Below are 49097 nucleotides of genomic sequence, written 5' to 3' on the forward strand. Positions count from 1 at the left end.
GTGGCGGTACGGACGGCGGCGGTGGTACTGGCGGTGGCGGTACGGACGGCGGCGGTGGTACTGGCGGTGGCGGTACGGACGGCGGTGGTGGCACCGGCGGTGGCGGTACGGATGGCGGCGGTGGCAACAACGGCGGTGGCGGTAACAATGGCGGCGGTGGCAACAATGGTGGTGGCGGCAACAACGGTGGTGGCACGACCTCGACCACGGTCGTCGGCCAGGTGGTGGCCCAGGTTGGCAGCGGCGTGTCGGGCGTGGGCACGGGCGTGTCCGGCGTGGGCAACGCCGTCAGCGGTGTACCGGTAGTGGGCAGCACCGGTGCCGGCGACCTGGTGACGGCCACCGGCAACGCCGTCACCAGCATCGGCGATGGCCTGGGCAAGGGCCTGGGTACGCTTGGCACTGGCAGCAATGCCCTGGGCGAGACGGTCAAGGGCGTGGGCAACGGGGTGTCGGATATCGGCGGCGGGGTCAAGTCGGTGGCCAGCAGCCAGTTGATCGAACAGATACCCGTGGTCAACGGTGTGGTGGACAAGGTCGGCGACGTGGTGGTGATGCTTGGCGATACCCTCAGCACCCAGAGCACCACCGGCAAGCTGGGCAACCTGAACCAGCAATTGAGCAACCAGGTGGTCAAGGTGGTGTCGCTGGTGGAAGGCGCCACCGGCAAGGTGGGTGATGCCACCGGGGTGGGTGCACCGGTCAGCGGCCTGTTGAACAAGGTTGGCAGCGCAGTCGACGGGGTGGGCGACAAGGTCGCCAGTGCCGGCAACGGCAACCCGCTGACCACCGCCGTCGGCGGGCTGGTAAGCCATGTCGGCACGGCGGTCGGCACCAGCGGTGGCCTGGTCAACACCGGCACCGGCAGCGGTGGCAGCGCCCCCGGTGCGGGGCTGCTGGAAACCGCCGGTGGCGCCGTGGCGGGCCTGGGCAGCGGGCTCGGCGCCGGCAGCAGCAACGGCCTGCTCGACGCCGCAGGCAGCACGGTCAACAAGGTGGGCCAGACCGTGGCCTCGCTGGGGCCGGTACTGGGCGGCAATGGCGTGGCCAGCGTGCCGGCCGGGGTGCCCACCGCTGCGTTGGGCAACAGCGTGGGCGCTGGCCTCACCCCGGTGGTGAGCGGTGTGACCAGCGTTACCCAGCAGGTAGGCGCGGCAACCGGCATCGGTGCGCCGGTCAACGGCCTGGTCACCCAGGTGGGCAGCGCAGTCAGCGGGGTGGGCAATCAGATTGCCGCAGCCGGCAACAACCCGGTCACCACCCAGTTGGGGGCGACGGTCAATGCCGTGGGCGGCACCGTGGGCCAGGTCGGTACCCTGGTCAACGGCAACGGGCAAGGGGGCGGCGGCGTGGGCGGTCTGCTCAATGGCCTGACCACGGGCCTGAAAGGCGGCCTCGGGGGTAAAAAGTAACTAAATGGCCATCATCGATTAGACGATTTTACGGGCAACACCTACGCTTGAGGCTGACGAGGGAACCGTCTTTGGTTCCCTCGTATTTTTCAGGATCATGGAGTGTCCTATGCGATCGATGTTCGTCGCGTTATTGGGTCTGTCCTGGGTGGCTTCGCTGCATGCCGAGCCCCTGCCGAGCTTCCTCAACAGCAACGAGACCGAGCGCAAGCTGCCAGCGCCCAACCTGCCCGCCGATGCCTTTCGCCCCGTCACTCCCCAACTGAACCTGCCCGCACCGGATGCCGGCCAGCAGCCACAGCCGCTGCTGATGGGCACGCGGGTGCGCGTGCAGCGGGTGCGTATCGAAGGCGGCACCATTTACCCGCTCAGCGAACTGCGCGACAACTACCAGGGCCTGCTCGACCGCGAGGTGACCCTGGGCGAGCTGATCGAGGCCACCCGCCGCCTCACCCAGCGCTACCAGCAGGATGGCTACCTGTTGTCGTATGCCTACCTGCCGCCGCAGGACTTCGCCGAAGGCCGTCTGCGCGTGGTGCTGGTGGAAGGCTACATACGTGATTACGAACTGCAGGGCGATGTGGGGCCGGTGTCGGCCTACCTCGACAAGCTGGTGGGCAAGCTCAAGGCCGAGCGCCCGCTCACCCGCAAGACCTTCGAACGCTACACCGCGCTGATGAGCCGGGTGCCGGGCCTGACCTTGCAGGCCCAGGTGCCGCCGCCGGGCACCACCGACGGCGCCACGCGGCTGATCGCGCAGGCCTCGCGCAAGCCGTTCACCAGTACCTTGAGCCTCACCGACGGCAGCCGCGACGACACCCAGGCGCTGCTCGGCCTGAACAGCAACGCCCAGACCGCGGTGGCCGAGCAGTTGAGCTTCAGCGCGCTGTTCCCGCCGGGGCAGGATGACGAACGCTACTACCGTCTTGACTACTCGCAGTACGTGGACGCCGAAGGCACCCAGCTCAATCTTTCGGCCTCGACCTACCGCAGCAACCCGGCGGCGCGGGTGCGCCTGGAGAACGGCATAGACCTCAAGCAGCACCGCGAGAACGACCGTTACTCCATCGGCCTGAGCCAGGCGCTGATCGCCTCGAGCAACGAATGGCTGAACGTGGCAGCGCGCTTCTATGCGGTGAACGACAGCACCGACTACCGGGTGGTCGGCCTGCCATTGAAGGTCAGTACCCGCACCGATGTGCGCGCCTTTGCCTTCGAGGCAGACTGGAGCAAGTCGGACGCGCAGCAGCTGCGCATACTCAGTGCCGGTGTGTACCAGGGCCTCGATCACTTCGGTGCCAAGACCGACAGCGACTACGACCTGGACTTTTTGCGCCTGCGCCTGTCGGGGGTGCAGAGCGACCGGTTCTTGCAGAACTGGCAGGGGGTGGCATCGGCGGCGCTGTACTGGACCGACGACAGCCTGCCCGACAGCGAGCGCGCGGTGTTCGGCGGGCAGAACTTCGGCCGCGGCTACCCCAGCGATCAGGCTTCCGGCGACAAGGGCTGGGGTGCGGCATACGAGGTCAACTACAGTTTCAAGCGCGATGGCAGCTGGCTCAAGGTACTGCAGCCGTACGTGGTGGTGGACGCCGCGCGTACCTGGTTCAACGAGTTGGCGGTGCGTGATTCACGATTGTCGTCGGCGGCGCTGGGGCTGCGCTTTGGCGATGCGCGCTACTACAACATCTCGCTGGAGGCGGCCAAGCCGATGTCGGATATCGCGCTGGACAGCTTCAATCGGCGGCCACGGTACACGTTGAGTTTCAGTTACCAGCTGTGACGACCGATCGCGGGTCAAGCCCGCTCCCACAAGGTACGCGCACTACCGGTGGGAGCGGGCTTGACCCGCGATGGCCGCGTGGCGGCCAGGCGTTACTGAACCAGTTGCAGGCGGGGCTTGGGGAACAGGTTGTCCAGGGTTTCCAGCAGGCGCAGGTGGTAGATCGGCTTGCGGAACAGGTCGAGTACCTGCAGGCGCAGCAGATCGCTGACCGCATCCATGTCGGCATGCCCCGAGGTGACGATCACCGGCAGGTGCTGACGCGCCGTGTGCTCGCGCAGGCGCCTGATCAGCGAGATGCCGCTCTCTTCCGGCATGTTCAGGTCGGTGATCACCAGGGCAATGTCGGGATGTCGCGTCAACTGCTGCAGGGCGAGCTTGACCGAGGTTGCCGTGTGACAACAGAAGCCCTCGCCCTCCAGCAGCTCGGCCAGCTCCAGCAGTGCGTCTTCTTCGTCATCCACCAGCAGCAGCTGTTGACGTGAGTGGGAAGCCGGCATGTTCAGTTCCTGTCATCAGGCTGAGGGCAGGGCAGCGACGATGTCGTCGAAGACCTTTTTCACCCCGCCCCCCACATCGGTCGAGACCCCGATGATCACCACGGCCACCATGGCGGCCACGATGGCATATTCGATACCGGACGCGCCGTCCTTGCGATGGAAGAACAGCTTGCAGTGCTTGAGGATGCGGGAAAGGACCATGGTACTTCTCCTTGCGCCACAGGCGCGGGTAATGGGGCCCGGAAACGGTGATTCCCCTTTGCCATCACAGCATCGTCAAGCGGTTCGAAACCGGCAAATGTAAGAAGGCATTAATACCAAAGTAAGGGTGTCAACGCTGGCGCCAATAAGCTGTTGTTTTCAGGGGGTGTCGGGTTTCGGACCGAAAAAAAACTGACGGGTAATGGCGTTTTGTCCTAGCTGCGCTACCGTCAAATAGCGAAATAGTTACTTGCAACTTCATGTTTGCGGGCCAGTTCGCACACCGCGCGGCCGAAGGGATGTTCAGGCAGAGGGAGCGCCGACATGAGCAGTCGCATCACCATGATCCTTGCCGTGCTGTTCCTGATCGGTGCCGTGCTGGCAGGTTACTGGGGGCTGGTGCTCAGCCGTGCATCCGAGGCACCGGAGCCCCCGCAAGCGGCGGCGCCAGGGCCGGCCGGCCCGGCTCAGCCGGTGGACCAGGCCACGGAGGCTGGCACCGACGCATTGCGCAAGCCCGTGCTGGTGCTGCGCCGCGACGTACCCGCCTACACCGTGCTGACAGCCGAGGATCTGAGTGTCGAGCGCCTGCTGGTGGCCCCGGCCGGCAGCTTCCAGCGCCCCGAGCAGGTGCTGGGCCGCACCAGCTGGCGGGCCCTGCCTGCAGGTACCTGGCTGGAGGAGAGCAGTTTCGAGGCCGGTGGGCCGCTGGCGCGCATGATCCACCCCGGCGAGCGCGCCCTGGCGGTGGCGGTGGACGAAGTGGTCGGCGCCGCCGGACAACTGCGCCCCGGCGACTACGTGGATGTGCTGCTGTACCTGCGCGAAGACAACCTCAACCCGCAGGCCTCGGCCCAGGTGGCCGTGCCAGCCTTGCGCCTGCTCAGCGTGGGCGAGCAACTGGGGCTGGCCAACGATGGCCGCCCGCCGGAGGCCGACACCGATGCCAAGGCGGCCCAGGAACAGCGTCGCGCCATGGCGCGCACCGTGGTGCTGGCGGTACCTGAAGCCCTGGCCAGCCGCCTGTTGCTGGCCGCCCAGGCAGGCAGCCTGCGCCTGGCGGTACGCAGCGCCGAAGAGAAACGCCTGGCCAGCTACTGGGCCGACCCGCAGGCCGCTGCACCGCAACTGGACAACGCCAACCGCGACCTCTTTCGCTTCAGTCAACTGGCCATGACCCCGGCCGCAACCCCGGTTGCAGGCCAGGCGCCCAGGCACCAGATGCAGATCATTCGAGGCCCCCAGGCTTCAACGCCCACCCCCTGATCGAAGCAAGGATGCCCGTTGATGAGCAGTCGTTCCGAGCTGATGTTCAAGCGTTCCATCCTGACCCTGTTGTTGCTGGGGGGGCCGGCTGCCCATGCCCTGGCGGCGCCGTCGGGTTGTGCCGGGCTGAGCCCGGTGCCGGCCAGCATCGAGCTGGACCAGGGCCTGCAGCAGGAGATCCGCCTGCCGGTGCCGATCACCCGGGCGGCGGTGGGCGACCCCAACATCGCCGATGTGCAGGCCAGTGGCGAGCGCGGCGTGGTGGTCAGCGCCGTGGGCCCCGGCGCCACCAGCCTGATGCTGTGGACCGCATGCGCCAGCGTGCCGCGCCAGAGCATGCTGTTCATCAAGGGCCGGGCCACTGCCGAGATGGCCGACAGCGCCTTGCCGCCCAGCCTCGACCCCTTGCTGCCGAGCCAGGTGCAGGCCGATATTCGCTTTGTCGAGGTCAGCCGCACCAAGCTCAAGGAGGCCGGTACGCGGCTGTTCTTCAAGGGCTCCAACAACTCGCTGTTCGGCTCGCCGGGCAGCGTGCCCAACACCACGGTGTCGCCGGGCTACGTGCCGGGTGCGGTGACCAGCCCCGACGGTGGCGGCGTTGGCGGGCTGGTCAAGGTGCGCCCGAGCATCCCGCTGAACAACGATGTGTTCAATATCGTGTGGGGCGGCGGCAGCAGCCGCTTCCTGGCGGCCATCGATGCGCTGGAGAGCAGCGGCTTCGCCTACACCCTGGCGCGCCCCAGCCTGGTGGTACTCAGCGGCCTGACCGCGAGCTTTCTGGCCGGCGGCGAAATCCCCATTCCGGTGCCCAGCACCGGCAGCGACACGGTGACCATCGAGTACAAGGAGTTCGGCATTCGCCTGGCGTTGTCACCCACGGTGGTCAGCCGCGACCGCATCACCCTCAAGGTGGCGCCGGAGGTCAGCGAGCTGGACTACAACAACGCAGTGCGCATCGCCGGCGTCACCGTGCCGGGCCTGACGGTGCGGCGCACCGACACCAGCGTATCGCTGGCCGATGGCGAGAGCTTCATCATCAGCGGCCTGATCAGCAGCAGTGCGCGCTCGGCGGTGGACAAGTTTCCGGGCCTGGGCGACGTGCCGATCCTGGGCGCGTTCTTTCGCCAGTCGTCGATCAGCCGTGAGGAGACCGAGCTGCTGATGATCGTGACCCCGCGCCTGGTGCAGCCGCTGGCGGCCAATGCCAAGTTGCCCGAGTTGCCCGGCGAGCGCCTGCGCACCTACGACCCGAGCTGGGGGCGTCTGTTCTTTCTCGAGAACGGCAACTTCGAACAGCGCAGTGGATTGAGCCAATGAGCCAGAGCCTGAGCCAGACCTTCCTTGCGATCACCCGTGACGACGGTGACCTGCAGTGGCTGAAAACCGCCCTGGCGCCGCTGGGCCAGGTGGTGGGGGCCGGCAGCGGCAGCCTCGACGAACTGCTCGCACTGGTGGATGTGACCTTCGCCAACCTGGTGTTCGTGGGCCTGGACCGCGAGCAGGTGGTGAGCCAGTGCGCGCTGATCGAAGGGGTGCTGGAGGCCAAGCCGATGCTGGCGATCGTTGCCCTGGGCGATGGCATGGACAACCAGCTGGTGCTCAATGCGATGCGCGCCGGTGCGCGGGACTTCGTCGCCTACGGCTCGCGCTCAAGCGAAGTGGCCGGGTTGGTGCGCCGCCTGAGCAAGCGCCTCCCACCGGTGACCAGCAACCCGCACCTGGGCGGCCTGACGGTGCTGTACGGCACCCAGTGCGCCAGCGACGGCGCCCTGCTCACCAGTCACCTGGCGCGGGTGGTGCAGGGCAGTGGTCAGCAGACCCTGTTGCTGGACCTGGGCCTGCCCCGTGGCGACAGCCTGGCGCTGCTGGGGCTGGAGGCCTCGTTTCACTTCGGTGATGCGCTGCGCCACCTGCGCCGCCTGGATGCCACCCTGATCGACAGCGCGTTCGCCCGCGAACCCTCGGGCCTGCGCCTGCTGGCCTATACCGACAGCGACGAGGCATTGGAGCGCACCAGCGCGGCCGAGCTGTACATGCTGCTCAGCGCGCTGCGCCAGCACTTCCAGCACATCGTGGTGAACCTGGCCGGGCAGCCCGACAGCGAGCCCTTGCGCACCTTCGTCAGCCATTGCGACAAGCTGATCTGGTACACCGACCAGAACGTGCTGGACTGCCGGCGCAACCTGGAGGTGCTGACCCTGTGGCGCGAGAAGGGCATGAAACTGGAACACGCGAGCCTGCTGGTGGACCGCTACCTGCGCAGCGTGGCGCCCGACTCCGACGCGCTGGGCAAGCGCTATGGCCTGCCGGTGCTGGTGGTGCTGCCCTACAGCCCCGAGGTGCGCCTGAACGCCAAGAACCAGGGGCTGTCGCTGTTCGAGGTGGCCCCGCGCGAGGCCTTGACCCAGGCGCTCAAGGCCTTGGGCGAGCGGCTGGCACGACGTTCGGAAAGCCTGCAACCGAAGGCGGGCAACTGGATGAAGCGCCTGTGGGGGCACAAGTAGATGAGCGGCGACGAGCTGTTCGGCGGCCCACGGCAAAACCCGGGCAGCGACCCGCAGGGGCTCAAGCGGGCCTTGCACCGGCACATCATCGATGCCATCGAGGACACCGGCCTCAACCTGCTGGAGGGCGCCCGCCCGGCGCTGGCGCAGTTCGTGGTGGAGCAGGTGGGCGACTACATCGCGCGTCAGCACCTGGCCGTGTCGCGCTACGAGATGGAGCGCCTGGCCGAGGAGATCGTCGACGAGCTCACCGGCTTCGGCCCGCTTGAGGTACTGCTGCGTGATGCGGGCGTCACCGAGATCCTGGTCAACGGCCCGCACCGGGTGTTCATCGAGCGCGCGGGCGTGCTGCAGCAGACCGACCTGCGCTTTATCGACGCGCATCACGTGGAGCGTGTGATGCAGCGCATCCTCGCGCCGTTGGGGCGGCGTCTGGACGAGTCGTCGCCGATGGTCGATGCGCGCATGCCCGACGGCAGCCGGGTGAATGCGATCATCCCGCCGGTGGCGCTGGACGGGCCGTGCCTGTCGATCCGCAAGTTTCGCAAGGACATGCTCAAGAGCGCCGACCTGCTGGCCACCCGCGCCATCGACCAGGCGATCCTCGACTTTCTGCAACGAGCCGTGGGCAAGCGCTGCAACATCCTGGTCAGCGGCGGCACCGGCACCGGCAAGACCACTTTGCTGAACATTCTCAGCCAGTTGATCAGCCCCCGTGAACGCCTGGTGACCATCGAGGACGTGGCCGAGCTGCAGCTGGATCACCCGCACGTGGTACGCCTGGAAACCCGCCCGCCCAATGCCGAGGGGCATGGCGAAATCAAGGCCAGCGAGCTTATTCGCAACGCCCTGCGCATGCGTCCGGACCGCATCATCCTGGGCGAGATCCGCGGGGTCGAGGTGCTCGATGTACTGACCGCGATGAACACCGGCCACGACGGTTCGATGAGCACGGTGCACGCCAACAACGCGCAGGACGCGCTGCTGCGCCTGGAGACCCTGGTGGGCCTGACCGGTCGCCAGGTGGCCGAGAAGACCTTGCGCCAGATGATCTGCGCCGCGCTCGACGTGGTGATCCAGCTGGCCCGCCTGCCCGATGGCCGTCGCTGCGTGAGTGAGGTGCTGGAGGTGGTGGGGGTGCGCGACGACGTGTATGTCACCAACACGCTGTTTCGCCTCGACCGGCGCGGCGGCGACACCTTCCTGCGCGAGGCGGTCAACCCGGCCAGCGACAAGCTGCGCCGTGACCTCAACGATGCGGAGCCCGGGCCGTGAGCGGCGCGGTGTGGTTGTGGCTGGGGGGCGTGGTCATGCTCGGCATCTCGATGCGCCTGTTCTATACCAGCCTGCACCGCTCGGGCAACGAGCGCATTCTGCAGCGCCTGGGCCAGCACCAGCAGGCCGCCGACAACAGCGGGCCACATGGCCCCGACTGGCTCGAGCTGATGCTGTTGCGTGCAGGTTTCGACCGCCGCAATGATCGGCTGATGGCGTGGGTGGCAGGCTGGCTGCTGCTGGCCGTGTGCGCCGGGCTGTACGGCGGCTGGCCTGGCCTGCTGCTGGTGCTGCTGGCGGGGCCGTTGCTGTTGCGCCTGTTCCTGGCCTGGCGCTACCAGCACCGGGTACGCCGCCTCATCGATCAGTTGCCGGTGCTGCTTGACCATTGCGTGCGCAGCCTGAAGGCCGGGCGCACACTGAGCGATGCGGTGCTGGGGGCCATCGATGCCTCGCGCGAGCCGTTGCGGGGGGCCATGCAGCGGGTCAAGCGCAACGTGCAGTTGGGGGTGAGCCTGGACGATGCGATGTCGGATCTGGCCGAACTGTATGCGCGCGAAGAGCTGCGCCTGTTCGCCCTGGGCCTGCGCATCAACCACCGCTATGGCGGCAATGCCAGCGAGTTGCTGGAGAACCTGATCAAGGTGATTCGCGAGCGCGAGCAGGGCGCGCGGCAACTGCGCGCGATGACCGGTGAAACCCGCATCACTGCCGTGGTGCTGGCGGTGCTGCCGGTCAGCGTGGCCGGCTACTTCATGTTCAGCAACCCCAATTACCTGCTGACCATGTGGCATGACAGTGTCGGGCAGCGCCTGCTGTTCAGTGCCTTCGTGCTGCAGGCGCTGGGGTGTCTGGCGCTGTGGCGCATGTTGCGGAGTATCTGAGATGGCCTTGTTGCTCAGTGCGGTGTTGTTGTTTGGCGCGTTCGCCCTGCTGCTGGGTCAGTGGCTGCGTCAGCGGCGCAGCCAGCGCCTGGTGGAGCAACGCCTGCAGGGGCGTGCGCCGGACGAGCCGGCACTGCGCGGCTGGTTGCAGCGCATGGGCGACAGCCGGCTGGGGCAGCGTTCGCTGAACCTGGACGGCGAGACCCGCCAGTTGCTCGACCGGGTGGGTTGGCGGCGTTCGCGCCAGCGCTCGCTGTTCGCGGCCTGCCAGGTGGGCTTGCCGCTATGCCTGATGGGGGCGGCGGTGCTGGTGCAGGAGGTGTTCTTTCGCGAGAGCCGTTCGCCCTGGTTGTTCCCGCTGATGGGGCTGGGGTTGGGCTACCTGCTGCCCAAGCGGTTGCTGGCGCTGCTGGCGGCACGCCGTCAGCGCCAGGTGGCGCAGGAGGTGTCGACCTTCATACCGCTGCTGCGCATCATGTTCGAGTCGGGCCTGGCGGTGGAGCAGAGCCTGCGCCTGCTGAGCCTGGAGGGGCAGCGCCTGCTGCCGGTGCTGAGCGAGGAGTTGCGGCTGTTGCTGGCACGGGTCGATTCGGGGCTGGCGCTGGCCCCGGAGCTGGAGAAGACCGCGCAGTTGCTGGGGGTGGAGGCGTTCAGCGACACCTGCATCATCCTGCGCCAGTTGCTGACCCAGGGGGGCGGGGCGATGAAGTCGCTGCTGGCGCTCAAGCAACTGCTCGATGACCGGCGCCTGACCACTTTGCAGGAACGGATTTCGAAGATGTCGGGAAAGATGTCGGCAGTGATGATGCTGTTTCTGTTCCCGGCGTTGCTGATCGTACTCGCCGGCCCGGGCTTCACCGCCCTGGCCAGGGCATTCGGGGCTTGAGAGGAGTGGACGCAATGAAGGCATGCATCGCGGCGCTGGGGTTGTTGTTGCTCGGTGGTTGCGCCACGGATGGCTCGGCGCCGTGGCTGGCCATGCCGGGCTCGACGGCCAGTTGTGCCAAGCCCGATTCGAGCCAGGAGCTGTCGCTGAACATGGCCGACGAGATGCTTGCCGACGGGCGCCCGCATGCCAGCCTTGCGCACCTGGAGGCGCTGCCGGCCGATCTGGCCCAGGTGCGGGTGCGCAAGGCCAAGGTGCTGCGCCTGCTTGGACGCAGCGAGGCCGAGCCGCTGTACCGCAGCCTGCTTGGCGGGTGCCTGGCGGCCGAGGGTGAGCATGGGCTGGGGCAGATGGCGGCGGCCCGCGGCGACAACGCGCAGGCGCTGCAGCATCTGCAACGGGCCATGCAACTGGCCCCCACCGACGAGAAGATCCGCAACGACCTGGGGGTGGTGTACCTGAACCAGGGCAAGCTGGAGCAGGCGCGCTTCGAGTTTCTGACCGCAATCGAACTCAAGGACAGCGACCGTCTGGCGGCGGTCAACCTGGTGACCTTGCTGCTGTACCAGGACAAGTGGCAGCAGGCGGCCGACCTGGTGAGCCGGCTGGGCCTGAGTGCGGCGCAATTCAACGAAGCGCAGGCGCGCGCCCAACAACTCAAACCTGGCAGTGTGGCTGCCGTGCAGAGGTCGTCATGAACAGTCGGATACTGGTGATGCTGGTAGTGCTGCCGGGCCTGGCCCAGGCGATCGAGCCCGGGCCTTCGTCCAGGGCACAGTCGGCCACCGAGGCGTGGTTGCAGGTGCAGGCCAGCGGCGCGCAGGCCTCCAAGACCCCGCAGAGCGCCACGCCCAAGGAGCGCGACCAGAGCATGCAACGCTGGCTGGATACCTACAAATACGTGATTCCGGATTTCTTCCGGTGGGAGAAGACCAGCAATAGCGACAAGTGAGTCATGCCCAAGAAAAAGCCCAGCGTCGGCTGGGCTTCATTCACGATTTGGGCTTGGCGGAGAAGTTTCTGAGCACCATGCTCTTGAGGGCTTCCCGGGTTTGCTCGGAGGAGCGCTTGCTGGGGCTCTCTTCCTTGTATCTGGTTTTTAGTACTTTTAGGGAGGTCATCTACGGCTCCTGAAAGTAATGGAAATATACGCTGAGTGTCATGTTTCAGGTTCTATTTGCGCTAGGGATACTAGCATTTTCCCGAAATGATAGCAAATCGGCTCCAGAAGTTGAGCAAAGTTCATCGCGCTGTCTTCATCGCGGAAAATCCCCTTTTTGTTGCGGTATATATTCATTACGGCGATGGTTTCATAGACAGGTAGTTGTTCCGCATCCGCCTCGCGTCGAACCTGAATGGGAATGGAGAGTATCGACTGGGCTTCTTCTATATCGTTGTAATACTCCAGTACATCATGTTTGAAGCGATTGCAGAACTCGCGGTTCTTGTACGCAAGATTGTCCAGAAACAGAGATATTTCGCTTTGGGTATGGTGCAGGTATTGCGCCATACCGAAACTGGCGCACATGGGGGCGCCGGGGATGATGGGTTGCGTTGTGACACCGGCATAACCCTGTTCGACATAAGGGAAGCAAATCGGCTCTTTTATGAAGTCGTCCCGCTCGCCGAACTCGACTTTGGTAGACACCGTGAAAGTCGTATCTTCAAGCACCAGGATGCCACTGCACTTTGCCAGTTTGCCAAGTGTTGAGTTGTTGTACAGAAATAACTTGCTGGAATCGATGATGCGGGCAATGTTGTCCATGCTGCCGTCGGCAAGCGTTACCGTATCGAGAAAACCCGATGGCACCAGGGTCATGATGTTGGCTCGATAGACCGACGACTTGCCTTCATTGCCATCCCAGTCCTTGGCCAGCGACAACACACCGTGCAGGCACTCGCGCATCAGCTTGTGGACCACGTCAGGTTTGGGCGCCTCGCTGTTGAGTTCCGCTTTGATTTCCAGACGCCGGGCGCCGAGGATACGCAGGTAGGCAGAGTAGTTTCCGAGAAACGACTTTGACGGAGTGCTTTTTATGTAACTGTGCAGTTGGCTGCGCGCCGAGTTGTTTTCCCGGTTGACGGCTATTTCCCGTATCAACAGGAATAGGCCGAGGTAGAGCAACAGCCTGAATGCCGTGGACGCTTCATTCAGCGGCGCCCCCTCGCAGGTGGGTAACAGCCCAAGGCACAGGTGGTTGAACTGTCCTGTTATTGCCGAGCTGTAAAGGGAGATGTAAGCACCCACCAGAACGGTAGCGAAAATGGCAATAGAGCCGAAGAACGCACCGCTGGGGGCAAACAGCCCTTTGAGAAATGAAGTCATGCTTGAGCAGGCCACACATCGACGAGAAGTGGCCCGGATTCTTGCATAGCCCAAGGGGGCTGGCATATCCAATTTGTGTCAGGTTTCACCGCTGCCTTCGAAGGCTCGAAGGCAGCGGCGACCTGTTCAATGCGCCGTTATGCGCTGACGCAGCGCCGAGGGGTTGGGCGCCAGCGCCAGGGCCAGCTGGGTGCGGTTGTGCATGTGGGTCAGGCGCAGCACCTGCGACACATACAGCTTCACCGTGTTCTCGGTAATGCCCAGCTCGCAGGCGATCTGATAGTTGGTCTGGCCCTTGCCCACCAGCCGCGCGACGTCCAGCTGGCGCGGTGAAAGCTGGTCGAAGATCGCCGGCATGCTCTCGGCTGCCGTTGCATCCTCGCCACCCAGGCCCGTGCCCACCACCTGCTCGCGGGCCTTGCCCAGGTCCAGGTAGAGGTCGTCGATGGACTCGGCCAGGTACTGCAGCTTCTGGTTGAGGTGGCCCAGGTGCTGGAAGTTCTTCTGACGCTCCAGCAACGCGGTCTCCTGGCGCTTGAGCCCCTCGAGCAATTCGGGGAGGTCCACCGGCTTCTGGTAGTAGTCGGCGAACCCTTCGCGCAGCGCCTTGATCACATCCTGCTTCTCGGCCCGCCCGGTGAGCATGATTGCCTCGAAGATCCGCTGCTTGCCGGCAATGGCCTTGAGCGCCTTGACCAGCTCGATGCCGTCACGCTCGGGCATGTGCAGGTCGCACAGCACCAGGCCGATTGCCGGGTCTTCGGTAAACCGCTCGATGGCCTGCTGGCTGCTGTGGCACGGTACGCACCGGTACCCGCTGCCCTCGATGAATTCACACAGCTCTTCGACGATCAACGGCTGGTCGTCGACGATCAACACCTTGAATGGACTCACTGGCTTGTTCACACGCAACTCCCTGCTGACGTGCCCTTCCTGGTACGGCCATGACGCTTGTGGTATCGAGGGGCAGTGACTAGAAAAATAGACGCAGTTGGCGGCTATGTACAACGTATGTACAGCAGGTTAGACGGGTTGTTCGATCAATGGATCCATACCGCAGCCAATAAAAAACCGGCCAGCACGAAGGGGGCGAAGGGCTGTTTTTTTGACGCTTCTTCGATCACCTGCCTGAAGCGTTGCTTAACCTTCTGACTCAGAAGGGACCACAGCCAGCGGCGGCTGAGCAACCAGATCACCACCGCCACCCCGGCACCGATGAAGGTGCCCAGCAGGTACATCCGATCAGTGGCAAGCGCCAACGCACCCAGCAGTTTCACATCGGCGGCGCCCAGGCGCCCGAGCATGTAGCCGGGCAGGGTCAGCAGCATCACGATCAGCAGCGCCCAGCCGCCCTCGCTGGCATCGGCGCCGATCCAGGTGTGCCCGGTGATGAAGAGATAGGCCAGGGCGCAGGCTGCGGCGCCAAGGGTCAAGGTGTTGTTGATCTGCCTTTCTCGGGCATCCTGTTCGGCACACAATGCGAGCCACAGCAGCAGGACGATGCTTTGCATAGGCGAAATGCCATCCCTTGGTCGTGATTGATTCTATGCTTGATTGCGGGTGTCATTGTCAGGGTAGACGCGATCATGAAAGCAGGCCTTGCAAGACGGCAAAAAGGTGCGGCGGCGATCGAATTCGCCGCCGTGTTCGTGGTGTTCTTCGCGGTGTTCTACGGGGTGGTCAGCTACGCCCTGCCACTGCTGATGCTGCAGTCGTTCCACCAGGCCAGCAGCGAGGCGGTGCGTCGCTGCATGGCGCTGGACCCGACCAGCGCCACCTACCGCACCGATGTGCCGGCACTGGCCCGCGAGGTACTGGCCCAGCAGTTGGCGTGGATGCCGGGAACGCTGAAGTTCCAGCCCGGCACCGACGCGGTCGTGACCCTGAGCAACACCAACCTGCTGACCGTGCGCATCAACTACGCCAAGGCCCGGCTCACGACGGTGCTGCCGGTGCTCGACCTGCCGGTGGTGGGCGAGGTGCCACGCCTGCCGGCAACCCTTGGCGCCACCGCGAGCCTTCAGCTTTGAGCGGTGGCCACGGCCTGTTCGATCGCTGGCGCGGGCGCCCGGCCGCCGCGGTGGCCGCACCGCAGGCCCCGGTACCGGCGGCGGTGGGCCTGCAGCTGTGGCTCGATGACAAGGGCCGCGTGCTGCGTCTGGGCGGCCCGCTGCGCAGTGCCCTGGCGCTGCCCGCGCAGACTGCTGCGCGGGTGCAGGACTACGTGCAGGCGCACAGCCTGCTGGTGCTCGAAGGCGACCCCGCCGACTGGCAGGCACAACCGCTGGACCTGGACTTCAGAACCGCCAATGGCAGCACCCTGCACACCCGCGGCTGGTTGCTGGCCCAGGGCGAGGACTGGCTGTTGCAGTTATTCGATGTGGGCGATCTGCTGCAGCAGCGTCAGCAGGGCCAGGATGCCCGGCGCCAGCAGCAACTGGCCCGCCAGGTCGGCGCAGCACTGCGCGATTGCAGCCTGGAGCGCCTGCCCCAGGTGGCCGCCGAGCAGTTGCAGCGCCTGGCCTGGCACTGGCGCATGGGCTGGGCGGCGCTGCTGCTGCGCACCCCTGGCGGCTGGCACACCTTCGCGCGGGACGCATCGAGCGTGCCCTGGGCCGACGATGCACGCCTGAGCGCGGTACTCGACCACCTGCCGTCGGGGCGCGTGCTGTGCAGCGCCGAGTTTCCGGCCTTGCAGGTGCTCTGCCCGACTCACCCGCTGTATGTGGTGGGCCATGCGCAGCAGCATCAGGCCCAGGCCTGGCTGCTGTGCGCGGACGAGGGCGGGCATGCCCGGCCCGAGGCGGCCCCCCTGCTGCTCGATGCCATGGCCGAGCCGCTGCTGGCGCGCCTGGCGGGCGACCGGCTGCAGGCCAGCCAGCAGCGCCTGAACAATGTACAGGGGTTGCTCGGTGCGGGCTGGTGGGAGTGGTCGCTGCGCGAGCCCTACCTGCACCTGGCACCGGGGCTGGCGGCCAGTTTCGGCGTGAGTGCGCAACTGGCGCTGCCGGCCTGGTGGGCGCTGCTGCACCCGGCCGACCGGGAGGCGGCGCAACTGGCGTTCGAGGCGCTGCAGCGCGAGGGCTGCAGTCTGCAACTGTGCGTGCGCCTGCAGGCCGCGTCGCTGCGCTGGTACCGCATCTGTGGCGATGTGCACGGGCAGGGGCAGCAGCGACGTCTGCAGGGTTTCATGCTCGACATCAGCGATATCAAGGCCCAGGAGCAGCAGGCCAGTGCCGCGCACGCACGGCTGGACAACCTGATCGCCAGCTCGCCGGCAGTGATCTATATCCAGCGCTATGACGCCGGCGCGCTGCAGGCCGAATTCTTCAGTGCCAGCCTGCAGCCGCTGCTTGGCTGGACGCCCGCTGCCGACCTGCAACCGGCGCACTGGGTACACCCCGACGACCAGGCGCTGTGGCTGCAACGTACCCGCGACCTGCTGCGCCAGGGCCAGGTGCGCAGCCGCTACCGCCTGCGCGATGCGCAGGGCATCTACCACTGGGTGCTGGATGAAGCGCGCCTGCTGCGTGACGACCTGGGCCTGCCGGTGGAAGCCGTGGGTATCTGGCTCGACGTGACCGAGGCGACCCTGGCCGCCGAGCGGGTGCGCGAGAGCGAGGAACGTTACCGGGTGCTGGTGGAGGACTCACCGGCGATGATCTGCCGCTACCGGCCCGACCTGACTGTGTTGTTCGGCAACCGCCCGCTGGCCGACTACCTGGAGTGCCTACCTGACCAGTTGCCCGGGAGCGACCTGGGGCAGTGGATGTCGCCGGCCCAGCGCGAGGCGTTCGTGCAGCGCCTGGCCGGCCTGACCCCGCAGCAGCCGGTGAGCAGTGCCGAAATCTGCCTGGAGCTGCCGGGGCGCGAACATGCCTGGTGGGTGTGGTCCGACCGCGGCCTGTTCGATGAGCAGGGCCGTCTGCTGGAGGTACAGGCGGTGGGGCGCGACAACACGGCGCTGCGGCGCAGCCAGCAGCAGCTGTTGCAGAGCGCGAAGATGGCCACCCTGGGCGAAATGGCCACCGGTCTCGCCCACGAGATCAATCAGCCGTTGAACGTGATGCGCATGGCGGTGGTCAACGCGCTCAAGCGCCTGGAGAACGGCGACGTGCAGGTGGAATACCTGCAGGACAAGCTCAGGCGCATCGATGCGCAGGTGCTGCGGGCCTCGAAGGTGGTGGACCACATGCGCGTGTTCGGGCGGCGTTCGGAGGTCGAACAGCAACTGTTCGAGCCCTGGCAGGCGGTTGAGGGTGCCGTGTCGTTGCTGGCCGACGGCCTGGCTGGCAAGGGCGTGGCGCTGAACCTGGGCCCGGCGCTGAGCGGCTGCCATGTGCGCGGCCATGCCGATCAGCTGGAGCAGGTGCTGATCAACCTGGTGGTGAATGCCCGCGACGCCTTGCTGGGCCGGCGTGAGGCCGACCCGCAGTTGCGCCCCTGGATCGCGGTGGAGGCCGAGCCGGTGGCGGGTGGGGTGCGCCTGCAGGTGCGCGACAATGCCGGCGGCATCGACCCGCGGCTGCTGGAGCGGATTTTCGAGCCGTTCTTCACCACCAAGCCCAGCGGCGTGGGTACCGGGCTGGGCCTGTCGGTGAGTGGCGGGATCATCGAGGGCATGGGCGGGTTGCTCAGCGCACACAATGGCGCCGAGGGCGCGTGTTTCGTGATCGAGCTGCCGGTTCAGAGCATCAGCTGAGCGCGGTTGCCGTCACAGGTGAGGTTGGCACCGACCTCGACGTTCACCAGGTCCAGCCCCAGTGCCTCGAGCAGTGTGTTGACCAGCGGGTCGACCAACTTGCCGAGCAGGTTTCTGATCACTGGCTGCAGCAGCGCCTTGACGTCATCGAGCAGGTTGCCGGCCACCACCAGCACGTTGCCGAGCAGGTTGCCGTTGAGCGGGCGGTACACCTGCAGCTCGATGCCATTGATGGTGTTGTTCAGGCTCTGCACGATATCGCTGGCCGAGGTGGCCATGTAGGCCGGTGGCAGGTCGATGTCCGGTGGTGCGCTGGCGTTGCGAAACAGCAGGTCGGTGGCAGGCCCGGTGGAGTTGCTGCCCAGCAGCGGCGCATTGACCTTGAGCCCTACGCCACCGCCAGCGAAGGCGGTGCGCGCGCCGCAGGTGGACGGCAGTATCAGGAAGCGCGTGCAGTATTTGCTGCCGATGTCGATCAGCGGCAGCGGCGAGATGGCGGTGTTGCCCGTGCTGAAAAAGGCCTGGGGATCGCTGAACATGCCCACCGAAACGTTGAGCGCCGAACTGCGGGTGCTGGCGGTCAGGGTCTTGTCCGGCTTGCAGCTGTAGCGGGTGACCTGGCTGCTGGCGCTGGCGACTTCCAGGCCGATGTCCAGGTGTACCACCCCAGGCAGCAAACGGACGTCGCTGACCTTGCACGGGATCGCCAGCAGGCAGAACACCGACTCCAGCGTGGCCACCAGATTGAGGCTGAGCAGGTTGCTGACCACGTTGGTCAGCGGTTCGGCCAGGTCGAGCACGGCGTTGAGCAGGCCGGTGATGCTGTTGAGCAGCGGCAGCTCCAGGCTGACCAGCGCACGGACCTGAGCGGTGTGCACCTTGATGGTGTCGTACTGCGGGTTGCCCACGGCGGAGATCTGTTCGGGTTCTATGACCTTGAGGCGCAGGTTGGCCTTGACCAGCGGCGGGATGTTGAGCGGCACCTCGGCGGTGGCCGCAGTGTTCTTGTTGGCCAGCATCACCGAGGCCTTGAGCAGTTGCAGCAGTTGCATCTGGGCATCCAGGCCGGACTGGACCGCGCCGTTCTGGATATCGAGGATATCGCCCAGCTTGATCAGCGGGTTGTTGCCGGCACCGAGTACCAGCTTGCCGAGGTCAGTCACCACCTGGGCCGCCGCGCCGCCGCGCCGGGCGAGGTCGACGGCGACATCGAGCAGGTCGGTCAGGTGCAGCTGTTTGCCCATCAGTTCATCGTAATTGCCCACCTGCACCCCGGCCTTGATGGCCAGGGCATCGAGAAAACTCAGCAGGTCGACGTTGACATCGGCGATGCCCTGCCAGCTCAACACATCGAGTTTGACGTTGCCGCCAAGTGCGCTGAACAGGGCGTTGAGCATATCGGCCTTGCGCGTGTCGATGGTCAGCAGGGTGCTCTTGAGACGCAGCATCGCCTGCGGTGGCTTGGGCAGCGAGGCCACCGCACTGGCGTGCAGGGTGATGGTGGCCGGCACGGCGCCGCCGCTCAGCAGGGCCTGTACACCGGCGGCAATGCTGGTGGCCACGGCGCTGCTGGCACTGACCCGGATCGCTTCGCTCTTGCTCGGGTTGACGGTATAGGTGCGCCGGCTGCCGGCACCGGTCTGCAAGGTGCCGCAGGTGGTGGCCAGGGTATGCTTGGCGCCGGGCGCGAAGCCGTTGCGTGCGGCGCTGGCCTGGGCCACGGTCGCCGCCTGCGGGCCGCTGCCGGTGCACACCGCACTTTGCCCAGCCGCTTCGAGGGCGGCCATGTCGACCACCCGCTGCAGCGAACGCTGTTCCAGATAGAGCCGCCCGCTATCGATCACCAACAGGGCGAACACCAGCGCCAGGGCCAGTGTCAGGGCGGCCATCAGGCCGATCGCGCCACGCTGCCGGGTTGGGAATCGGGTAGCCACGAGCACTCCTTTGCCGGCACCAGGCCGTGCGCGAACGCATGCGTCAAAGAAGTGTAGTCAAGATAATGGCCAGTCGCCTTGAGGTGGCGACCGGCCATCGCCGGCTCAGTGGGGCGGGTAGTTGGCCAGTACCTTGGCCACGGTATTCTGGATCGCGGTGTTGCGCTCGGTGGGGCCGGGCGGGTAGTTGTTCATGATCTGCTCGGCGCTGCCGCGCCATACCAGCTTGCCGTCGCGGCTGTCGAACAGGTCGACCTGGATGGTGGCGACCTTGTAGTCGACGCTGCGGGTCTCGTTGTAGGCCGGGCCGCCCCAGTAGCCACCCCAGTAACCGCCCCAGGCACCGCCGTAGTTGGTGGTGATCTGCTGCTGGCGGTTTTCGACGATCAGGTAGGTCTGCACCTTGAGGTCACCCCTGGCGTTGCCCTGGGCCGGGCGCAGGCCACGCTGGTCGAGCTGTTCGCTGACGGCCTGACGGATGCGCTGCTCGGTGAGGTCGCTCTTGATTCGCGGGTCGTCCGGGCGATATTGCAGGGCCGGCTCCTGCCAGCTCCAGCTGCGGTAGGCCGCAAAGTCGCGGCTGGCATCGAAGTCCTGGGTGACGTTGTTGCTCTGGCAGGCGCCGAGCAGCGCCAGCAGAGCGAACAGGGGGAGTAGAGCGAGACGGCGCAGCATGATGATTCTCCGGTTGCCTTCAGCTTGGGGGGTAGCCATCCAGGGCCTTGTGCACGGCATCGCGCAGGGCGCGGGCGCGCTCGCTCGGTGAGCCCTGGCTGGTGGTTTCTGCGCTGGCGCTCCAGACCGGCTGGCCGCTGCCGGCATCGAACAGGTCCAGGCGCACCACCATCACGTCGACCTGGTAGGTGCGTATGATCGGCACGCTGCCATACACACCATAGCCGTTGCGATAGCCGCCGTAGCGGTTGTAGCCGATGCCCCCGTAGCCGTAGTCGTCATAGGGGTAGTAATCGTCGCGCACCTGGCGCAGGCGCCGTTCCATGCGCAGGTCGGCACTGACCAGCAGGTCGCTGCGGGTGTTGCGCGCAGGCCGCAGGCCGCGCTGGTCGAGGGCGGCGCTGACTGCGTCGGCAAGCTCGGCCGGGTCGCTGGAGGCGCTGCCGGCCGGGAGCTGGCCGTTGCGCCATGACCAGCTGCGGTAACGGCCATAGTCACGGGCTGGTGCCGGGTAGGCGCTGGCGTCGAAGGTGGTGGCCGCCTGGGGCGGGGCCGGCGGCAGCGGTCGGGAGCTGGCCACATACGGGTTGCTGCCCTGGCAGGCGGCCAGGGCCAGGCACAGCAGGCCCAGGATCAAACGGTACGGCATGGCAGTCTCCCGGCAGACACGGCTCGGTACTCAGCGTGGGTGGCACATCCAGTGCAGGTAGCGGCCCAGGCCGGCGAAGGCCGGGTGGCGGCGGTGCGCCAGTTCCATTTCGAGCAGGTCGAGCAGTTCTGCCTTGGCCTGGAACTCGACGGGCATGTAGTCGTGGAACACCCGTACACCGCTCTCGCTGTGTATATCCCACAGACCTTCAAGGTGCGCCCGGAGTTCGCGCGGATCAAGTGGTTTTTGCGGGGTCAGGCTCTGCTTTTCACCGGCCAGGCTGGCCCCGCGCAGTTTGCGGAAATGGCCCTTGAGCAGGTTGCGGTACACCAGTGCGTCGCGGTTGTAGAAGGCCAGCGACAGCAGGCCGTCGGTGCGGGTGAGCTGGTGCAGCACCGGCAGGATGGTCTCGGGTTCGGCCAGCCATTCGAGCACGGCGTGGCACAGCACCAGGTCGTAGGGTTCGGTGAGCTGGCCAAGCAGTTCCTGCCAGGGCGCCTGGATGAAAGTGGCTGGCTGGCCGGCGGCGGCGAAGCGTTCGCGGGCGCCCTCGAGCATCGGCGCGGCGGGTTCGGCCAGGGTCACCTGGTGGCCACGCTCGGCCAGCCACAGGGCCATGTGGCCCAGGCCCGCGCCGATGTCGAGCACGCGCAGGGGGCGGTCGGGCAGGGCTTCGGCGAGGTCGGCCTGGAGCACCGCGAGGCGGATGGCGCCCTTGGCGCCGCCGTAGATCTTTTCGGCGAAGCGGGTCGCCAGGGCGTCGAAGTGGCGGTCTTTCATCGGGCGAAGCGCCGTTCGCTGTCGGCCAGCTTGCTGCGCACCACCTGGTCCATGTCCAGGCCCAGTTCGCTGCACAGCAGCAACAGGTAGAGCACCACGTCGCCGACTTCCTGGCCGGCGTGTTCGAGCTGCTCGGGGGACAGCTGGCGCGACTGGTCCTCGCTGAGCCACTGGAAGATCTCCACCAGCTCGGCCATTTCCACGCTGGCGGCCATGGCCAGGTTCTTGGGGCTGTGGAAGCCGCGCCAGTCGTTGTTGTCGCGGATGGTGTGCAGGCGGGTGGTGAGTTCTTGCAGGTTCATGGGTGGGGGCTCTCCTCGTGCGGCGTAGCTTAGCGCGGGTCGGCGGGTTTTTCAGGGGATTGTGCTGGCCTGTTCGCCGGCAACGCCGGCTCCTGCAAGCCCTGTGTCAGGTGCATGGGGCCTCACTGCCAGAGGCTGGCCCAGGCCGACACCAGCAACAGCAGCGCCAGCCCCTGATTGACCCGGCGCAGCACCACCGGCGAACCGCTCAGGCGCCGCGCCCCGCTGCCGAGCAAGGCCCAGCCACCCAGGCACGGCAGCGCGATCACGAAGAACACCAGGCTCAGGTGCGTCACCTGCAGCAGGCGGTCGCTGGCTGCGGCATCGATGAACACGCTGGCCACCGCCAGCGCCATCATCCACGTCTTGGGGTTGATCACCTGCAGCGCCGCCGCGCCCCACAGGCCGAGCCTTGCCGACGTCGCGCCCGATTGCTGCACCTGCACTGGGCTGCGAAAGATCTTCCAGGCCAGCCAGGTCAGCCAGGCCACGCCCAGCCCGTTGAGCAGCGGCTGCACTGCCGGGGCCCGGAACAGTGCCTCGCCCATGCCACTGCCCACCAGCCAGACGATCAGCGCGGCCCCTGCACCGGCCCCCAGGATGATTGGCAATGCAGCGCGCAGGCCATGGCTGGCGCTGTTGCTCAGTACCAGGAAATTGGTCGGCCCGGGGGTGATGGACGCAACGAAGGCAAACAGCATGAAGGCCAGCATGGGCAGGCTCCTTGGTAGAGGGGCTTGCATGCTCGCGTGTTGGCGCGCGTCAGTCTGGAAGCTTTGTGCAGCGCCTGCGGTACTGTGCCGGGGTCATGCCATAGGCGCGCAGGAACCAGCGCCCCAGGTGGCTCTGGTCGGCAAAGCCCAGCGCTGGCGCCACCTGTGCCGGGCTCGACCCTGCCGCCAGCAGCCGGCGTGCATGGGCCAGGCGCAGTTGCACCAGGTAGGCGTGGGGCGCCAGGCCGAACGCGGCCTTGAAGGCGCGGCTCAGGCGAAAGCGGTCGATGTTGCAAGCTGCGGCCAGTTGCTCGAGGCCGATGTCGTGGTGCAGGTGTGCATGCAGATAGTCGCGCGCCCTTTGCGCCACCAGCGGCAGGCGCGGGTCGGGGTCGAGCCGGCGGCGCCATTGCAGATGCCCGCTCAGGTGCTCCAGCAACTGGTCCAGCGCCGCCTGGCGCACCATGCGCAGCTCCGGTTCGTGCAGCGACTGGAAGGCGCACGCGGTGGCCGCTGCCAGGCGCGGGTCGCTGGCCAGGGTGTGGGCAAAACCGGGTTGGCTGGCGGGCGGGGCATGCTCGGTAAAGCCGCGCAGCTCGCGCTCCAGCCATTGCGGGTCGAGGTAGAGCATGCGGTAGGTGAAGCCCTCGGGGCTGGGCGCATCGCCGTCGTGCAACTCGCCGGGTTCGAGCAGAAACACCTTGCCCGGTGTGCTCTGGTGGCGGGCGCGGCGACAGGTGAACTGCTGGACGCCCTGTTCGGTCACGCCCACCAGGTAGCTGTCGTGCCAGTGCGGATCATAGGCATGCCCGCGAAAATGCGCGCGCAGGGTCTCGATGCCGGTATCGGGCTCCTGGCGCAGGTCTATCCAGTTGCTGTTCATCGTGTGCTACCGGCAAAGAAAACCGTTATCGCCCGGTCCGTCAGGCAGGTCTAGAAGATTCGTGCAGCGTGTGCCAACTGCCGGTCATGTGCACCAGGTCGCCGTGGCCTACCAGGCGGAACTGGCCGTCGGGTGCGACTGCGCTGCCCTCCAGCACCACTTCGCTGGGCAGGCGCACGGGCTTGTGAAAGGCCACATCCACCTCGTAGCCGCTGAGCGGCAGGTGCCCGCGCAGCGCGGCCAGCGCCATGGCCTTGCTCCACATGCCATGGGCGATGGCCTGGGGAAACCCGAACAGGCGAGCGCTGAGCGCACTCAGGTGGATGGGGTTGTAGTCGCCGCAGACCTTGGCGTAGCGCCGGCCGATGTCGCTGTCGGCATACCAGCGGGTCAGCTCGCCCAGAGGCAGCGATTCAGGGGTGTCGACGGCGGGTGGTTCGCCTTCGAGCTTGACGCCGCGACACAGCATGCGGCTGCGCTCGTGCCAGAGCAGCCCCAGGCTGTCTTCGGCTTCGGTCATCAGGTCGAAGGTCGCGCCCTTGGCGTGGGGCTGCAGGTTGTCGACGAACACGCTGAAGCGCAGCGTGCCGATGCCACCCAGCGGGCGCACCACGCGGATGCGGTTGTTCAGGTGCACAAGGCCCAGCAGCGGGAACGGGAAGTCGTCGGCGGTCAGCAGTTGCAGTTGCAGGGCGAACGCCATCACATGGGGGAAGGTCGGCGGCAGGTGGCTGTCGTCGCCGAAGTGGCAGAGCTTGCGGTAGGCCTGCAGGCGCTGTGGATTCACGCCGATGGCGCAGTGCAGGCCGCTGGCGGGCAGGCTGTCGCCGGTGATGCTGCGCTTGCGCGCAGCCTTCAGGTACAGCCCGCTCAGCCCTTGCGTGCGGTGCAGATCGTGCCAGTGTCGGTCCATGCTCATGCCCCCATCACGGCCTGGCCGCATACGCGCAGCACCTGGCCGTTGACCGCGCCACTGCCGGGCTGTCCCAGCCAGGCCACGGCTTCGGCAACGTCCTGCGGCAGGCCGCCCTGGCCCAGGGAGCTCATGCGTCGCCCGGCTTCGCGCAGGGCGAAGGGGATGGCCGCCGTCATGCGTGTTTCGATGAAGCCGGGGGCCACCGCATTGATGCTGGCACCCCGCTTGGCCAGCAGCGGCGCCCAGGCCTGGGCCAGGCCGATCAGGCCGGCCTTGCTGGCGGCATAGTTGGCCTGCCCGCGGTTGCCGGCGATACCGCTGATCGAGGCCAGCAGCACGATGCGTGCGTTGTCGTGCAGCGCGCCGCCGTCGAGCAGCGCCTGGGTCAGCACCTGGGGGGCCTTGAGGTTGACCGCGAGCACGGCGTCCCAGTATTCGGGGGTCATGTTGGCCAGGGTCTTGTCGCGGGTGATGCCGGCGTTGTGCACGACGATGTCGATGCCCTCGGGGAGCGCTTCGAGCAGGTGCGCCGATGCATCGCTGGCGCAGATGTCCAGCGCCACGCTGCGCCCACCCAGGCGCGCGGCCAGGGCGTCGAGGTCGGCCTTGGCCTGGGGCACGTCGAGCAGCACCACCTCGGCGCCGTCACGGGCCAGGGTTTCGGCAATGGCGGCGCCGATGCCGCGGGCCGCACCGGTGACCAGCGCCTTGCGCCCGGCCAGCGGGCGCGACCAGTCCTGTACCTGGGTGGCGCAGGCGGTCAGGCGCAGCACCTGGCCGCTGATGAAGGCGCTCTTGGGCGAGAGGAAGAAGCGCAGCGCGCCTTCGAGCTGGTCCTGCGCGGCCGGGTCCACATACAGCAGTTGCAGGGTGGCGCCGTTGCGCAGTTCCTTGGCCAGCGAACGGCTGAAACCTTCCAGGGCCCGCTGCGCCACGCTGGCCAGCGGGTCGTCCAGCGATTCGGGCGCGCGCCCCAGGATCACGATGTGCGCACTGGCAGCCAGGCTGCGCAGCAGCGGCTGGAAGAACTCGCGCAGTTGCTTGAGCTGGTCGCTGTCGGTCAGGTGGCTGGCGTCGAACACCACGGCCTTGAGCTTGGGCCCCAGGCCCGCGACCCAGGCCGGCAGTTCGAGGCTTTCATCGGCATAGCTGTAGACCTCGTCGGTCAGGCGCCTGGCAAAGGCGGCCACGTTCGTCACCAGCGGCCCGCCGCCGAGCAGCAGGGCGCCTTCGACCGGGCGCAGCCTGCCGGCTTCCCAGCGCTCCAGGCGGGCGGGGGTGGGCAGGCCGACGGCACCGGCCACGCGCCGACCGAATGAAGAGTTGGCGAAGTCGATATAGCGGTCGCTCATGTGAACGTCTCCCGGAAATTAAGCACCAAAGTGTGGACCATGTTTCGCCTTCGGTCGTTCGACTGGCGAAAAAACACCTACGCTATAGCGGGTCTATCCCGTCTCGGAATAAGGAAGTCTGTGCATGCGCGCTTTACGTCGGGTCGCGATCATCGGCGGCAATCGAATCCCGTTCGCCCGCTCCAACGGGCCCTACGCCACGGCCAGCAACCAGGCGATGCTGACTGCGGCAATCGAAGGGCTGGTGGAGCGTTTCGGCCTGCATGGCCTGCAACTGGGCGAAGTGGCGGCGGGCGCGGTGCTCAAGCACTCGCGCGACATGAACCTGACCCGCGAATGCGTGCTGGGCTCGCGGCTGTCGCCGCAGACCCCGGCCTATGACCTGCAGCAGGCCTGCGCCACGGGGCTGGAAACCGCGCTGATGGTGGCCAACAAGATCGCCCTGGGGCAGATCGACAGCGGCATTGCCGGCGGTGTGGACACCACCTCCGATGCGCCGATTGCGGTCAACGAGGGGCTGCGCAAGTTGCTGCTGCAGGCCAATCGGGCCAAGACCACGGGCGACAAGCTCAAGGTGTTCCTGCAACTGAGGCCCTGGCACCTCAAGCCCGAGCTGCCGCGCAATGGCGAGCCGCGTACCGGGCTGTCGATGGGCGAGCACTGCGAGCTGATGGCGCAGACCTGGCAGATAGGGCGTGCCGAGCAGGACGAGCTGGCCTTGCGCAGCCACCAGAACCTGGCCCGGGCGTTTGCCGAAGGCTGGCAGGATGACCTGCTCACGCCCTTTCTGGGCCTGACCCGCGATCACAACCTGCGCCCGGACCTGACCCTGGAGAAACTTGCCAGCCTCAAGCCGGTGTTCGAGCGCAGCGCCAAGGGCACGCTGACGGCGGGCAACTCCACGCCACTGACCGATGGCGCTTCGGTGGTACTGCTGGCCAGCGAAGAGTGGGCGCGCGAGCGCGGCCTGCCGATCAAGGCGTATTTTCTCGATGGTCAGAATGCTGCGGTGGATTTCGTCAAAGGCCAGGAGGGGCTGCTGATGGCGCCGGCCTATGCGGTACCTCGACTGCTGGAGCGCAACGGCCTGACCCTGCAGGACTTCGACTTCTACGAGATCCACGAAGCCTTCGCCGCCCAGGTGCTGTGCACGCTGAAGGCCTGGGAAGACGCCGACTACTGCCAGAGCCGGCTGGGCTTGAGCGAGCCGTTGGGCGCCATCGACCGCGACAGGCTCAACGTCAAGGGCAGTTCGCTGGCTGCAGGGCACCCGTTCGCTGCCACCGGCGGGCGCATTCTGGCCAACCTGGCCAAGCTGCTGGACGAGGCCGGCCAGGGCCGCGGGCTGATTTCGATCTGCGCCGCGGGCGGGCAGGGCGTGACCGCGATCATCGAGCGCTGACCAGCGGCGCCTCCTTGGCCAGGGGCGCCGGGCGGTTGGCGTAGTGTTCGGCCATGATCGAGCACACGATCAACTGCAGCGGGTGATAGATCATGATCGGCAGCAGAATCAGCCCCAGCCCGGGATGGGCGCCGAAGATCAATGCGGCCATCGGTGCGCCGGCGGCCAGGGATTTCTTGCTGGCGCAGAACACTGCGGCGATCTCGTCGGCCGGGCTGAACCTGAGCAGCCGCGCGCTGCGGGTGGTCAGCCACAGGATCAGCGCCAGCAGCAACGCGCTGCCCAGAACGGCGGTGAGCAGTACCGAGCCACCCTGCTGCTGCCACAGCCCCGAGATCATCGAGTTGCAGAACGCCGCGTACACCAGTAGCAGGATCACCACCTTGTCCATCACGTTGGTGTAGCGCTTGTGGCGGGCAAAGAAGCGGCCCAGCCACGGGCGCAGCAACTGTCCCAGCACCAGCGGCAGCAGGAGCATGGCGCACAGGTCGAGCAGGGTGGCGCCCAGGTCGATGCCATCGCTGCCGTTGCCCACCACCAGGCTCACCAGCCACGGGGTCAGGAAGATGCCCAGCACGCTGGAGAGGCTGGCGTTGAGGATCGCGGCGGGCACGTTGCCGCCGGCGCTGCCGGTCAGCGCCACCGACGAGGAGATGGTCGAGGGCAGGGCGCACAGGTACAGAAAGCCCAGCATCAGCAGCGCCGGCACATGGCTGCCCAGCACGCTGTTGCCCAGCCACCACAGCAGCGGGAACACCACGAAGGTGAAGCCCTGCACCATCAGGTGCAGGCGCCAGTTCTTCAGGCCATGGCGGATCTGTTCGCTGGACAGGTTGATGCCGTGCAGGAAGAACACCACGAACACGCCGATGTTGATCACGTATTCGGCGTGCATCGAGCCGCCGCTGGCACCGAAGTGCGGGAACAGCCAGGCGAGGAAGGTGGCGAGAAACATGCCGCACAGAAACCAGTCGGTTACCAATCGCTTGAGGTGAGCTTGCATAGGCGGGCCTGCGAATCATCTTGTAATAACGAAGCGGCAGGCTAACCTGTGGCCATTCTTCCGTCTCGCGACACAAGGCCAAGCGATGCCGAGTAACGGACAAAATCTGCTGCCACGCCCAATCCCGCTGCTCGATGCCCTGCCGCGGCCACTGTATGCGCGTGCCGAAAGCCTGGGGGCCGGCTCGTGGACGCCGCGTCATCGACACGACTGGATACAGTTTTCCTATGCGATCAGCGGGGTGCTGGGGGTGTACACCGCCGAGGGCAGTTTTTTTGCACCGCCGCAGTGGGGCGTGTGGATACCGGCCGGGGTGGAGCATGAGGTGATTACCTCGACCCGCGCCGAAATGCGCAGCCTGTATGTGCGTCAGGCCGATGCAGCGTGGGCCGGGCCGCGCTGCCGGGTGCTGGAGGTGACGCCGCTGGCCCGTGAGCTGATCAAGCAGTTCTGCCTGTTCCCGGTGGATTACGCCGAAGGCGAGAGCCCCGAGGCCCATCTGGTGCAGGTGCTGCTGGAGCAGTTGCAGGGGCTGCCGGAGGTGGGTTTTTCGTTGCCGCTGCCGCAGCACCCGCGCCTGCTCGAGGTGTGCAATGCATTGTTGGCGCACCCGGAGCAGGACGCCGGCCTGGCCTACTGGGCCGAGCGCCTGGGGCGTTCGCAGAAGACCCTGATGCGGTTGTTTCAGCGCGAGACGGGGCTGAGCTTTCGCGCCTGGCGCCAGCGCATGCGCCTGCTGTCGTCGCTGCAGGCGCTGGAGCAGGGGCAGAGCGTGACCCAGGCGGCGCTGGGTTGCGGCTATGAGTCGACGTCGGCGTTCATCGTGGCGTTCAAGGGCTTGTTCGGGGCAACGCCGGGGGAACTGTTCAGGCAGTGAGTGTCTGCCATGTCCGGGAAGCCAGGGGGCACTCGGTGCAGGCGGGATTAAATTATTTGGACATTATCGGGTCCACTTCCTTTGAGGGCCTTGTTGTATCGTGAGCGCGCATCTGGCTCATGGCTGTGAGACGATGGCCGGCAACCCGTGATACCCGTGTGTTTGGCAAAACAGGACCCAGAACAAAAGCCGATGAAGACTCCAAAACGCATAGAACCACTGATAGAAGACGGGCTGGTCGATGAAGTCATCCGACCCCTGATGAGTGGCAAGGAAGCCGCGGTGTACGTGGTGCGGTGCGGTACCGAGCTGCGCTGCGCCAAGGTCTACAAAGAGGCCAACAAGCGCAGCTTCCGTCAGGCCGCCGAATACCAGGAGGGCCGCAAGGTGCGCAACAGCCGCCAGGCGCGGGCCATGGCCAAGGGCTCCAAGTATGGGCGCAAAGAGGCCGAGGAGGCCTGGCAGAATGCCGAGGTGGCAGCCCTGTTTCGCCTGGCCAGTGCCGGCGTGCGGGTACCCAAGCCGTTCGATTTTCTCGATGGCGTGCTGTTGATGGAGCTGGTGTCCGATGCCCATGGCGATGCGGCGCCACGCCTGAACGACGTGCACCTGGAGGCCGATCAGGCCCGCGAGTACCACGACTTCGTGATCCGCCAGATCGTGCTGATGCTGTGCACCGGCCTGGTGCATGGCGACCTGTCGGAATTCAACGTGCTGCTCGGCCCTGACGGCCCGGTGATCATCGACCTGCCCCAGGCGGTGGATGCGGCCGGCAACAACCATGCGTTCAGCATGCTCGAGCGCGATGTGGGGAATATGGCAGGGTACTTCGGCCAGTTTGCCCCGGAGCTCAAGGCCACCCGCTACGCCAAGGAAATGTGGGCGTTGTACGAGGCCGGCGAGCTGACTCCGGAAAGCCCGCTGAGCGGGCAGTTCGCGGAGGACGAGCACAGCGCCGATGTCGACGGGGTGATGCGCGAGATCGAAGCGGCACGCCTGGACGAGGCGCGCCGGCAGGCTGCACGCGCCGAGGCGGAGAACGGCCCGGCCAAGGCCGAGGAACCGCCACCGCCGTGGATGCAGTAACGCGCTAGTGACAGCAGCTGCCGGCTGCCAGGTCCTTGAGGATCGGGCAGTCGGGGCGATCGTCCCCCTGGCAGTGGGCGACCAGCTCGCTCAGCGTATCGCGCAGGCTCACCAGCTCGTCGATGCGCCGGTTCAGGTCGGCGATATGCTCGTTGGCCAGGGCTTTCACGTCGGCGCTGGCGCGCTGGCGGTCCTGCCACAAGGTCAGCAGTTTGGCCACTTCCTCCAATGAAAACCCCAGGTCTCGCGAGCGCTTGATGAATGCCAGCGCGTGCAGGTCGTCCTGCTGGTAGAGGCGGTAGCCACTGTCGCTGCGCGAGGCCGGCTTGAGCAGGCCGATGGACTCGTAGTAGCGGATCATCTTGGCGCTCAGGCCGGTACGTTTGGCGGCTTGTCCGATGTTCATGGGGCATCGTCCTTTGGCGGCGTTTGCGGTTTCCAGGTTTTGAGCAGCAAGGCGTTGCTGACCACGCTGACGCTCGACAGGGCCATGGCCGCACCGGCCAGCACCGGGTTGAGCAGGCCGAAGGCCGCCAGCGGAATACCGATCAGGTTATAGATGAAGGCCCAGAACAGGTTCTGGCGGATCTTGGCGTAGGTCTTGCGGCTGATCTCCAGGGCGGCCGGTACCAGGCGCGGGTCGCCGCGCATCAGGGTGATGCCGGCGGCCTGCATGGCCACATCGGTGCCGCCACCCATGGCGATGCCGATGTCGGCGGCGGCCAGGGCCGGCGCGTCGTTGATGCCGTCACCCACCATCGCTACCACACCCGATTTCTTCAGTTCGAGAACAGTGGCGGCCTTGTCGGCCGGCAGCACCTCGGCGTACACGTCATTGATGCCAAGGGCCTGGGCCACCACCTTGGCGCTACCGCGGTTGTCGCCGGTCAGCAGGTGGCTGCTGATGCCCTGTTGGCTCAGCTGGCGTACGGCGGCGTCTGCGCCAGGCTTGAGGCTGTCGCCGAAGGCGAACAGGCCCAGCACCCGTGGTTGCGCACCGCGCTCGATCAGCCACGACAAGGTGCGCCCCTCGGCCTCCCAGGCCTGGGCGCTGGTGGCGAGTTCACCCGGTTGCAGGCCGCTTTCTTCCAGCAGGCGACGGTTGCCCAGGGCCAGGTCGCGGCCATTGAGGTGGCCGGCGATGCCGCGGCCGGTCAGCGATTGGCTGTCGTCGATGTCGGGTACGGTCAGGCCCTGCTCCTGGCAGGCATCCAGTACCGCCTTGGCCAGCGGGTGTTCGCTGCCGCGTTGCAGGGCGCCGGCCAGTTGCAGCAGTTCGCCTGCCTCGATGTCCTGGGCCTTGCTGTGAACGATGCGCGGGCTGCCGGAAGTGAGGGTGCCGGTCTTGTCGAACACCACGCGGTTGACAGCATGGGCACGCTCCAGCGCTTCGGCGTCCTTGATCAGGATGCCGTGGCGCGCGGCCACGCCGGTACCGGCCATGATCGCGGTGGGTGTGGCCAGGCCCAGAGCACAGGGGCAGGCGATGACCAGCACGGCCACGGCATTGATCAGCGCGGTTTCGATTGGCGCGCCGGCCAGCCACCAGCCGACCAGGGTTGCCAGGGCCAGCACCAGCACGGCTGGCACGAACACCTGGCTGACCCGGTCGACCAGTTTCTGGATGGGGGCCTTGGCGGCCTGGGCGTCTTCGACCAGGCGGATGATGCGCGCCAGCACGGTTTCAGTACCCAGGGCCAGCACACTTACCAGCAGGCGGCCTTCGCCGTTGATGGCGCCGCCGGTCACGCGGTCGCCCGGCTGCTTGGGCACGGGCAGGCTTTCGCCGCTGATCAGGGCTTCGTCGGCATGGCTCTGGCCCTCGATCACCTCACCGTCCACCGGGAAGCGTTCGCCGGGCAGCACGCGTACCAGGTCATGCAGGCGCAGGGCGCTGATGGGTACGTCCCGCTCCTGGCCGTCGATCACCTGCAGGGCGCGCTCAGGGCGCAGAGCTTCGAGGGCGCGGATGGCACTGGCGGTCTGGCGCTTGGCGCGGCTTTCCAGGTACTTGCCCAGCAGCACCAGGGCGATGACCACCGCCGAGGCTTCGAAATACAGGTGCGGCATGCTGCCTGCGGTGGCCCGCGCCCATTCGTACAGGCTCAGGCCGTAACCGGCGCTGGTGCCCAGGGCTACCAGCAGGTCCATGTTGCCGGCCCCGGCGCGTACCGCCTTCCAGGCCGCGACATAGAAGCGTGCACCCAGGATGAACTGCACGGGGGTGGCCAGTACGAACTGTGCCCAAGCCGGCAGCATCCAGTGGATGCCGAAGGGCTGCAGCAGCATCGGCAGCACCAGCGGCATGGCCAGCAGTATGGCCAGGCCGACCGACCAGCGCTCCTTGCGCAGGCGTCGCTCGGCGTCGGCCTGGTCGGCCTTGCCCGCTTGCGGCAGGCTGGCCGTGTAACCTGCCTGGGTCACCGCGTCGATCAGCAGCGCGCTGTCGACCTGCCCCAGCAGCTCGATGTGCGCGCGCTCGTTGGCCAGGTTGACGCTGACCCGCTGTACGCCGGGCACCTTGTTCAAGGCCCGCTCCACGCGCCCGGCACAGCTGGCGCAGGTCATGCCGCCAATCTGCAGTTCGAGGCTCTGGGCGGGCACGCTGTAACCGGCCTGGCTGACGGCGTCGACCAGTGCCGGCAGGGCGTCAGCAGGGGCTTGCACCCGGGCGTGTTCGGTGGCGAGGTTGACGCTGACGTGTTCGGCGCCGGCGACTTTGCGCAGGGCGCGCTCGACACGACCGGCGCAGCTGGCGCAGGTCATGCCTTGAATCGGCAGATCGAAGGTGGTTGATGCGGACATGGGGCTCTCCTCCTTGGACAGGCGCCAAGCATCAACCTTACCCCATTGGCAAGGTCAATAGCCCAGAGCGGCCTTCTTCAGGCTGAGGCCATTGTTGTCCATGACGATGCGGTACTTGTTGACCTGGCCCGCCAGTACGTTGATTCGCGTGCTGCGCTGGTTCTCGATGCCGTTGTTGCAGCCCGGTGCCTGCCCGGGAAGCAGGCGCAGGCGCACGTTCACCGGGCCGCCCGGCAGGTTGAACGAGGTGGAGTGTTCCTGGAACAGTCGCGCCGACAGCTGGTCGTTGAGATAGATGCCGATCTCGCAGGACGTGGCGACCTCCAGACGCTCGCGGGAAATGATCAACACGCTGTAGTCCGACGGCCCTTCGGCGCTGGCCAGGGGCACGATGCTGCACAACCCGAGCAAACCGATAAGGCCCAATGCTGCCCTGCCCATGAATGAATCTCCTGCTGATCGTTCGACAAGGGCGCAGCTTGGCCGAGCTTGGCGCGGATTTCCAGTTCGGCATGCACTTGACCTTGCCCCGATGGCAAGCTTGAGACTGCGCTCAAATCCCAAGGAGGTAGTTCCCATGCAAGTATTCACTGTTCAAGGCATGACCTGTGGCCACTGTGTGAAGGCCGTGACCCGTGCGGTACAGAGCCAGGATGCACAGGCCATCGTAGAGGTGGACCTGGCCAGCAAGCAGGTGCGCGTCGACAGTTCGCTGCAGGCGCCGCAGATCGTGCAGGCGATTGTCGATGAGGGTTACAAGGCCGAGCTTGTGGCCTGAACAAGCCGGTAGCCGCTTCGCCTGTAGGAGCCAGCCTTGCTGGCGAACCGGCGCGAAGCGGCTACCGACCCTGCATGGGCGGTGTGTCTGCTGCACTGTGCATTCCGGTGTGCGAGCGCTGCGCGCTCGATCCCCGGCAAGGCCGGCTCCAACAAGGGGCGCACGTGCCAGCGAATTCGGCAAAAGATTCGCGGCTTATCCATGGCAGCCCGGTTAGACTAAGGCACTTGCTTAGCCTGCTATGGATTCCCGATGAACCTGCGCACCATCCTGATCCTCGGCGCACTCAGTGCGTTCGGGCCGTTGGCGATCGATTTCTACTTGCCCGGCTTCCCGGCAATGGCCCTGGCCTTTGCGACCGACGAAAAACACATCCAGACCACCCTGGCGGCCTATTTCCTGGGCCTGTCGCTGGGGCAGCTGGCCTATGGCCCGGTGGCCGACCGCTTCGGTCGACGCATTCCGCTGCTGGTCGGGGTGACCCTGTTTACCCTGGCGTCGCTGGCCTGTGCCTTTGCACCGAGCCTGGACGCCCTGATCGCCGCGCGTTTTGTACAGGCCCTGGGTGGTTGCGCAGGCATGGTGCTGTCGCGGGCCATCGTCAGCGACAAGTGTGATGCAGTGGCTTCGGCCAAGGTGTTCTCGCAACTGATGCTGGTGATGGGCCTGGCGCCGATCCTTGCCCCGATGCTGGGCGGGGTGCTGGTCAACCTGTATGGCTGGCAGTCGATCTTCCTCGTGCTCACCCTGTTCAGCGCCGGCTGTACGCTGGCTGTTGCCCTGGGCCTGCCGGAGAGCCTGCCTTCCAACCAACCACGCCAGCCGCTGTCGGGGGCGTTGCGCCAATACGGGCGCCTGCTCAAGGACCGCGTGTTCATGGGGCATGCACTGACCGGCGGCATCGCGATTGCCGGCATGTTCGCCTATATCGCCGGGTCGCCCTTCGTGTTCATCAAGCTTTATGGCGTACCGGCCGAACATTACGGCTGGCTGTTCGGCAGCAATGCGGCGGGCTTCATCCTGGTGGCGCAGGTGAATGCGCGATTGCTGGCCAAGCGTGGGCCTGCCTTTTTGCTGGCCCGCACGGTGTGGGTATACCTGGCGGCCGGGCTGGTGCTGCTGGGAATCAGCGCGCTGCATACGCAGGCGCTGTGGCCGTTGCTGGTGCCGCTGTTCGTGTGCATTGCCAGCCTTGGCTGCATCATCCCCAACGCCTCGGCCTGCGCCATGAGCGGGCAGGGTGCCCGCGCCGGCAGTGCCTCGGCGTTGCTGGGGTGCGTGCAGTTCAGCGTGGCGGCGGGTGCGGCTGCCCTGGTGGGAGTGCTGCATGACGGCAGCGCGCTGCCGATGGCGCTGGTCATCAGCCTGTGCGGTGCGGCGGCGGTGGGCGTGGCTATGTTGACCCGACGCCTGCAGCTCAGCCGACCTGCTTGAGCGGGTGCGGGGCCCGCAAGCGTTGTTGCAGGGTGTCGACAAAGGCGCGAGCCTCGGCCTCGCTGCGAAAGCTGACCACATGCTGGTCGAGCTGAACCTGCCACGGGCACCCGGGTTTGCGGGCTGATGCACTGACGATAATCTTCATCGCTGCCTACCTGTGTGGTTGGGTAAATGCAGCAGCATTGTAGCGCCGCGACCGGGCCCCGGCATGACCGGCGTCAGTGTACTGACTGACGGTCATGCCGGGGCCCGGAGGGGCTCAGAACCCTTCCAGCACGATCTTGCCCTTGGCTGCACCGCTTTCGAGCAGCGCATGGGCCCGGCGCAGGTTGGCTGCATTGATCGGGCCGAAATGCTCGCCCAGGGTGGTCTTGAGGGTGCCTGCGTCGATCAGCTCGGCCACGCGGTTGAGCAGCGTGTGCTGCGCCTGCATGTCGGCGGTTTCGAACAGCGAGCGGGTGTACATGAATTCCCAGTGCAGCGACAGGCTCTTGCGCTTGAGCTTGGTCACGTCCAACTGCTTGGGGTCGTCGATCAGCGCCAGCTTGCCCTGCGGGGCGAGTGCCTCGACCAGCTGGTCCAGGTGCTGGTCGGTCTGCGTCAGGCTGGCAACGTGGGTAACGCTATCGATACCCTGCGCCTTCAGGGCCTGGGCCAGGGGCTGACGGTGATCGACTACCACATCGGCGCCCAGCTCCCTTACCCAGGCCTGGGTTTCGGGGCGTGAAGCGCTGGCGATGACCTTGAGCCCGGTCAGTTGGCTGGCCAGTTGAGTCAGGATCGAGCCGACGCCGCCGGCGCCACCGACGATCAGCAGGCTCTGGCCCAGGTCGGCCTTGCCTTCGGCGATCTGCAGGCGTTCGAACAGCAGCTCCCAGGCGGTAATGGCGGTCAGCGGCAATGCGGCGGCTTCGGCGAAACCCAGGGTTCGGGGCATGTGCCCGACGATGCGCTCGTCGACCACGTGCAGCTCGCTGTTGCCCCCGGCGCGGGCGATGGAGCCTGCGTAGTAGACCTTGTCGCCAGGCTGGAACAGGCTGACCTCGCTGCCCACCGCCTTGACCACACCGGCAACGTCCCACCCCAGCACCTTGGCCACGCCGGCCTCGGGTTGCACGTTCTGGCGCACCTTGGTGTCGACCGGGTTGACCGAGATGGCGTGCACCTGCACCAGCAGGTCGCGCGGGCCAGGCTGCGGGGCGGGCAGCTCGATGTCCTGCAGCGCGGCGGGGTCGGCAATCGGCAACGATTGATAGTAGGCAATGGCTTTCATGAAGAGGTCCTTGAGGGGGGGGAGTGCCGCCATCATCAGTGCTTTCACTTGGGGTTAAAACCCGATAAAACGGCAGATACTTTCAATTTTTTTTTGATAATGAGGCCGACAAGTGCTGCGTACCGATGATCTGCAACTGTTCGTGCGCGCCGCGGAACTGGGCAGCCTGTCGGCCGCTGCGCGCCAGCTGGACCTTTCGCCGGCAGTGGCGAGCGCAGCGCTCAAGCGCCTTGAGGCGCAATTGAAGGTGCGCCTGCTGGCCCGTTCGACGCGCAGTCTGCGCCTGACCGCTGAAGGCGAGGGGTTCCTCAACCACGCCCGGGTAGCCTTGGCCAGCCTCGAGGAGGGACGGCGGGCGTTGGCTCAGGGCCAGGCCGAGGTGAGCGGCGTGCTGCAGTTGTCGGCACCGTCGGATTTCGGACGCAATGTGCTGTTGCCCTGGTTGGACCAGTTGCAGCAGGCGCACCCATTGCTGAACGTGCGCCTGCTGCTGGGCGATCGCAATGCCGACCTGTTTCGCCAGCCGGTGGATGTGGCGCTGCGCTACGGCACCCCCGAAGACTCGAGCCTGGTGGCGTTGCCCCTGTGCCCCGACAACCGCCGGGTGCTGTGCGCCGCACCTGATTATCTGGCGCGCCATGGCCAACCGGCGACGGTTGCAAAGCTGGCCGAGCACAACTGCCTGCTGTACCAGTTGGGTGGTCGTGTGCATGACCAGTGGCGCTTCAGTGACGGGGCCGCGACACAGACGGTGCTGGTGCGTGGCGACCGCTTTTGCGACGACGCCGACGTGGTACGGCGCTGGGCCGTGGCAGGTGTGGGCATTGCCTACAAGTCCTGGCTGGATGTGGCAGCCGATGTGAAGGCCGGGCGCCTCGAAGTGCTGCTGCCCGGGGTGCGGGGTGAAGCTGCGCCGCTGAATCTGCTGTGCACCCACCGGGCGCAGCTCGGCAAGCCGGTGCAGTTGCTGCGCGACGAACTCAAGGCCAGATGCCGGCACCTGCTGGAGCCGCTGCTGGCGATGACCGGCTAGGCAGGGCCGGCTGTCGGGCGCTGGATCAGGGTCATACATTTCATTTTAGGTTGAGTGACTTGTTTACCTTGGATGTAGGGCGTTGCGCGCTCATCGGCCCTTGAGCGCAACCCTCGCTCTGCAGGGAAAGCCGCCCCCATGCGGCTGTGGTGCCAGGGGCGGAAGGCCCGCCACCCGAAAGTGACCTTTGCAGAAGGCCACATGGTTGCCCAAAACGGGCAATTTTGCCGGAGATAGAGGCCGTTTAAGTGCTTACAGGCCGGCATATACTTGCCCCCGCAGTCGTTACCAGCAAGAGACGTTTCCATTGCAGGGGCGGGCAAGTTACGTCTTCGGAATCCGCAGGGAGTGCAGATATGAAACCTGTAGCAAGTATCAGTGTGATCGCCAGCCTGTTGGCTGACCCCAAGCGCAGCGCCATGCTGTGGGCCTTGATCGACGGTCTGGCCCGCCCCTCCGACGAGTTGGCCAGGATGACCGGCCTGACACCTTCTTCCACCTGCGCTCACCTTGGGCGCCTGCTGGCAGGGGGGTTGCTGAAGATAGAGGCGCGCGGGCGCAAACGGTATTTTCGGCTGGCAGCCCCGGAGGTGGGCGCCGCTGTGGAGGCGCTGGCCAGTGTGCCGGTGCGCGAGCATTTTCGTCAGGGCGTGCGTGTCAGCCGGGAGGCGCCGGGGATCCCGCTGGCGATGCGCCGCGCACGCTTGTGCCGTGACCACCTGGGCGGTGAGCTGGCGGCCGACCTTTACCAGCGCTTGCAGGAGGCCAAGTGGCTGGAGCTCTGCGACCGCCAGTTGGAGGTCAGCTCGCTGGGGCGCCTGCACTTTGCCGACTTTGGCATCTTCGTCGAGGCATTGGCACTGCGCGAGGGCAGAGCCTGCAGCGCGTGCAGTTGCTGCAGCGAGTGGAGCGAGCAGCGCCCGCACCTGGGCGGGGCCCTGGGCAGCAGCCTGCTCAGGCTTTTCGTGCAGTCGGGCTGGGTGCGCATGAACGGTGACTCGCGCGCCTTGCACGTCACCCCCGCCGGTTTGCGTGAAATCCCGCTGATTGCACAGTCGCCCATGCCGTTGGCGGTGGGGGAGTAGCCGCAGATGGCGGGCAAGGCCGACCCACCGATGATGGGTCGACCTGCCCGCGCAGAGGTCAGGGCTTGAGCAGGCGCGCATCCAGGCTGTTCTGCGCCAGACGCCTGGCCTGGTCCTGGGTCATGCCGAGGTGGGTATGCAGGGCATGGAAGTTCTCGGTCACGTAGCCACCGAAATAGGCTGGGTCGTCCGAGTTCACCGTGACCTTCACGCCACGCTCAAGCATCTCGAGGATGTTGTGTTCGCGCATGTGGTCGAACACGCACAGCTTGGCGTTGGACAGAGGGCAGACGGTCAGCGGGATCTGTTCGTCGATGATGCGCTGCATCAGGCGCTCGTCCTCGATGGCGCGCACGCCGTGGTCGATACGCTGGATCTTGAGCAGGTCCAGGGCTTCCCAGATGTACTCGGGCGGGCCTTCCTCGCCGGCGTGCGCGACGGTCAGGAAGCCTTCGCTACGGGCGCGGTCGAACACGCGCTGGAACTTGCTGGGCGGGTGGCCTTGCTCCGAGCTGTCCAGCCCCACGGCGATGAAGGCATCGCGAAAGGGCAGGGCCTGATCGAGGGTGGCGTGGGCCTCGTCTTCGCTCAGGTGGCGCAGGAAGCTCAGGATCAGGCCACTGCTGATGCCCAGCTTGCGCTGGCCATCCTTGAGGGCTGCGCTGATGCCGGCCAGTACCACCTCGAACGAGATGCCCCGGTCGGTATGGGTCTGGGGGTCGAAGAACGGTTCGGTGTGGACCACGTTCTGTGCCTTGCAGCGCAGCAGGTAGGCCCAGGTCAGATCGTAGAAGTCCTGCTCGGTGCGCAGCACGTCGGCGCCCTGGTAGTACAGGTCGAGGAACTCCTGCAGGTTGTTGAACGCATAGGCCGCGCGCAGGGCCTCCACATCGCTCCAGGGCAGGGCGATGCCATTGCGTTCGGCCAGAGCGAACAGCAGTTCGGGCTCGAGCGATCCCTCCAGGTGCAGGTGCAATTCTGCCTTGGGCAGCGCGTTAAGCCAGTCGTACATAGCGTGTTCTCATCAAGGTGCGGTTGCGCGCCATTCTACAGCGGTTGACGAGGGGCGGCGCGAAACCTGGCCGGATGGTCCGGCAGCAGGAAACCTTCCACAGCAGCTACAGTCTCTAGCCACACCCCTTCTGTTCAAGGCCACCGATGCTCAAGCTACTGACCCAGGAAAAGCTCTTGCTGCTGGCCGTGGTGACCGCCCTGCTGGCCTGGCCATTGGAGCCGCTGTTGCTGGGGCATGGCCATGGCGTGGCGTTGTTGGCCGGGTTCGCGCTGGTGGGGGCGATCGTGTGCGCCTCGATGCGGGTTGCACAGCATGCCGAGCTGCTGGCGGAAAAGGTCGGCGACCCCTACGGCACCATGATCCTGACCCTGTCGGCGGTCTTGGTGGAGGTGGTGATCCTGGCCATCATGATGAGCAATGAGGCTTCGCCGACGCTGGTGCGCGATACCATCTACTCGGCGGTGATGCTCGATATCAACGGGATCCTGGGCCTGGCCGCGTTGATGGGCGGGCTCAAGCACGGCGAGCAGAGCTACAACGACGATTCGGCACGCACCTACAGCGTGATGATCATGACCGCGATGGGCGTATCGATGGTGGTGCCCGAGTTCATCCCCGAAGCCCAGTGGCATCTGTATTCGGCCTTCACCATCGGCGCGATGGTGGTGCTGTATACGCTGTTTCTGCGCATGCAGGTGGGGCCGCACAGCTACTTTTTCAGCTACAGCTACCCGCAGAAGAAACGCCGCGACCCGGTGGCAGGGACGCCGGGCGGCCACAAGGCGCGATCGATCGCGATTCTGATTTCGGGGGTGGTGGTGATCGGCCTGCTGGCCGAAGTCATGTCCAAGACCCTGGACTATGGCCTGGAGGGCAGCGGAGCACCGCCGGTACTGACGGCAATCGTGGTAGCGGCCATCTCTGCCGCGCCCGAGATTCTCACCGCATTGCGCGCGGCGCTGGCCAACCGCATGCAATCGGTGGTCAACATCGCCCTGGGGGCCTCGCTGTCGACGGTGATCCTCACCGTGCCGCTGATGGAGGCCATGGCCCTGTACACCGGTCAGCCGTTCCAGATGGCCATGACCCCGGTGCAGACGGTGATGATCTTCATCACGCTGATCGTCAGCGCCATCAACCTGAACGATGGCGAAACCAACGCGATCGAGGGCATGACCCACTTCGTGCTGTTCGCCACGTTCATCATGCTGGCGCTGCTGGGCCTGTAGCTGCCTAGCCGGCGATCAGTTGCGCGGCGGCCTGGCGGTGATCGGCGATCAGGCCCTTCACGTCCAGCCCTTCGATCTGGCCATCGATCACTCGCCACCGGCCGCCGACCATCACTCGATCGGCCCGGTCGGCACCGCACAGCAGCAGGGCCGAGAGCGGATCATGGCTGCCGGAAAAACGCAGTTCATCCAGCTTGAACAGGGCCAGGTCGGCCTGCTTGCCCACGGCCAGCTCGCCGATGTCGTCGCGCCCCAGCAGTTGCGCCGAACCTCGTGTGGCCCAGCCCAGCACGCGCTCGGGGGTGATGGCCTCGGCACCGTAGCGCAGGCGCTGCAGGTACAGGGCCTGGCGGGTTTCGAGGATCATGTTGGACGCATCGTTGGAGGCCGAGCCATCCACACCCAGGCCCACTGGCGCACCCGCGTCGGTCAGTTCCACGGTGGGGCAGATGCCCGATGCCAGGCGCATGTTGGAGCTGGGGCAATGGCAGATGCCGGTGCCGGCAGCGCCCAGGCGGGCAATCTCGTCGGGGTTGAAGTGGATGCCGTGGGCCAGCCAGGTGCGCGGGCCGAGCCAGCCGACACTGTCCAGATAGTCGACGGTACGCAGGCCAAAGCGCTGCAGGCAGAAGTCCTCCTCGTCGAGGGTTTCGGCCAGGTGCGTGTGCAGGCGCACGTCCAGCTCTTGGGCCAGGGTCGCGCTGGCGCGCATGATTTCGGGCGTGACCGAGAACGGTGAGCAGGGGGCCAGGGCGATCTGGATCTGCGCGCCCGCGTCACGCTCGTGGTAGCTGTGGATAAGTCGTTGGCTGTCGGCCAGGATCACCTCGCCCTGCTGCACCGTCTGCTGCGGTGGCAGGCCACCATCGGCTTCGCCCAGGCTCATGGAACCGCGGGTGAGCATGGCGCGCATGCCGAGTTTGCGCACACTCTCCACTTGTACGTCGATGGCGTTTTCCAGGCCGTCGGGGAACAGGTAGTGGTGGTCGGCAGCGGTGGTGCAGCCCGACAGCAGCAGTTCGGCCAGGGCTACCTGGGTCGCCAGCTCCAGCTTGGCCGGGGTGAGCCGGGCCCACACCGGGTACAGCGTCTTGAGCCAGGGGAACAGCGGCTGGTTGACCACCGGAGCCCAGGCACGGGTAAGGGTCTGGTAGAAGTGGTGGTGGGTGTTGATCAGGCCTGGCAGTACCACGTGCTCACGGGCATCGAAGGTCTGCTGGCAAGGTGTGGTGGGGGTTTGGCCGAGGCCGAGGACTTCGCGGATGATGCCGCCTTCGAGCACCAGGCCGCCACGGGCGTCGAGGGTGTTGGCGGTAAAGATGGCAAGCGGGTTTTTCAACCAGATACGGGTCGCAGGCATGGTGCCGGCTCCTCTGAAAGTGGGTTCAGGTTAGCCAGCTCAGTGTTGCCCTGTCTGCTGATCCAGGTCCGCCGCGGTGGGCGAAGGGCCGAGTCTACACCCACCGCGCGTCTGATCACCAGATCAGTTTTTCGCCCTTGTAGTTGATGAAATGCAGGCCACCCTTGCCGCTGTTGAGGGTGACCTGTTCAACCATCCCGCCCGTGCTGGTAGGCACGTCGATTTCAGCGCCTTCGCCGCCCATGTCGGTCTGGACCCAGCCCGGGTGCATGGCCAGCACGGTCAGGCCGGTGTCGCCCAGTTGCACGACGAAGCTGTTGATCATGGAATTGAGCGCCGCCTTGCTGGCCTTGTACAGGGCCAGGTCGGGCGCGTCGGGGATGCTCACGCTGCCCAGCACCGAGCTCATGAAGGCGATCACCCCACCCTTGTCGTTGAGCTGCCGGCTCAAGCGCTGCGCCACGCGAATCGGCGCGACGCTGTTGGTCATGAACAGTTCGCCGATATCCGCCAGTTGTACCTGCTCCGGGTTCTGGTCATCAGGGCCCTTGACCCCCGCATTGACGAACAGCAGGTCGAAGGTCTGACCCTTGAGGCGCGCCTGCAGTGCATCGAGCTGATCGGTGCTGTTCATTTCCAGGGTCTCGACCTGTACGCCGGGCACCGCGGCCAGCGCAGGGGCCCTGGCAGGGTCCCGAACGGTGGCGGTCACGTTCCAGCCCTGCTCGCGCAGGCGCTGAACAAGGCCAAGGCCCAGGCCACGGGATGCACCAATGATCAGTGCGGTTTTGGGGGCGGTCATGGGATAACTCCGTACAGGTGGGCAGAGGATACGCAGCGTAGCACGGCCTGGAGGCTGCTCATAAAATGATCAATCGGCGCGGAGCATTGGCCGGCAGGCCTTTGGCGCAGGCGCTCACGGTTTATCCACAGCTTGCTCCACAGTATTTGTGTGCAAGCGCCAGGCACAGTTTTGTGGCCATGGAGCCGGCCCTCGAGGGCACCTGGCTGGGGATAAGTCACTGATTCGACGCCGCTTGATGGCCTGTCATCAAATCTTGATCAAAATATGATCGTTTCTCTGCGAGCCTTGATCCAGAAGGGCTGCAGCCGAGTGCTAAGAGGTTATCCACAGCCGGGCCCACAGTGGATGTGGGCAAGTGTCAGCGCCGTTCGAGCAGAATGCGCCCGCGGCTCAGGTCGGCCAGTTGTCGTTGCACCGGTTCGATCTGCTCCTCGCCAAGCGCCAGCAACAGGTCGACACCGTTGGCGGTGAACTGCTCGTCCATCACCAGGCCGTCGGCTTCGGCGACGCGTAGCTTGAGCAGGGCCAGTTCGCTGAATGCGCAACTGCAGTGCAGCTCGACACGGCTTACCAGCAGGCGCTTTTCGGCCTGTTGCAGGCACTTGTTGGCGCCACCGCCATAGGCCCGGGCCAGTCCACCGGTGCCCAGCTGAATGCCGCCGTACCAGCGAATCACCAGCACCACTACCTGGTCGCAGTCCTGCGCCTCGATGGCCGCCAGGATCGGGCGCCCGGCCGTACCGCCGGGTTCGCCGTCGTCGCTGCTGCGGTACTGCGCCCCCAGTTTCCAGGCCCAGCAGTTGTGGGTGGCGGCCAGGTCGCTGTGCCGTTCGATGAAGGCCTGGGCCTCGGCCGGGCTGCTGATGGGGCCGGCCAGGGTGATGAAGCGGCTCTTGCGGATCTCTTCGCGAAACTCGCAAGTGTCCAACAGGGTAAAAGGCATAAGCAGGGTTCAGTTCGGTGGGGTCAGGCCACAGCCTTTGAGGATGATGTGGATAAGGTTGTTGCTGGCGTCTTCCATGTCCTGCTTGGTCAGGCGGCTGCGGCCGGTAACCTGGCAGATCTGTGTGGAGAAGTCGGCATAGTGCTGGGTGCTGCCCCAGAGCAGGAAGATCAGGTGGACCGGGTCGAGGCGGTCCATCTTGCCGGCATTCATCCAGCTTTCGAACACGGCGGCCCGGCCCTTGAACCAGTCGCGGTAGTCCTGGCTGAAGTAGTCGGTCAGGCACTGGCCGCCGCTGATGATCTCCATGGCGAAGATCCGCGAGGCCTGCGGGTTGCGCCGCGAGAATTCCATCTTGGCGCGAATGTAGCGGCTCAGCGCCTCGGCCGGGTCGTCGTCGGCACTCAGGGTGTTGAAGGTGCTGTCCCACAACTCGATGATGTTGCTCAGCACCGCCACGTACAGGCCCAGCTTGTTGGTGAAGTAATAGTGCAGGTTGGCCTTGGGCAGCCCGGCGTTCAGCGCGATGGTGTTCATGCTGGTGCCCTTGAAGCCGTGACGGGCGAACTCGTCTTCGGCAGCCTGGATGATGGCCTGCTCGTTCTTCTGGCGGATACGGCCGGCAGGCCTGGCAGCCTGGAGGCGGTGTGCGGGGACTTCGAAGGTCATGGGCGATTCCGGACAGAGCGGGGTAGTGTGGCACATGCACTGATAACCCAGCCGTGGCAGGCGGGCAAGCGCTCATCGGCGAAAAAGCCGATAAACCGCATCAGCGGGTGGCCGCCAGGCTGTCCAGGAAGCTCTCGAGCACCAGGTGCGGGCGCCGTCCCTTGCGGGTAACCCAGCACAGGCTCAGGTCATAGAAGCGTTCGTCGGGTTTGAGGGCGCGCAGGCGCCCCTGCTGTACCCAGGCGTTGGCGTAGTGGTCGGGCAGGTAGCCGATGTAGCGCCCGGTAAGAATCAGGAACGCCATGCCTTCGCGGTCCGAGGCGCTGGCGGTGCAGTGCAGGTCCTGATACTGGGCCTGGATCTCGGCCGGCAGGCGGAAGGTGGGGGCGATCGCGTCCTGGCTGTTGAGGCGGTCGTCGTCCAGCTGGCGGTCATCGGCATAGAACAGCGGGTGCCCGACCGCGCAATAGAGCAGTGAGCGCTCACTGTACAGTGGCTGGTACTCGAGCCCCGACAGCGGGCTGGTCTGGGGGACCACGCCGACGTGCAGGCTGCCGTCGAGCACGCCCTGTTCGACCTGGCTGGGAGCGATCATGCGGATCTGAATGCGTACCTCCGGCCCCCGGTCCTTGAGCTGCGCCAGGGCATGGGTGATGCGCATGTGCGGCAGGGTCACCAGGTTGTCGGTGAGGCCGATGTTCAGCTCGCCGCGCAAGTGCTGGTGCAGGCCGTTGACCTCGGTGCGAAAGCTTTCCAGCGCGCCGAGCAGTTGCAGGGCGCTCTGGTACACCTCGCGGCCCTCTTCGGTCAGCGAGAACCCGGCACGGCCGCGCTGACACAGGCGCAGGCCCAGGCGTTGCTCCAGGTCGCTCATCTGCTGGCTGATGGCCGAGCGGCCGATGCCCAGCACGTTCTCGGCTGCGGAGAAGCCGCCGCATTCCACCACGCTGCGGTAGATTTTCAACAGACGGATGTCGAAATCACTGACCTGCGCAAGCGGCTCCGGGCGACGGCTCATAGTTTAGTGTCCAGCTAACTGAAGATTAGAAAAGTAGGCTTTTTCAGACTTTATCCCCGTGACAACTTAGCTGCAACAACGTTTGCCTCCCTCATGTTGCTCATTGCCTTGCGAGGTTTGTCCCATGAATCTGCCTGAAAACGCTCCCCTCGGCCTTGCCAGCCAGCTCAAGCTGGATGCGCACTGGATGCCCTATACCGCCAACCGCAACTTTCAGCGCGACCCGCGCCTGATCGTCGCCGCCGAAGGCAGCTACCTGACGGATGACAAGGGGCGCAAGATCTATGATGCGCTGTCGGGGCTGTGGACCTGCGGCGCCGGGCATACCCGCAAGCAGATTCAGGAAGCGGTGTCGCGTCAGCTGGGTGTGCTGGATTATTCGCCGGCCTTCCAGTTCGGCCACCCGCTGTCGTTCCAGCTGGCCGAGAAGATCACCGACCTGACCCCGGGCAACCTGAACCACGTCTTCTATACCAACTCCGGTTCCGAATGCGCCGATACCGCGCTGAAGATGGTGCGTGCCTACTGGCGCCTCAAAGGCCAGGCGACCAAGACCAAGCTGATCGGCCGTGCCCGTGGCTACCACGGCGTGAACATCGCCGGCACCAGCCTGGGCGGCGTCAACGGCAACCGCAAGATGTTCGGCCAGTTGCTGGATGTGGACCATATCCCGCACACCCTGCTGCCGGGCAACGCATTCAGCAAGGGGATGCCGGAGGAGGGCGGTATCGCCCTGGCCGACGAGATGCTCAAGCTGATCGAGCTGCACGATGCGTCGAACATCGCGGCACTGATCGTCGAGCCGCTGGCCGGCTCCGCCGGTGTACTGCCACCGCCCAAGGGCTACCTCAAGCGCCTGCGCGAGATCTGCGACCAGCACAACATTCTGCTGATCTTCGACGAAGTGATCACCGGTTTTGGCCGTATGGGTACCATGTTCGGTGCCGACGCCTTTGGTGTGACGCCCGACCTGATGTGTATCGCCAAGCAGGTTACCAACGGCGCCATCCCGATGGGCGCGGTGATTGCCAGCAGCGAGATCTACCAGACCTTCATGAACCAGCCGACCCCGGAATACGCGGTCGAATTCCCGCACGGCTACACCTACTCCGCGCACCCGGTTGCCTGCGCTGCCGGCCTGGCTGCACTCGACCTGCTGGAGAAGGAGAACCTGGTGCAGTCGGCTGCCGACCTGGCACCGCATTTCGAACGTGTGCTGCACGGAGTCAAGGGCGCGAAGAACATCGTCGACATTCGCAACTACGGCCTGGCCGGTGCCATCCAGATTGCCGCGCGGGACGGGGATGCCATCGTGCGTCCGTTCGAGATCGCCATGAAGCTGTGGAACGCCGGCTTCTATGTTCGCTACGGCGGCGACACCCTGCAGTTCGGCCCGACTTTCAACACCACCCCGCAAGAACTGGATCGCCTGTTCGATGCGGTGGGCGAAGCGATCAACCAGGTCGGCTGATCCTTCTCTTTATATAAGCAGGCGCGCGGTGCCGCGCCTGAACCCCCTTTCTGGAGTTCTGCATGAGCATTGTTCAGCATCTGATCCACGGTGAAATGGTTTCCAGCGGTGAGCGCACCGCCGATGTGTTCAACCCGTCCACCGGCCAGGCGGTACGCAAGGTGGCGCTGGCCAGCCGGGAAACCGTGCAGCAGGCCATCGATTCGGCCAAGTCGGCATTCCCGGCCTGGCGCAATACCCCGCCGGCCAAGCGGGCCCAGGTGATGTTTCGCTTCAAGCAACTGCTTGAGCAGAACGAGTCGCGCATTGCGCAGATGATCAGCGAAGAGCATGGCAAGACCCTCGAGGATGCGGCGGGTGAACTCAAGCGCGGTATCGAGAACGTCGAGTTCGCCTGCGCTGCCCCCGAAGTGCTCAAAGGCGAATACAGCCGCAACGTGGGCCCGAACATCGATGCATGGTCCGACTTCCAGCCGCTGGGCATCGTTGCGGGGATCACCCCGTTCAACTTCCCGGCCATGGTGCCGCTGTGGATGTACCCGCTGGCGATTGCCTGTGGCAACTGCTTCATTCTCAAACCGTCCGAGCGCGATCCGAGCTCGTCGCTGTTCATTGCCCAGCTGTTGCTGGAAGCCGGCTTGCCCAAGGGCGTGCTGAACGTGGTGCATGGCGACAAGGTGGCGGTGGACGCGCTGATCGAAGCCCCAGAGGTCAAGGCGCTGAGCTTTGTGGGCTCCACGCCGATTGCCGAGTACATCTATGCCGAGGGCACTCGTCGTGGCAAGCGTGTGCAGGCGCTGGGTGGTGCGAAGAACCACGCGGTGCTGATGCCCGATGCCGACCTGGACAACGCGGTCAGCGCACTGATGGGCGCGGCGTACGGTTCGTGCGGTGAACGCTGCATGGCAATCTCGGTAGCGGTGTGCGTGGGTGACCAGGTAGCCGATGCACTGGTGGCCAAGCTGGTGCCGCAGATCAAGGCGCTGAAGATCGGTGCCGGTACCAGTTGCGGCCTGGACATGGGGCCGCTGGTGACTGCGGCTGCGCGCGACAAGGTGGTTGGCTATATCGATGACGGCCTGGCTGCCGGTGCCGAATTGGTGGTGGACGGCCGCGGCTACAGTGTTGCGGGGCATGAGCAAGGTTACTTCGTGGGCGGTACGCTGTTCGATCGGGTCAGCCCCGAGATGCGTATCTATAAGGAAGAGATCTTCGGCCCGGTGCTGTGCGTGGTACGGGTGAATAGCCTCGAGCAGGCCATGCAGTTGATCAACGATCATGAATACGGCAACGGCACCTGCATCTTCACCCGTGATGGGGAAGCGGCGCGTCTGTTCTGCGACGAGATCGAAGTGGGCATGGTGGGGGTCAACGTTCCGTTGCCGGTGCCGGTGGCCTATCACAGCTTCGGTGGCTGGAAGCGCTCGCTGTTTGGCGACCTGCATGCCTACGGCCCGGATGGCGTGCGCTTCTATACCCGGCGCAAGGCGATCACCCAGCGTTGGCCGCAGCGCGCCAGCCATGAAGCATCGCAGTTCGCATTCCCAAGCCTTTGAGGGCGGGCTGAAAGGAGGGAGGCCGCAAGGCCTCCCTCTTTTGTTTTTCAGCGTTTTTGACCGATGTGACAGATTTATTGCGAATAGCGCTTGACGGGTTTCCAGAAGTCTTTATACTTCGCCCCACTTCCAGCGTAGCAGGAACGAAAAACTCCTTGAATATCAACGAGTTGGACGTTTCAAGTCAAGCTAGAGGTGCTTCGATCGAAAGATCGGCAGCGGTGAAAAGGTGGTTGACAGCAGGTTGTAACGCTGTAGAATTCGCCTCCCGCTACGAGAGATCGAAGCGAGTCAAGTGTTTGAAGTGAA

At 65.8% G+C, this 49097-nt stretch carries 49 protein-coding genes; 22 read left to right on the plus strand and 27 right to left on the minus strand.

The features are described 5' to 3' along the window. Together NJH59_RS24390 and NJH59_RS24395 are read left to right on the plus strand one after the other, a co-directional pair. Positions 1–1412 (plus strand): collagen-like triple helix repeat-containing protein (locus tag NJH59_RS24390; RefSeq protein ID WP_290445955.1); only part of this gene is annotated, 1412 nt, incomplete at its 5' end. A gap of 109 nt (positions 1413–1521) precedes the next feature. Beyond that, positions 1522–3195, plus strand: a complete 1674-nt coding sequence (locus NJH59_RS24395; protein ID WP_043860928.1) for a ShlB/FhaC/HecB family hemolysin secretion/activation protein — start codon at positions 1522–1524, stop codon at positions 3193–3195. Between the two features lie 92 nt (positions 3196–3287). Here NJH59_RS24395 and NJH59_RS24400 read toward each other — a convergent pair whose 3' ends face one another. Together NJH59_RS24400 and NJH59_RS24405 are read right to left on the minus strand one after the other, a co-directional pair. Then, the gene (locus NJH59_RS24400) at positions 3288–3695 is read right to left on the minus strand and encodes a response regulator (protein ID WP_043860929.1); all 408 of its coding nucleotides are present in this window, start codon (positions 3693–3695) and stop codon (positions 3288–3290) included. 15 nt (positions 3696–3710) lie between these two features. After that, entirely contained in the window at positions 3711–3896 is a 186-nt protein-coding gene (locus NJH59_RS24405; RefSeq protein WP_043860930.1) for a Flp family type IVb pilin, read from the minus strand. A 324-nt stretch (positions 3897–4220) separates the two neighbouring features. Here NJH59_RS24405 and cpaB point away from each other — a divergent pair, with 324 nt between their 5' ends. Genes cpaB through NJH59_RS24445 form a run of 8 tightly spaced genes read left to right on the plus strand, consistent with a single transcriptional unit; the run spans position 4221 to position 11663 of the window. Continuing rightward, positions 4221–5162, plus strand: coding sequence for a Flp pilus assembly protein CpaB (gene cpaB, locus NJH59_RS24410; protein ID WP_100632882.1), 942 nt, complete (start codon positions 4221–4223; stop codon positions 5160–5162). Between the two features lie 21 nt (positions 5163–5183). Continuing rightward, a complete protein-coding gene (locus NJH59_RS24415; protein ID WP_054916708.1) occupies positions 5184–6479 on the plus strand; it encodes a type II and III secretion system protein family protein in 1296 nt (431 codons plus the stop codon). After that, positions 6476–7666, plus strand: a complete 1191-nt coding sequence (locus NJH59_RS24420) for a pilus assembly protein (RefSeq protein WP_043860933.1) — start codon at positions 6476–6478, stop codon at positions 7664–7666. The genes NJH59_RS24415 and NJH59_RS24420 overlap by 4 nt, the downstream gene beginning before the upstream one ends. Next, positions 7667–8941, plus strand: a complete 1275-nt coding sequence (locus NJH59_RS24425; RefSeq protein ID WP_043860934.1) for a CpaF family protein — start codon at positions 7667–7669, stop codon at positions 8939–8941. Positions 8942–8976: 35 nt separating this feature from the next. Continuing rightward, positions 8977–9825: a type II secretion system F family protein gene (locus tag NJH59_RS24430; protein WP_253087425.1), complete on the plus strand. Its 849-nt coding sequence runs from the start codon at positions 8977–8979 to the stop codon at positions 9823–9825. 1 nt (position 9826) lies between these two features. Beyond that, complete coding sequence (locus NJH59_RS24435) at positions 9827–10711, plus strand: type II secretion system F family protein (protein ID WP_054916706.1); 885 nt, start codon at positions 9827–9829, stop codon at positions 10709–10711. A gap of 14 nt (positions 10712–10725) precedes the next feature. After that, positions 10726–11409 carry a tetratricopeptide repeat protein gene (locus NJH59_RS24440; protein WP_043860936.1) on the plus strand — a complete coding sequence of 228 codons (684 nt, stop codon included), beginning with the start codon at positions 10726–10728 and terminating at the stop codon, positions 11407–11409. Next, complete coding sequence (locus NJH59_RS24445) at positions 11406–11663, plus strand: DUF3613 domain-containing protein (RefSeq protein ID WP_088514179.1); 258 nt, start codon at positions 11406–11408, stop codon at positions 11661–11663. The genes NJH59_RS24440 and NJH59_RS24445 overlap by 4 nt, the downstream gene beginning before the upstream one ends. A 40-nt stretch (positions 11664–11703) precedes the next feature. Here the strand turns inward: NJH59_RS24445 and NJH59_RS25555 are convergent, their stop codons facing one another. The 4 genes from NJH59_RS25555 to NJH59_RS24460 all read right to left on the minus strand — a co-directional run bounded on the left by NJH59_RS25555 (position 11704) and on the right by NJH59_RS24460 (position 14548). Continuing rightward, entirely contained in the window at positions 11704–11832 is a 129-nt protein-coding gene (locus tag NJH59_RS25555) for a hypothetical protein (protein WP_256582768.1), read from the minus strand. 38 nt (positions 11833–11870) lie between these two features. Next, positions 11871–13037, minus strand: coding sequence for a hypothetical protein (locus tag NJH59_RS24450; RefSeq protein WP_253087414.1), 1167 nt, complete (start codon positions 13035–13037; stop codon positions 11871–11873). Between the two features lie 126 nt (positions 13038–13163). Then, a complete protein-coding gene (locus NJH59_RS24455) occupies positions 13164–13943 on the minus strand; it encodes a response regulator transcription factor (protein ID WP_253087415.1) in 780 nt (259 codons plus the stop codon). 134 nt (positions 13944–14077) lie between these two features. Continuing rightward, a complete protein-coding gene (locus tag NJH59_RS24460; RefSeq protein ID WP_043860939.1) occupies positions 14078–14548 on the minus strand; it encodes a prepilin peptidase in 471 nt (156 codons plus the stop codon). Between the two features lie 75 nt (positions 14549–14623). Between NJH59_RS24460 and NJH59_RS24465 the strand changes: the two genes are divergently transcribed. Together NJH59_RS24465 and NJH59_RS24470 are read left to right on the plus strand one after the other, a co-directional pair. Next, positions 14624–15067: a TadE/TadG family type IV pilus assembly protein gene (locus NJH59_RS24465; protein WP_043860940.1), complete on the plus strand. Its 444-nt coding sequence runs from the start codon at positions 14624–14626 to the stop codon at positions 15065–15067. Beyond that, positions 15064–17739, plus strand: coding sequence for an ATP-binding protein (locus tag NJH59_RS24470; protein ID WP_253087416.1), 2676 nt, complete (start codon positions 15064–15066; stop codon positions 17737–17739). The genes NJH59_RS24465 and NJH59_RS24470 overlap by 4 nt, the downstream gene beginning before the upstream one ends. On the opposite strand, the gene NJH59_RS24475 is transcribed toward NJH59_RS24470, so the two are convergent. The 9 genes from NJH59_RS24475 to NJH59_RS24515 form a co-directional block, all read right to left on the minus strand. Beyond that, positions 17724–19673, minus strand: coding sequence for a pilus assembly protein TadG-related protein (locus NJH59_RS24475; RefSeq protein ID WP_253087417.1), 1950 nt, complete (start codon positions 19671–19673; stop codon positions 17724–17726). The two genes, NJH59_RS24470 and NJH59_RS24475, sit on opposite strands and share 16 nt — an antisense overlap. 105 nt (positions 19674–19778) lie before the next feature. Then, the gene (locus NJH59_RS24480; protein WP_123753268.1) at positions 19779–20348 is read right to left on the minus strand and encodes a DUF4136 domain-containing protein; all 570 of its coding nucleotides are present in this window, start codon (positions 20346–20348) and stop codon (positions 19779–19781) included. 19 nt (positions 20349–20367) lie between these two features. After that, entirely contained in the window at positions 20368–20997 is a 630-nt protein-coding gene (locus NJH59_RS24485) for a DUF4136 domain-containing protein (protein WP_043860943.1), read from the minus strand. 30 nt (positions 20998–21027) lie between these two features. Then, positions 21028–21777, minus strand: coding sequence for a methyltransferase domain-containing protein (locus NJH59_RS24490; protein WP_100632880.1), 750 nt, complete (start codon positions 21775–21777; stop codon positions 21028–21030). Next, positions 21774–22079, minus strand: a complete 306-nt coding sequence (locus NJH59_RS24495) for a MazG-like family protein (protein WP_043860945.1) — start codon at positions 22077–22079, stop codon at positions 21774–21776. Before NJH59_RS24495 ends, NJH59_RS24490 begins: the two co-directional genes overlap by 4 nt. A 122-nt stretch (positions 22080–22201) precedes the next feature. Then, positions 22202–22792 (minus strand): LysE family translocator, encoded by a 591-nt coding sequence (locus NJH59_RS24500; protein WP_104572955.1) that lies wholly within the window; start codon positions 22790–22792, stop codon positions 22202–22204. Between the two features lie 49 nt (positions 22793–22841). Continuing rightward, positions 22842–23675 (minus strand): AraC family transcriptional regulator, encoded by an 834-nt coding sequence (locus NJH59_RS24505; protein WP_043860947.1) that lies wholly within the window; start codon positions 23673–23675, stop codon positions 22842–22844. Between the two features lie 40 nt (positions 23676–23715). Then, positions 23716–24588, minus strand: a complete 873-nt coding sequence (locus tag NJH59_RS24510; RefSeq protein ID WP_058540782.1) for a MaoC/PaaZ C-terminal domain-containing protein — start codon at positions 24586–24588, stop codon at positions 23716–23718. A 2-nt stretch (positions 24589–24590) separates the two neighbouring features. Then, positions 24591–25943 (minus strand): 3-oxoacyl-ACP reductase, encoded by a 1353-nt coding sequence (locus NJH59_RS24515; RefSeq protein WP_058540781.1) that lies wholly within the window; start codon positions 25941–25943, stop codon positions 24591–24593. A 124-nt stretch (positions 25944–26067) separates the two neighbouring features. Between NJH59_RS24515 and NJH59_RS24520 the strand changes: the two genes are divergently transcribed. Further along, positions 26068–27345 (plus strand): acetyl-CoA C-acetyltransferase, encoded by a 1278-nt coding sequence (locus tag NJH59_RS24520; protein WP_043860950.1) that lies wholly within the window; start codon positions 26068–26070, stop codon positions 27343–27345. Here NJH59_RS24520 and NJH59_RS24525 read toward each other — a convergent pair. Further along, on the minus strand, positions 27332–28348 hold the full coding sequence (locus NJH59_RS24525; protein ID WP_253087418.1) for a bile acid:sodium symporter family protein: 1017 nt from the start codon (positions 28346–28348) through the stop codon (positions 27332–27334). The two genes, NJH59_RS24520 and NJH59_RS24525, sit on opposite strands and share 14 nt — an antisense overlap. Positions 28349–28433: 85 nt before the next feature. Between NJH59_RS24525 and NJH59_RS24530 the strand changes: the two genes are divergently transcribed. Together NJH59_RS24530 and NJH59_RS24535 are read left to right on the plus strand one after the other, a co-directional pair. Then, entirely contained in the window at positions 28434–29225 is a 792-nt protein-coding gene (locus NJH59_RS24530) for a helix-turn-helix domain-containing protein (RefSeq protein WP_210014670.1), read from the plus strand. A 192-nt stretch (positions 29226–29417) separates the two neighbouring features. Beyond that, positions 29418–30311: a PA4780 family RIO1-like protein kinase gene (locus NJH59_RS24535; RefSeq protein ID WP_043860953.1), complete on the plus strand. Its 894-nt coding sequence runs from the start codon at positions 29418–29420 to the stop codon at positions 30309–30311. A gap of 4 nt (positions 30312–30315) precedes the next feature. On the opposite strand, the gene cueR is transcribed toward NJH59_RS24535, so the two are convergent. The 3 genes from cueR to NJH59_RS24550 are packed head-to-tail and all read right to left on the minus strand — an operon-like array spanning position 30316 to position 33557. Next, positions 30316–30717 carry a Cu(I)-responsive transcriptional regulator gene (gene cueR, locus NJH59_RS24540; protein WP_043860954.1) on the minus strand — a complete coding sequence of 134 codons (402 nt, stop codon included), beginning with the start codon at positions 30715–30717 and terminating at the stop codon, positions 30316–30318. Beyond that, the gene (locus NJH59_RS24545) at positions 30714–33116 is read right to left on the minus strand and encodes a heavy metal translocating P-type ATPase (protein WP_253087419.1); all 2403 of its coding nucleotides are present in this window, start codon (positions 33114–33116) and stop codon (positions 30714–30716) included. Before NJH59_RS24545 ends, cueR begins: the two co-directional genes overlap by 4 nt. A 54-nt stretch (positions 33117–33170) precedes the next feature. After that, entirely contained in the window at positions 33171–33557 is a 387-nt protein-coding gene (locus NJH59_RS24550; protein ID WP_054916634.1) for a hypothetical protein, read from the minus strand. Between the two features lie 136 nt (positions 33558–33693). Between NJH59_RS24550 and NJH59_RS24555 the strand changes: the two genes are divergently transcribed. Both NJH59_RS24555 and NJH59_RS24560 read left to right on the plus strand, forming a co-directional pair. After that, on the plus strand, positions 33694–33894 hold the full coding sequence (locus NJH59_RS24555) for a heavy-metal-associated domain-containing protein (RefSeq protein ID WP_043860957.1): 201 nt from the start codon (positions 33694–33696) through the stop codon (positions 33892–33894). Between the two features lie 252 nt (positions 33895–34146). Next, positions 34147–35328 (plus strand): multidrug effflux MFS transporter, encoded by a 1182-nt coding sequence (locus NJH59_RS24560; protein WP_054916633.1) that lies wholly within the window; start codon positions 34147–34149, stop codon positions 35326–35328. Here NJH59_RS24560 and NJH59_RS24565 read toward each other — a convergent pair. Together NJH59_RS24565 and NJH59_RS24570 are read right to left on the minus strand one after the other, a co-directional pair. Beyond that, complete coding sequence (locus tag NJH59_RS24565) at positions 35312–35476, minus strand: sensor domain-containing protein (RefSeq protein WP_116052671.1); 165 nt, start codon at positions 35474–35476, stop codon at positions 35312–35314. The two genes, NJH59_RS24560 and NJH59_RS24565, sit on opposite strands and share 17 nt — an antisense overlap. Before the next feature lie 114 nt (positions 35477–35590). Further along, a complete protein-coding gene (locus NJH59_RS24570; protein WP_043860959.1) occupies positions 35591–36604 on the minus strand; it encodes a zinc-binding alcohol dehydrogenase family protein in 1014 nt (337 codons plus the stop codon). A gap of 112 nt (positions 36605–36716) precedes the next feature. On the opposite strand from NJH59_RS24570, the gene NJH59_RS24575 reads away from it, so the two are divergent. Both NJH59_RS24575 and NJH59_RS24580 read left to right on the plus strand, forming a co-directional pair. Beyond that, a complete protein-coding gene (locus tag NJH59_RS24575; protein ID WP_229589687.1) occupies positions 36717–37637 on the plus strand; it encodes a LysR family transcriptional regulator in 921 nt (306 codons plus the stop codon). Positions 37638–37993: 356 nt separating this feature from the next. Then, entirely contained in the window at positions 37994–38722 is a 729-nt protein-coding gene (locus NJH59_RS24580) for a helix-turn-helix transcriptional regulator (RefSeq protein WP_043860961.1), read from the plus strand. Positions 38723–38780: 58 nt separating this feature from the next. Here NJH59_RS24580 and NJH59_RS24585 read toward each other — a convergent pair whose 3' ends face one another. Next, positions 38781–39734: an adenosine deaminase gene (locus NJH59_RS24585; protein ID WP_253087420.1), complete on the minus strand. Its 954-nt coding sequence runs from the start codon at positions 39732–39734 to the stop codon at positions 38781–38783. 146 nt (positions 39735–39880) lie between these two features. On the opposite strand from NJH59_RS24585, the gene NJH59_RS24590 reads away from it, so the two are divergent. Continuing rightward, positions 39881–40966, plus strand: coding sequence for a calcium:proton antiporter (locus NJH59_RS24590; RefSeq protein ID WP_043860963.1), 1086 nt, complete (start codon positions 39881–39883; stop codon positions 40964–40966). 4 nt (positions 40967–40970) lie between these two features. Here the strand turns inward: NJH59_RS24590 and NJH59_RS24595 are convergent, their stop codons facing one another. The 5 genes from NJH59_RS24595 to NJH59_RS24615 all read right to left on the minus strand — a co-directional run bounded on the left by NJH59_RS24595 (position 40971) and on the right by NJH59_RS24615 (position 45761). Beyond that, positions 40971–42326, minus strand: a complete 1356-nt coding sequence (locus NJH59_RS24595; protein ID WP_253087421.1) for an 8-oxoguanine deaminase — start codon at positions 42324–42326, stop codon at positions 40971–40973. A 115-nt stretch (positions 42327–42441) separates the two neighbouring features. Then, positions 42442–43128 carry an SDR family oxidoreductase gene (locus NJH59_RS24600; protein ID WP_253087422.1) on the minus strand — a complete coding sequence of 229 codons (687 nt, stop codon included), beginning with the start codon at positions 43126–43128 and terminating at the stop codon, positions 42442–42444. 361 nt (positions 43129–43489) lie between these two features. After that, positions 43490–44074, minus strand: coding sequence for a YigZ family protein (locus tag NJH59_RS24605; RefSeq protein ID WP_043860966.1), 585 nt, complete (start codon positions 44072–44074; stop codon positions 43490–43492). Positions 44075–44083: 9 nt separating this feature from the next. Continuing rightward, positions 44084–44743 carry a TetR/AcrR family transcriptional regulator gene (locus NJH59_RS24610; protein WP_043860967.1) on the minus strand — a complete coding sequence of 220 codons (660 nt, stop codon included), beginning with the start codon at positions 44741–44743 and terminating at the stop codon, positions 44084–44086. 100 nt (positions 44744–44843) lie between these two features. Then, positions 44844–45761: a LysR family transcriptional regulator gene (locus tag NJH59_RS24615; RefSeq protein ID WP_043860968.1), complete on the minus strand. Its 918-nt coding sequence runs from the start codon at positions 45759–45761 to the stop codon at positions 44844–44846. Positions 45762–45885: 124 nt separating this feature from the next. On the opposite strand from NJH59_RS24615, the gene NJH59_RS24620 reads away from it, so the two are divergent. Together NJH59_RS24620 and NJH59_RS24625 are read left to right on the plus strand one after the other, a co-directional pair. Then, complete coding sequence (locus NJH59_RS24620) at positions 45886–47232, plus strand: aspartate aminotransferase family protein (protein ID WP_253087423.1); 1347 nt, start codon at positions 45886–45888, stop codon at positions 47230–47232. Between the two features lie 62 nt (positions 47233–47294). Continuing rightward, positions 47295–48788 (plus strand): CoA-acylating methylmalonate-semialdehyde dehydrogenase, encoded by a 1494-nt coding sequence (locus NJH59_RS24625; RefSeq protein ID WP_043860970.1) that lies wholly within the window; start codon positions 47295–47297, stop codon positions 48786–48788. Positions 48789–49097: the final 309 nt, after the last annotated feature.

Source organism: Pseudomonas sp. VE 267-6A, from assembly GCF_024126555.1.
Classification (GTDB): Bacteria; Pseudomonadota; Gammaproteobacteria; order Pseudomonadales; family Pseudomonadaceae; genus Aquipseudomonas; species Aquipseudomonas palmensis.

Coding starts and splice junctions, on each gene's coding strand:
- NJH59_RS24395 (WP_043860928.1), top strand. CDS start 1,522: ATGCGATCGATGTTCGTCGCGTTATTGGGTCTGTCCTGGGTGGCTTCG.
- NJH59_RS24400 (WP_043860929.1), bottom strand. CDS start 3,695: ATGCCGGCTTCCCACTCACGTCAACAGCTGCTGCTGGTGGATGACGAA.
- NJH59_RS24405 (WP_043860930.1), bottom strand. CDS start 3,896: ATGGTCCTTTCCCGCATCCTCAAGCACTGCAAGCTGTTCTTCCATCGC.
- cpaB (WP_100632882.1), top strand. CDS start 4,221: ATGAGCAGTCGCATCACCATGATCCTTGCCGTGCTGTTCCTGATCGGT.
- NJH59_RS24415 (WP_054916708.1), top strand. CDS start 5,184: ATGAGCAGTCGTTCCGAGCTGATGTTCAAGCGTTCCATCCTGACCCTG.
- NJH59_RS24420 (WP_043860933.1), top strand. CDS start 6,476: ATGAGCCAGAGCCTGAGCCAGACCTTCCTTGCGATCACCCGTGACGAC.
- NJH59_RS24425 (WP_043860934.1), top strand. CDS start 7,667: ATGAGCGGCGACGAGCTGTTCGGCGGCCCACGGCAAAACCCGGGCAGC.
- NJH59_RS24430 (WP_253087425.1), top strand. CDS start 8,977: ATGCTCGGCATCTCGATGCGCCTGTTCTATACCAGCCTGCACCGCTCG.
- NJH59_RS24435 (WP_054916706.1), top strand. CDS start 9,827: ATGGCCTTGTTGCTCAGTGCGGTGTTGTTGTTTGGCGCGTTCGCCCTG.
- NJH59_RS24440 (WP_043860936.1), top strand. CDS start 10,726: ATGAAGGCATGCATCGCGGCGCTGGGGTTGTTGTTGCTCGGTGGTTGC.
- NJH59_RS24445 (WP_088514179.1), top strand. CDS start 11,406: ATGAACAGTCGGATACTGGTGATGCTGGTAGTGCTGCCGGGCCTGGCC.
- NJH59_RS25555 (WP_256582768.1), bottom strand. CDS start 11,832: ATGACCTCCCTAAAAGTACTAAAAACCAGATACAAGGAAGAGAGCCCC.
- NJH59_RS24450 (WP_253087414.1), bottom strand. CDS start 13,037: ATGACTTCATTTCTCAAAGGGCTGTTTGCCCCCAGCGGTGCGTTCTTC.
- NJH59_RS24460 (WP_043860939.1), bottom strand. CDS start 14,548: ATGCAAAGCATCGTCCTGCTGCTGTGGCTCGCATTGTGTGCCGAACAG.
- NJH59_RS24465 (WP_043860940.1), top strand. CDS start 14,624: ATGAAAGCAGGCCTTGCAAGACGGCAAAAAGGTGCGGCGGCGATCGAA.
- NJH59_RS24480 (WP_123753268.1), bottom strand. CDS start 20,348: ATGCTGCGCCGTCTCGCTCTACTCCCCCTGTTCGCTCTGCTGGCGCTG.
- NJH59_RS24485 (WP_043860943.1), bottom strand. CDS start 20,997: ATGCCGTACCGTTTGATCCTGGGCCTGCTGTGCCTGGCCCTGGCCGCC.
- NJH59_RS24490 (WP_100632880.1), bottom strand. CDS start 21,777: ATGAAAGACCGCCACTTCGACGCCCTGGCGACCCGCTTCGCCGAAAAG.
- NJH59_RS24495 (WP_043860945.1), bottom strand. CDS start 22,079: ATGAACCTGCAAGAACTCACCACCCGCCTGCACACCATCCGCGACAAC.
- NJH59_RS24500 (WP_104572955.1), bottom strand. CDS start 22,792: ATGCTGGCCTTCATGCTGTTTGCCTTCGTTGCGTCCATCACCCCCGGG.
- NJH59_RS24505 (WP_043860947.1), bottom strand. CDS start 23,675: ATGAACAGCAACTGGATAGACCTGCGCCAGGAGCCCGATACCGGCATC.
- NJH59_RS24510 (WP_058540782.1), bottom strand. CDS start 24,588: ATGGACCGACACTGGCACGATCTGCACCGCACGCAAGGGCTGAGCGGG.
- NJH59_RS24515 (WP_058540781.1), bottom strand. CDS start 25,943: ATGAGCGACCGCTATATCGACTTCGCCAACTCTTCATTCGGTCGGCGC.
- NJH59_RS24520 (WP_043860950.1), top strand. CDS start 26,068: ATGCGCGCTTTACGTCGGGTCGCGATCATCGGCGGCAATCGAATCCCG.
- NJH59_RS24525 (WP_253087418.1), bottom strand. CDS start 28,348: ATGCAAGCTCACCTCAAGCGATTGGTAACCGACTGGTTTCTGTGCGGC.
- NJH59_RS24530 (WP_210014670.1), top strand. CDS start 28,434: ATGCCGAGTAACGGACAAAATCTGCTGCCACGCCCAATCCCGCTGCTC.
- NJH59_RS24535 (WP_043860953.1), top strand. CDS start 29,418: ATGAAGACTCCAAAACGCATAGAACCACTGATAGAAGACGGGCTGGTC.
- cueR (WP_043860954.1), bottom strand. CDS start 30,717: ATGAACATCGGACAAGCCGCCAAACGTACCGGCCTGAGCGCCAAGATG.
- NJH59_RS24545 (WP_253087419.1), bottom strand. CDS start 33,116: ATGTCCGCATCAACCACCTTCGATCTGCCGATTCAAGGCATGACCTGC.
- NJH59_RS24550 (WP_054916634.1), bottom strand. CDS start 33,557: ATGGGCAGGGCAGCATTGGGCCTTATCGGTTTGCTCGGGTTGTGCAGC.
- NJH59_RS24555 (WP_043860957.1), top strand. CDS start 33,694: ATGCAAGTATTCACTGTTCAAGGCATGACCTGTGGCCACTGTGTGAAG.
- NJH59_RS24560 (WP_054916633.1), top strand. CDS start 34,147: ATGAACCTGCGCACCATCCTGATCCTCGGCGCACTCAGTGCGTTCGGG.
- NJH59_RS24565 (WP_116052671.1), bottom strand. CDS start 35,476: ATGAAGATTATCGTCAGTGCATCAGCCCGCAAACCCGGGTGCCCGTGG.
- NJH59_RS24570 (WP_043860959.1), bottom strand. CDS start 36,604: ATGAAAGCCATTGCCTACTATCAATCGTTGCCGATTGCCGACCCCGCC.
- NJH59_RS24580 (WP_043860961.1), top strand. CDS start 37,994: ATGAAACCTGTAGCAAGTATCAGTGTGATCGCCAGCCTGTTGGCTGAC.
- NJH59_RS24585 (WP_253087420.1), bottom strand. CDS start 39,734: ATGTACGACTGGCTTAACGCGCTGCCCAAGGCAGAATTGCACCTGCAC.
- NJH59_RS24590 (WP_043860963.1), top strand. CDS start 39,881: ATGCTCAAGCTACTGACCCAGGAAAAGCTCTTGCTGCTGGCCGTGGTG.
- NJH59_RS24595 (WP_253087421.1), bottom strand. CDS start 42,326: ATGCCTGCGACCCGTATCTGGTTGAAAAACCCGCTTGCCATCTTTACC.
- NJH59_RS24600 (WP_253087422.1), bottom strand. CDS start 43,128: ATGACCGCCCCCAAAACCGCACTGATCATTGGTGCATCCCGTGGCCTG.
- NJH59_RS24605 (WP_043860966.1), bottom strand. CDS start 44,074: ATGCCTTTTACCCTGTTGGACACTTGCGAGTTTCGCGAAGAGATCCGC.
- NJH59_RS24610 (WP_043860967.1), bottom strand. CDS start 44,743: ATGACCTTCGAAGTCCCCGCACACCGCCTCCAGGCTGCCAGGCCTGCC.
- NJH59_RS24615 (WP_043860968.1), bottom strand. CDS start 45,761: ATGAGCCGTCGCCCGGAGCCGCTTGCGCAGGTCAGTGATTTCGACATC.
- NJH59_RS24620 (WP_253087423.1), top strand. CDS start 45,886: ATGAATCTGCCTGAAAACGCTCCCCTCGGCCTTGCCAGCCAGCTCAAG.
- NJH59_RS24625 (WP_043860970.1), top strand. CDS start 47,295: ATGAGCATTGTTCAGCATCTGATCCACGGTGAAATGGTTTCCAGCGGT.